This window comes from Bradyrhizobium jicamae (assembly GCF_018130215.1).
GTDB classification, from domain to species: Bacteria; Pseudomonadota; Alphaproteobacteria; order Rhizobiales; family Xanthobacteraceae; genus Bradyrhizobium; species Bradyrhizobium jicamae_A.
Window position 1 is genome coordinate 1 of the sequence record NZ_JAFCKQ010000007.1, and the last position, 56,660, is coordinate 56,660.

The 56,660-nt window shown below is 65.7% G+C and carries 52 protein-coding genes (1 of these 52 running past the window's edge); 22 read left to right on the top strand and 30 right to left on the bottom strand.

The window, feature by feature from the left end:
* Positions 1-459: 459 nt before the first annotated feature.
* The gene (locus JQ586_RS10985) at positions 460-954 is read right to left on the bottom strand and encodes a GDSL-type esterase/lipase family protein (protein ID WP_312016951.1); all 495 of its coding nucleotides are present in this window, start codon (positions 952-954) and stop codon (positions 460-462) included.
* Between the two features lie 359 nt (positions 955-1,313).
* On the opposite strand from JQ586_RS10985, the gene JQ586_RS10990 reads away from it, so the two are divergent.
* Positions 1,314-2,036 carry a dihydrofolate reductase family protein gene (locus JQ586_RS10990; protein WP_249147480.1) on the top strand — a complete coding sequence of 241 codons (723 nt, stop codon included), beginning with the start codon at positions 1,314-1,316 and terminating at the stop codon, positions 2,034-2,036.
* Between the two features lie 133 nt (positions 2,037-2,169).
* The gene (locus JQ586_RS10995; protein WP_212394566.1) at positions 2,170-2,496 is read left to right on the top strand and encodes a hypothetical protein; all 327 of its coding nucleotides are present in this window, start codon (positions 2,170-2,172) and stop codon (positions 2,494-2,496) included.
* 14 nt (positions 2,497-2,510) lie between these two features.
* Here JQ586_RS10995 and JQ586_RS11000 read toward each other — a convergent pair whose 3' ends face one another.
* A complete protein-coding gene (locus JQ586_RS11000) occupies positions 2,511-3,212 on the bottom strand; it encodes a TetR/AcrR family transcriptional regulator (protein WP_212394567.1) in 702 nt (233 codons plus the stop codon).
* A gap of 209 nt (positions 3,213-3,421) precedes the next feature.
* Here JQ586_RS11000 and JQ586_RS11005 point away from each other — a divergent pair, with 209 nt between their 5' ends.
* Positions 3,422-4,714, top strand: coding sequence for an HlyD family secretion protein (locus tag JQ586_RS11005; protein ID WP_212394568.1), 1,293 nt, complete (start codon positions 3,422-3,424; stop codon positions 4,712-4,714).
* Positions 4,711-6,303 (top strand): DHA2 family efflux MFS transporter permease subunit, encoded by a 1,593-nt coding sequence (locus tag JQ586_RS11010; protein ID WP_212394569.1) that lies wholly within the window; start codon positions 4,711-4,713, stop codon positions 6,301-6,303. The genes JQ586_RS11005 and JQ586_RS11010 overlap by 4 nt, the downstream gene beginning before the upstream one ends.
* A gap of 67 nt (positions 6,304-6,370) precedes the next feature.
* Here the strand turns inward: JQ586_RS11010 and JQ586_RS11015 are convergent, their stop codons facing one another.
* The 8 genes from JQ586_RS11015 to coxB form a co-directional block, all read right to left on the bottom strand.
* The gene (locus tag JQ586_RS11015) at positions 6,371-7,132 is read right to left on the bottom strand and encodes an SURF1 family protein (protein WP_212394570.1); all 762 of its coding nucleotides are present in this window, start codon (positions 7,130-7,132) and stop codon (positions 6,371-6,373) included.
* On the bottom strand, positions 7,129-7,515 hold the full coding sequence (locus JQ586_RS11020) for a DUF983 domain-containing protein (protein ID WP_212394571.1): 387 nt from the start codon (positions 7,513-7,515) through the stop codon (positions 7,129-7,131). The genes JQ586_RS11015 and JQ586_RS11020 overlap by 4 nt, the downstream gene beginning before the upstream one ends.
* Before the next feature lie 122 nt (positions 7,516-7,637).
* Positions 7,638-8,534, bottom strand: a complete 897-nt coding sequence (locus JQ586_RS11025) for a cytochrome c oxidase subunit 3 (RefSeq protein WP_212394572.1) — start codon at positions 8,532-8,534, stop codon at positions 7,638-7,640.
* A 97-nt stretch (positions 8,535-8,631) separates the two neighbouring features.
* Positions 8,632-9,270, bottom strand: coding sequence for a cytochrome c oxidase assembly protein (locus tag JQ586_RS11030; protein ID WP_212394573.1), 639 nt, complete (start codon positions 9,268-9,270; stop codon positions 8,632-8,634).
* Between the two features lie 5 nt (positions 9,271-9,275).
* Positions 9,276-9,440: a CoxF protein gene (locus tag JQ586_RS11035; protein ID WP_212394574.1), complete on the bottom strand. Its 165-nt coding sequence runs from the start codon at positions 9,438-9,440 to the stop codon at positions 9,276-9,278.
* Between the two features lie 39 nt (positions 9,441-9,479).
* Complete coding sequence (locus tag JQ586_RS11040; protein ID WP_212394575.1) at positions 9,480-10,418, bottom strand: heme o synthase; 939 nt, start codon at positions 10,416-10,418, stop codon at positions 9,480-9,482.
* Positions 10,419-10,480: 62 nt separating this feature from the next.
* Positions 10,481-12,097 (bottom strand): cytochrome c oxidase subunit I, encoded by a 1,617-nt coding sequence (ctaD, locus tag JQ586_RS11045; RefSeq protein ID WP_212394576.1) that lies wholly within the window; start codon positions 12,095-12,097, stop codon positions 10,481-10,483.
* A 97-nt stretch (positions 12,098-12,194) separates the two neighbouring features.
* A complete protein-coding gene (gene coxB / locus JQ586_RS11050; protein WP_212394577.1) occupies positions 12,195-13,052 on the bottom strand; it encodes a cytochrome c oxidase subunit II in 858 nt (285 codons plus the stop codon).
* A gap of 472 nt (positions 13,053-13,524) precedes the next feature.
* Here coxB and JQ586_RS11055 point away from each other — a divergent pair, with 472 nt between their 5' ends.
* The 4 genes from JQ586_RS11055 to JQ586_RS11070 all read left to right on the top strand — a co-directional run bounded on the left by JQ586_RS11055 (position 13,525) and on the right by JQ586_RS11070 (position 17,161).
* Positions 13,525-14,070, top strand: a complete 546-nt coding sequence (locus JQ586_RS11055) for an invasion associated locus B family protein (RefSeq protein ID WP_212394578.1) — start codon at positions 13,525-13,527, stop codon at positions 14,068-14,070.
* A 224-nt stretch (positions 14,071-14,294) separates the two neighbouring features.
* Positions 14,295-15,722 (top strand): metalloprotease TldD, encoded by a 1,428-nt coding sequence (gene tldD / locus JQ586_RS11060; protein WP_212394579.1) that lies wholly within the window; start codon positions 14,295-14,297, stop codon positions 15,720-15,722.
* The gene (gene lepB / locus JQ586_RS11065) at positions 15,719-16,495 is read left to right on the top strand and encodes a signal peptidase I (RefSeq protein WP_212394580.1); all 777 of its coding nucleotides are present in this window, start codon (positions 15,719-15,721) and stop codon (positions 16,493-16,495) included. The genes tldD and lepB overlap by 4 nt, the downstream gene beginning before the upstream one ends.
* 99 nt (positions 16,496-16,594) lie before the next feature.
* Positions 16,595-17,161, top strand: a complete 567-nt coding sequence (locus JQ586_RS11070; protein ID WP_212394581.1) for a nucleotidyltransferase family protein — start codon at positions 16,595-16,597, stop codon at positions 17,159-17,161.
* 103 nt (positions 17,162-17,264) lie between these two features.
* Here JQ586_RS11070 and JQ586_RS11075 read toward each other — a convergent pair whose 3' ends face one another.
* From JQ586_RS11075 to JQ586_RS11085, 3 genes are all read right to left on the bottom strand, one after another.
* Positions 17,265-17,819 carry a PAN domain-containing protein gene (locus JQ586_RS11075; protein ID WP_212394582.1) on the bottom strand — a complete coding sequence of 185 codons (555 nt, stop codon included), beginning with the start codon at positions 17,817-17,819 and terminating at the stop codon, positions 17,265-17,267.
* A 181-nt stretch (positions 17,820-18,000) separates the two neighbouring features.
* Positions 18,001-19,371, bottom strand: a complete 1,371-nt coding sequence (locus JQ586_RS11080; RefSeq protein WP_212394583.1) for a glutamate--cysteine ligase — start codon at positions 19,369-19,371, stop codon at positions 18,001-18,003.
* Positions 19,372-19,464: 93 nt separating this feature from the next.
* Positions 19,465-19,986 carry a MarR family winged helix-turn-helix transcriptional regulator gene (locus JQ586_RS11085; RefSeq protein ID WP_212394584.1) on the bottom strand — a complete coding sequence of 174 codons (522 nt, stop codon included), beginning with the start codon at positions 19,984-19,986 and terminating at the stop codon, positions 19,465-19,467.
* 131 nt (positions 19,987-20,117) lie between these two features.
* Between JQ586_RS11085 and gstA the strand changes: the two genes are divergently transcribed.
* Positions 20,118-20,735 (top strand): glutathione transferase GstA, encoded by a 618-nt coding sequence (gene gstA, locus JQ586_RS11090; protein WP_212394585.1) that lies wholly within the window; start codon positions 20,118-20,120, stop codon positions 20,733-20,735.
* 128 nt (positions 20,736-20,863) lie between these two features.
* On the opposite strand, the gene JQ586_RS11095 is transcribed toward gstA, so the two are convergent.
* The 4 genes from JQ586_RS11095 to JQ586_RS11110 form a co-directional block, all read right to left on the bottom strand.
* Positions 20,864-23,089: an FAD-dependent oxidoreductase gene (locus tag JQ586_RS11095; RefSeq protein WP_212394586.1), complete on the bottom strand. Its 2,226-nt coding sequence runs from the start codon at positions 23,087-23,089 to the stop codon at positions 20,864-20,866.
* A 20-nt stretch (positions 23,090-23,109) separates the two neighbouring features.
* The gene (locus JQ586_RS11100) at positions 23,110-24,318 is read right to left on the bottom strand and encodes an acetyl-CoA C-acetyltransferase (protein ID WP_212394587.1); all 1,209 of its coding nucleotides are present in this window, start codon (positions 24,316-24,318) and stop codon (positions 23,110-23,112) included.
* A gap of 75 nt (positions 24,319-24,393) precedes the next feature.
* Complete coding sequence (locus JQ586_RS11105) at positions 24,394-26,184, bottom strand: acyl-CoA dehydrogenase C-terminal domain-containing protein (RefSeq protein WP_212394588.1); 1,791 nt, start codon at positions 26,182-26,184, stop codon at positions 24,394-24,396.
* A gap of 109 nt (positions 26,185-26,293) precedes the next feature.
* Entirely contained in the window at positions 26,294-26,713 is a 420-nt protein-coding gene (locus tag JQ586_RS11110) for a nuclear transport factor 2 family protein (RefSeq protein ID WP_212394589.1), read from the bottom strand.
* A gap of 177 nt (positions 26,714-26,890) precedes the next feature.
* Between JQ586_RS11110 and JQ586_RS11115 the strand changes: the two genes are divergently transcribed.
* Positions 26,891-27,475, top strand: a complete 585-nt coding sequence (locus tag JQ586_RS11115) for a PadR family transcriptional regulator (RefSeq protein WP_212394590.1) — start codon at positions 26,891-26,893, stop codon at positions 27,473-27,475.
* A 9-nt stretch (positions 27,476-27,484) separates the two neighbouring features.
* Here JQ586_RS11115 and JQ586_RS11120 read toward each other — a convergent pair whose 3' ends face one another.
* Positions 27,485-27,784 carry a DUF1330 domain-containing protein gene (locus JQ586_RS11120; RefSeq protein WP_212394591.1) on the bottom strand — a complete coding sequence of 100 codons (300 nt, stop codon included), beginning with the start codon at positions 27,782-27,784 and terminating at the stop codon, positions 27,485-27,487.
* Positions 27,785-27,850: 66 nt separating this feature from the next.
* On the opposite strand from JQ586_RS11120, the gene JQ586_RS11125 reads away from it, so the two are divergent.
* The 5 genes from JQ586_RS11125 (at position 27,851) to JQ586_RS11145 (ending at position 35,120) form a co-directional block, all read left to right on the top strand.
* Complete coding sequence (locus tag JQ586_RS11125) at positions 27,851-28,330, top strand: MarR family winged helix-turn-helix transcriptional regulator (RefSeq protein ID WP_212394592.1); 480 nt, start codon at positions 27,851-27,853, stop codon at positions 28,328-28,330.
* A gap of 250 nt (positions 28,331-28,580) precedes the next feature.
* The gene (locus tag JQ586_RS11130; protein ID WP_212394593.1) at positions 28,581-32,126 is read left to right on the top strand and encodes an SEL1-like repeat protein; all 3,546 of its coding nucleotides are present in this window, start codon (positions 28,581-28,583) and stop codon (positions 32,124-32,126) included.
* A gap of 307 nt (positions 32,127-32,433) precedes the next feature.
* Positions 32,434-33,090 carry a hypothetical protein gene (locus JQ586_RS11135; protein ID WP_312016952.1) on the top strand — a complete coding sequence of 219 codons (657 nt, stop codon included), beginning with the start codon at positions 32,434-32,436 and terminating at the stop codon, positions 33,088-33,090.
* 255 nt (positions 33,091-33,345) lie between these two features.
* Positions 33,346-34,278, top strand: a complete 933-nt coding sequence (locus JQ586_RS11140; protein ID WP_212394595.1) for a sulfite exporter TauE/SafE family protein — start codon at positions 33,346-33,348, stop codon at positions 34,276-34,278.
* Positions 34,279-34,361: 83 nt separating this feature from the next.
* Positions 34,362-35,120, top strand: coding sequence for a TIGR02186 family protein (locus tag JQ586_RS11145; RefSeq protein WP_312016954.1), 759 nt, complete (start codon positions 34,362-34,364; stop codon positions 35,118-35,120).
* 81 nt (positions 35,121-35,201) lie between these two features.
* Here the strand turns inward: JQ586_RS11145 and JQ586_RS11150 are convergent, their stop codons facing one another.
* Positions 35,202-36,533: an aspartate aminotransferase family protein gene (locus JQ586_RS11150; RefSeq protein WP_212394597.1), complete on the bottom strand. Its 1,332-nt coding sequence runs from the start codon at positions 36,531-36,533 to the stop codon at positions 35,202-35,204.
* Positions 36,534-36,678: 145 nt separating this feature from the next.
* On the opposite strand from JQ586_RS11150, the gene JQ586_RS11155 reads away from it, so the two are divergent.
* Positions 36,679-37,161, top strand: coding sequence for an Lrp/AsnC family transcriptional regulator (locus JQ586_RS11155; RefSeq protein ID WP_212394598.1), 483 nt, complete (start codon positions 36,679-36,681; stop codon positions 37,159-37,161).
* 19 nt (positions 37,162-37,180) lie between these two features.
* On the opposite strand, the gene JQ586_RS11160 is transcribed toward JQ586_RS11155, so the two are convergent.
* Together JQ586_RS11160 and JQ586_RS11165 are read right to left on the bottom strand one after the other, a co-directional pair.
* Positions 37,181-38,518, bottom strand: a complete 1,338-nt coding sequence (locus JQ586_RS11160) for an NRAMP family divalent metal transporter (protein WP_212394599.1) — start codon at positions 38,516-38,518, stop codon at positions 37,181-37,183.
* Between the two features lie 106 nt (positions 38,519-38,624).
* The gene (locus JQ586_RS11165) at positions 38,625-39,551 is read right to left on the bottom strand and encodes a DMT family transporter (protein ID WP_212394600.1); all 927 of its coding nucleotides are present in this window, start codon (positions 39,549-39,551) and stop codon (positions 38,625-38,627) included.
* A 97-nt stretch (positions 39,552-39,648) separates the two neighbouring features.
* Between JQ586_RS11165 and JQ586_RS11170 the strand changes: the two genes are divergently transcribed.
* Complete coding sequence (locus JQ586_RS11170) at positions 39,649-40,512, top strand: LysR substrate-binding domain-containing protein (protein ID WP_212394601.1); 864 nt, start codon at positions 39,649-39,651, stop codon at positions 40,510-40,512.
* A gap of 97 nt (positions 40,513-40,609) precedes the next feature.
* Here the strand turns inward: JQ586_RS11170 and pdeM are convergent, their stop codons facing one another.
* From pdeM to JQ586_RS11190, 4 genes are all read right to left on the bottom strand, one after another.
* Positions 40,610-41,281, bottom strand: coding sequence for a ligase-associated DNA damage response endonuclease PdeM (gene pdeM, locus JQ586_RS11175; protein ID WP_212394602.1), 672 nt, complete (start codon positions 41,279-41,281; stop codon positions 40,610-40,612).
* 54 nt (positions 41,282-41,335) lie between these two features.
* Complete coding sequence (locus JQ586_RS11180) at positions 41,336-43,936, bottom strand: ligase-associated DNA damage response DEXH box helicase (RefSeq protein WP_212394790.1); 2,601 nt, start codon at positions 43,934-43,936, stop codon at positions 41,336-41,338.
* Positions 43,937-44,179: 243 nt separating this feature from the next.
* Positions 44,180-45,406 (bottom strand): ABC transporter substrate-binding protein, encoded by a 1,227-nt coding sequence (locus JQ586_RS11185; protein ID WP_212394603.1) that lies wholly within the window; start codon positions 45,404-45,406, stop codon positions 44,180-44,182.
* A gap of 111 nt (positions 45,407-45,517) precedes the next feature.
* Positions 45,518-46,444, bottom strand: a complete 927-nt coding sequence (locus JQ586_RS11190) for a class I SAM-dependent methyltransferase (RefSeq protein ID WP_212394604.1) — start codon at positions 46,442-46,444, stop codon at positions 45,518-45,520.
* A gap of 55 nt (positions 46,445-46,499) precedes the next feature.
* On the opposite strand from JQ586_RS11190, the gene JQ586_RS11195 reads away from it, so the two are divergent.
* The 4 genes from JQ586_RS11195 (at position 46,500) to JQ586_RS11210 (ending at position 51,017) form a co-directional block, all read left to right on the top strand.
* Complete coding sequence (locus tag JQ586_RS11195; RefSeq protein ID WP_212394791.1) at positions 46,500-47,558, top strand: ligase-associated DNA damage response exonuclease; 1,059 nt, start codon at positions 46,500-46,502, stop codon at positions 47,556-47,558.
* Positions 47,555-49,207, top strand: a complete 1,653-nt coding sequence (locus JQ586_RS11200; protein ID WP_212394605.1) for a cisplatin damage response ATP-dependent DNA ligase — start codon at positions 47,555-47,557, stop codon at positions 49,205-49,207. Before JQ586_RS11195 ends, JQ586_RS11200 begins: the two co-directional genes overlap by 4 nt.
* Positions 49,208-49,306: 99 nt before the next feature.
* Complete coding sequence (locus JQ586_RS11205; protein WP_212394606.1) at positions 49,307-49,612, top strand: DUF6460 domain-containing protein; 306 nt, start codon at positions 49,307-49,309, stop codon at positions 49,610-49,612.
* An 85-nt stretch (positions 49,613-49,697) separates the two neighbouring features.
* Entirely contained in the window at positions 49,698-51,017 is a 1,320-nt protein-coding gene (locus JQ586_RS11210) for an MATE family efflux transporter (RefSeq protein WP_212394607.1), read from the top strand.
* A 101-nt stretch (positions 51,018-51,118) separates the two neighbouring features.
* Here JQ586_RS11210 and JQ586_RS11215 read toward each other — a convergent pair whose 3' ends face one another.
* On the bottom strand, positions 51,119-52,216 hold the full coding sequence (locus JQ586_RS11215) for a quinone-dependent dihydroorotate dehydrogenase (protein ID WP_212394608.1): 1,098 nt from the start codon (positions 52,214-52,216) through the stop codon (positions 51,119-51,121).
* Positions 52,213-52,557 carry a DUF952 domain-containing protein gene (locus tag JQ586_RS11220; protein ID WP_212394609.1) on the bottom strand — a complete coding sequence of 115 codons (345 nt, stop codon included), beginning with the start codon at positions 52,555-52,557 and terminating at the stop codon, positions 52,213-52,215. Before JQ586_RS11220 ends, JQ586_RS11215 begins: the two co-directional genes overlap by 4 nt.
* Before the next feature lie 201 nt (positions 52,558-52,758).
* Here JQ586_RS11220 and JQ586_RS11225 point away from each other — a divergent pair, with 201 nt between their 5' ends.
* Complete coding sequence (locus tag JQ586_RS11225) at positions 52,759-53,412, top strand: helix-turn-helix transcriptional regulator (protein ID WP_212394610.1); 654 nt, start codon at positions 52,759-52,761, stop codon at positions 53,410-53,412.
* A gap of 72 nt (positions 53,413-53,484) precedes the next feature.
* On the opposite strand, the gene JQ586_RS11230 is transcribed toward JQ586_RS11225, so the two are convergent.
* The 3 genes from JQ586_RS11230 to JQ586_RS11240 form a co-directional block, all read right to left on the bottom strand.
* On the bottom strand, positions 53,485-54,270 hold the full coding sequence (locus tag JQ586_RS11230) for a class II aldolase/adducin family protein (RefSeq protein WP_212394611.1): 786 nt from the start codon (positions 54,268-54,270) through the stop codon (positions 53,485-53,487).
* Positions 54,271-54,598: 328 nt separating this feature from the next.
* Positions 54,599-56,239, bottom strand: coding sequence for a lysine--tRNA ligase (locus JQ586_RS11235; protein WP_212394612.1), 1,641 nt, complete (start codon positions 56,237-56,239; stop codon positions 54,599-54,601).
* A gap of 169 nt (positions 56,240-56,408) precedes the next feature.
* A protein-coding gene (locus JQ586_RS11240) for a transporter substrate-binding domain-containing protein (RefSeq protein WP_212394792.1) crosses the window boundary here: on the bottom strand, positions 56,409-56,660 show its end. The gene runs 642 nt beyond the window's last position; the window shows 252 of its 894 coding nt (coding positions 643-894); its start codon lies beyond the right edge, outside the window; it ends in the stop codon at positions 56,409-56,411.

Genomic DNA, 56,660 nt, shown 5'->3' on the forward strand with positions numbered 1-56,660 from the left:
AAAGCCGGGTGCCGATCGCACCCATGGGCCCCGTGCAATGTAGAAAGCACGGGGGTAGGACCACAGGTGTAACCGGAGCAATCCGGCTTTCCCTGCGCGATGGGTTACGGCTTATACGTGCTCTCCCCGGCGAGACTGGGCTTTTTTGTCACCGCCGTCAGCAAGAGACCTTGGTCTCTTGCTGACAGGACACCTGCCACCAGGGCGTCAGGCCTGCACGACTTCGCCGTCCGCTCCATGCGCTCTCGTCAGCCACGCATGCAACGTCCACCGCATCCCACCACAACGTTCGTGACGATCGCGAGCGCCCCTCAGGCGGGTGAGACGGGAAACTCTATACACCGATTTGCCATTACGATAAACCGAAATATTTTTGCACGAGGGGCTTGCGCCGTCGGGCAAATCAATGATTGGCGCGCGAGGGACGGAAGGCGGCTGCGTACGCCTGACCGTGTCGCGTCACCTCACCATCCCGATCAGATGATTGGCCACCCACCGATGGCCTTCGGCCGTCAGGTGAATGCCATCCGACTGAACCATCCCCGCGGCTCTCGCCGAATTGATGATCCCGTCGGCGGCCACGGTGCGGATGTGACGCCTGTGCAGTTCGCCGAGGATCCGTGCCATATTGGCCCGCCGCTCCTCGGGGGTGACGATGGGTCCATTGCCGCGCAGGCCGCGCCTGAAATCGTTGCCGCCGAAGTTCAGGATCACGATCGTCGTGCCTTCCGGCACCGAACTGTCGAGACGCGCCAGCTCGCCGCCCGTCGTATCCCCGCTGATTCCGGCATTCGTGACGTGAACATTCCGGCCCCTGGCCTGAAGCATGCTCTCCAAAACCGCGGGCCAGGCTTCCGACGATGACACGCCCTTCCCCTGCGTGTTGCTGGCGCCGAGCGCCACGATCTGCGCCAGCGCTGAATTCGGCAAAGCCAGGCCGAGCAGGATCGACACCAAGGCGAAAACGACAGCGTTGCCTGCCCGCATGACCGCCCCCTCTGTTCGAAGTCCGGCTGAAATGTAGCCAAGCCCGGTACGACGCACAATCGATCACCGGCGGCCTGGATGGGCCTTGGCGTTCAGAGCGTTCTCGAGCGAAGTGGACACCGGTTCGCGTGAAGAAACGGGTCAAATCAAGAATCCAGAGCTTCGGTCCTGATTCGGTCAGAACCGAAGCTCCAGTCGCGACGGGGCATGCAACACGCGTTGGACGCCACGTCGCTGTCGGAGTTGAGGGACCGGATGCGGCAACCTAGATCAAGCATTCCCGGGCGGCGCCTGCCGTTGCCGTTACCCCTTCAACCGAAGAGTTCATGCCTATGCGTCCCCACATCATCTGCCACATGGGCACGTCGATCGACGGCCGCCTGCATCCCAGCCGCTTCACCGCCGCCGCCGCAGGCGTCTCGCGCGAGGTCCTGCGCTCGCATTATGAGCGTATCCACGACAGGTTCGACGCCGACGGATGGATCATCGGCCGCAAGACCATGAGCGAAATGGCCAAGGGATCGGAGCGGCCGATCGCCTATGCACCGAAGGTGCCGCGCGAGGCGCATCTCGGCAAGCAGAACGGCCGCAAGCTCGCAATCGGCATCGATCCGTCCGGCCGCGTGCACTACGGCAAGGACAATGTCGGCGGCGATCACGCCGTTGCGGTGCTGGGCCAGCAGGTCTCCGACGCCTATCTTGCAGAGCTGCGCGAGGACGGCGTGTCCTGGGTCTTTGCCGGTGCGAAGGGCGATGATCTGCCCGGCGCCATGGCGCAGATCGGCGCGCTGTTCGGCGTCAAGACCCTGCTGCTCGAGGGCGGCGGCAAGATCAACGGCGCATTCCTCAAGCACGGGCTGATCGATGAGTTCAGCACCCTGATCTATCCGGCGGTCGACGGCGTCGCCGGAGCGCAGAGCATCGTCGACTATGATGGTCCGGAAGGCGATCGACCCGGCGCAGGGCAGGCGTTGCGGCTGACACATTGCGAAACGCTGGAAGGCGGCATGGTGTGGCTGCGCCACTCGGTCGAGCGCGCTCCCGGTTGAGCCTTTCTTCTGGAAGCGCGTTGGACGAACGGATCAACATCGCCTGAAATCCGCCGAGACGGCGAAGCACTCGACAAGAACTGCCTCCCGGACCACTCTTTCCAAACGGGCACAACGATGCGGGGGGGGCAACATGGAAGAGTGGCTGCGCATTTGCGCCAACATCGCCTCGATCCTGACGTCGATCATTGCGGCCGGCGCCTCGATCGCGTTCTGGGCGAACCGGCGCTCACGCCGGATGCGGCTCGAAAACTATCTGAAGGCCAAGAAGCGGAAATCGCCCGACGAGCTGTTCTCAGCGACGCGCCTGATGGCCGATCTCGGAATGACGCAGGCAGAGATATTCGCGGCGAGCTTTGCCAGCCGGCATGTCGCGCGGGACGTTCGCAAGGACGCCTCCACCGGGTTTGCAGCGGAGGTGTTGTTCCAGTACCAGGACGGTCCGGCGGCGTCGAGTTGACTATTGGCCGGGCCTCAACCCCAACTGTTGCGGCAAGCCGCGAGAAAGAACGCGACTCCGCGCGCCACATGCGCATCCATTTCCGGTTCGAGCCTCTTGAGATCCACCTCGAACAGCGCCCTGAGCAGCATGGGGACCGCAATGAGATCGAGGAACAGTCGTGCCGTGGTTGGCAGATGCTCCGGCGCAAAGGCCGGCAGCGAGCCGAGTTCGTCGTGCGCGGTCAGCTCGCGCAGGAGGTGAACCCCGATCTCGGTGGACAGCTCACGCGCCCTCCGACTGACGGTCGCGGCCACATCGGGAAAGCGGTGCGCTTCGGCAATCGCGAGCCGCATCAGTCCGATCCTCTCGGCGTCGAACCCCCAATGCATCAGCGTGGTCGCCGCGCTGGTGAGGCGCTCCTCGACGGTTGCGCCGGTCGGCGCCTCGAACTTGAACTCGGCGATGCGCGAGAGGATGTCGCGCAGCACGACTTCGGTGAACAGCGCCCGCTTGTCCTGGAATCGCGCATAGATGGTGCGCTTGCCGGAGCGTGCGATCTCGGCGATCTCGTCGATGCTGGCGCCCTCGAACCCGCGCGCCAGGAAAATCCGTCGTGCCGCGTCGAGGATCCGGGCATCGACCTCGCCGGCCAGCTCCTTTGGCGGGCGGCCCGCCCGCACCTCGGTGCGCCGGCCCTTCGAGGCAGGTAATGTCTTGAGGATGCTGGCGTTCATGGCCGAAATCCCGGGTTCCACGCCGTTGGAGTGGCGGCTTGTGGGGTGAAGCTACCCCAATCACATCTGGTTGTAAATAGAACGGTACAGTACCGTTCCTATTGACGCAATGAGCTCGCGAGACTAGGTGTCACGCAGAACGGAACGGTACCGTTCCTTTTTTTGCGAGGCTCTCGCAGGGCCTCGCCCCGCTAGCAGGAGCAGCGATCATGTTCGACGACAATGTTCTGGAACGGGACGACGCAAGGCTGCCGGGCGTTGACAGCCCTTCGTTCGTTGGCCCCTCGCATGACAACCACACCACGGCAGACAAGGACGGTTTCACCGCGCGGGCACCGGCCCCGCAGCAAGCCCCCGTCGGCAGGGAGCCGGCCGCTCCCGAGCAGCCGGACACACAGCAGCAGGCCAGCGACAAGCGACGCCGCAGCTTCCTGCGCCGCCGACCGGTCGTCTCGGCGATCGGCGCCGTGCTGCTCGCCGCCGCGCTCGGCGGCGGCTACCTCTACATGGACTACGCCGAGCATTTCGAATCCACCGACGACGCCTTCATCGCCGCACGGCAGTCCACGCTCGCGCCCAAGGTCGCCGGCTACATCACTGCCGTTCCCGTCACCGACAACCAGCATGTCGCTGATGGCGATGTGATCGCGCGTATCGACGATCGCGACTATCGGGTTGCCCTGGCGCAGGCCGAGGCCCAGGTCGCTGCCGCCCAGGCCAGCATCCAGAACGTCGATGCCCAGCTCGACGTGCAGCAGGCGCAGATCGCCGCCAACCAGGCTCAGGTGGACCAGGCGCAGGCGGCACTGGTGTTCGCCCAGCAGCAGGCGACGCGCTACCAGCATCTGGAGCAGACCGGCTACGGCACCGTTCAGAACTCCGAGCAGTACACTTCGCAACTGCATCAGCAGCAGTCGGCGCTGCTGAGCGCACAGGCGACGCTGAATCTGGCACAGCGGCAGGTCGAGGCGCTCAAGGCACAGCGCAAGAGCGCGGTCGCGAACCTCGCCCAGGCCGAGGCGCAGCGCGACCAGGCAAGGCTCAACCTCTCCTATACGGAGGTGACCGCGGCCCAGCCCGGCCGTGTGGTCAACCTCTCGGCCGCAGTCGGCCAGTTCGCGCAGGCCGGCACCAACCTGACATCGTTCGTGCCCGACCAGATCTGGGTGACGGCGAACTTCAAGGAGATCCAGCTCGACAAGATGCGGCCCGGCGAGAAGGTGACACTGAGGATCGACGCCTATCCGGGACGCACGATCAACGGCCATGTCGAGAGCGTGCAGCCCGGTTCGGGCACCGCCTTCTCGCTGCTGCCGGCGCAGAACGCCACCGGCAACTACGTCAAGATCGTGCAGCGCGTGCCGGTCAAGATCGTGATGGACAACCCGCCGACCGACGTCGCGCTCGGCCCGGGCATGTCGGTGGTGCCGACCGTGCGGATCGATCCCACGCCGTCGCTGTTTGAGCGGCTCGAAAGCCTCAATCTGGGGAGGCTGCTGTGAGTGCCATTGCGATCGACGCCAAAGGTTTTTCTGTCCCACGCGTAGCCCCGAACCCCTGGCTGATCGCCATCGTCGTCGCGCTCGCGAGCTTCATGGAGGTGCTCGACACCACCATCGCCAATGTGGCGCTGCCCTATATCGCGGGCGGCATGGGCGTCAGCGAGGACGAAGCCTCCTGGGTGGTCACCACCTACCTCGTCTCCAACGCCATCATCCTCACCGCCTCGAGCTTCCTCGCGAAGATGCTGGGGCGGAAGACCTTCTTCCTGATCTGCCTCGGCATTTTCACGGTGAGCTCGATCCTGTGCGGGTTTGCGCCCAGCCTGAACGCGCTGCTGCTGTTCCGCATCCTGCAAGGTCTCGGCGGTGGCGGCATGGTGCCGGTCGCGCAATCGATCCTCGCCGATGCGTTTCCGCCCGCCAAGCGCGGCCAGGCGTTCGCGGTGTTCGGTATCGCCGTGGTGGTCGCGCCCGTGGTCGGTCCGACGCTCGGCGGCTGGCTGTCCGACAATCTGTCCTGGCACTGGTGCTTCCTGATCAACGCCCCGGTCGGCGCGTTCGCGATTCTCCTGATCGCGGCGGTGCTGCACGAGCCTGCGAAGACCAGCACATCGCAACAGCAGAAGACGGGCTTCGACTTCATCGGCTTCATGCTGGTCGCGACCTTCCTCGGCGCGCTCGAGGTGATGCTCGACCGCGGCCTCGAGGACGACTGGTTCGCCTCGCCCTTCATCGTCACCTTTGCGGTGATCTGCGGCAGCGCATTCGTGCTGATGATCCCGTGGGAGATGACCCGGCGCAATCCGATGATCGACCTGCGCATGGTGGCAAGCCGGCAGTTCGGCGCCTGCTTCCTGGTGATGCTGGCAACCGGCGCGATCCTGCTCGCGACCACCCAGTTCCTGCCGCAGCTGGTGCAGCAGGATTTCGGCTACACCGCGACCTGGGCCGGTCTCGTGCTGTCGCCCGGCGGCGTCGTCACCATGGTGATGATGTTCGTGGTCGGCCGCGTCGCCGCCAAGGTGCAGCCGAAATACCTGATCGTCGTCGGCGCGCTGGTGATCGCGCTCTCGATGTACGCCATGACCAACGTCTACGGCGATCTCGGCTTCTGGTTCATGGCGCGCTCGCGCATGCTGCTCGGTGTCGGCCTGCCGCTGATCTTCGTGCCGATCATGGCGGCGTCCTATGACGGCATTCCGGCTGACAGGACCGACCAGGCCTCCGCGCTGATCAACGCGGCGCGCAACACCGGCGGCTCGATCGGCGTTTCCCTCGTCTCCAACGTGCTGACGCATCGCGAGCAGTTCCACCAGAGCCGGCTGGTCGAGCAGGTGACGCCGTCGAGCCCGCAATATCAGGATACGTTGCAGCAGATGACGAGCTTCTTCGCCGGCCATGGCAGCACACTGGCGCAGGCGCATGACCAGGCGATCCAGTGGATCGGCCAGCAGGTGCAGAACCAGGCGTCGTTCCTCGGCTACATGGACGCGTTCTGGGCGCTGATGCTGATCTCGCTGTCGGCCATCCCGCTGGCGCTGACGCTGCGCAAGGTCAAGCTCGGCGGCCCTGCCCACATGGGCCATTGAGGATCGTTGCAGAGAATGAGCGCGTCGCGGCGACGGCGGCGCGCTCATTCGTGGTGAATCGCTCGCCTCACGCCGCCTTGCGGCTCTGGCCGCGCCACCAGACGCCGAATGCGATCACGACGGCGGCAGCCAGCGAGAACCATGTGATGGCATACTGCATGTGGTCGTCCTTCAGATGCACCTGCAGCGGACCGGGCTTCGGCGTGCCGCTGTCCGGCACCGGGGATTCGAGATCGATGTAGAACGGCGCGACCTCACCCCAGCCCAGCGCGGCCGCCATCGCGCCATGATCGCGCGCGAACCACAGCCGCTTCGGCAAATCCTCCCTGGGCGTCAGCGTGCCCGGGCGCTCGGGAAAGCGGATATAGCCTGACAGCGTGACCGGCGCGCCGGTGACGAGGCGGCCGGCGACGCGATCCTCGAAGCCGCGGTCCTGCATCGTGTTCTGCACGAAGCCGGTGTTGATCACGACCGTCTCGCCGCTCGCAAGCCGGGCCGGCAGGAACGCCCAGGTGCCGGGGCCGCTGATATCGGCGCGCACGCCGGAGCCGGAGCCGTAGACCATTGCGTCCGGCTCCCTGGCATAGGTCGCGGTGAAGGTGACGCGGCGGAATTCGTCCTTCGCCGAAGTCAGTTTCGGCCAGGCCGATGGCTGTGGCAGGGCCTCGGGCGCAGCTGCGAGCCTTGCGTCGAGGGTTGCGATCAGCGCGTGCTTCTCGACCCGGCGCTGCAATTGCCAGAGGCCGAGGCCGACAAAGACGGCAATCAGGATCAGCGTGAAAACGCCGAAGCCAGCGGCACTCGGCTGGCGCGTCGTGGTGTCGTTCATTTCGGTTCGCGGCGGGTCAGCTGGCCTTCGGCGGCCTTGTGGTGGAACTGGAGCGCGATCAGGAGCGACTTCATCGAGCGGAGCGGCACCAGTGTGGTGACGATGATCAGCGGCAGCCAGAGCGCGGCATGGACCCAGAACGGCGGCTGGTATTTCACCTCGACGATCAGCGCGGCCGCGACCACGATCGCGCCCGCCAGCATGATGATGAAGACCGCCGGCCCGTCGCCGGAATCGATGAAGGCATAATCGAGCCCGCAGGCTTCGCAGCGCGGCGCCAGCGTGAGGAAGCCGGCATAGAGCTTGCCCCTGCCGCAGCGCGGGCATTTGCAGGCGAGGCCGCGCAGCGCGCTCTCGGTTACGGTGGTCGGGGTATCGGTCATCAGATCTCTTCGTTGGAGCACGATCTCTCGGAAAGCCGGGTTCCACCTTTCCGGATCATGTACTTCAAATGCAAAAGGGGCGGCCCCTCCGGCCGCCCCTTCCTAGCACGTTGTGCCTGTAGTTAGCCCGCGCCGTGAGCCATGGCCTCTGCGCCGTGGCCCCAGACATAGATGCAGATGAACAGGAACAGCCAGACCACGTCGACGAAATGCCAGTACCAGGCGGCGAACTCGAAGCCGAGGTGCTGCTTCGGCGTGAAATGGCCGGCATAGGCGCGGAACAGGCAGACCAGCAGGAAGATGGTGCCGACCAGCACGTGGAAGCCGTGGAACCCGGTCGCCATGAAGAAGGTCGCGCCATAGACGTTGCCGGCGAAGGAGAACGTCGCATGCGAATATTCGTAGGCCTGCACGCAGGTGAAGCAGGCACCGAGGATCACGGTGAGGATCAGGCCCTGCTTGAGCCCCTGGCGGTCGTTCTCGAGCAGCGCGTGGTGCGCCCAGGTGACCGTCGTGCCCGAGGTCAGGAGCAGCAGCGTGTTCAGCAGCGGCAGATGCCAGGGATCGAAGGTCTCGATGCCATGCGGCGGCCAGGTGCCGGGCACGCTGCAGGCGCCCATCGCCGTGCCGGCGCCGCAGCCGAACACCGCGTCGCGGGTGGCGTGCACGGCATCGGCCGGGAACAGCGCCGAGTTGAAGAAGGCCCAGAACCAGGCGACGAAGAACATCACTTCGGAGGCGATGAACAGGATCATGCCGTAGCGGTGGCTGATCTGCACCACGCGGGTGTGGTCGCCCTTGTACTGGGCTTCCTTGATCACGTCGCCCCACCAGCTCGCCATGGTGTAGAGCACGCCGATGGTGCCGATGCCGAACACGATCGGAGCGGCCGAATAAAGATGGTGCATCCAGCCGATCGCGCCGACCGCCATGATGAAGGCCGAGATCGAGCCGACCACCGGCCACGGGCTCGGGTCGACGAGATGATAGTCGTGATGCTTGACTTGCGCCTCAGCCATTGCCGTCTCTCCATTCGCGTGCCGTCAGGCACGTCTTAAATCCCACAATCGCATCTCCCGAGCATGACGGCCGGCGATCCGGATCATGCTCCCGTAACTAGCCGCCCTTGCGCTGCTCCGCCTCGCCCGCCGCCACCGGCTTCGGCGCCGGATCGCGCACCGGGAAGAAGGTATAGGACAGTGTGATGTTCTTCAGCGTGTCGTTCTCGCTGTCCTTTGCCAGCGACGGATCGACATAGAACACGACCGCCATCTCGCGCTTCTCGCCGGGCGCCATGGTCTGCTCGGTGAAGCAGAAGCAGTTGAGCTTCTGGAAATACGCGCCGACCGTCAGCGGCGCCACATTGTAGGCGGCCTGTCCGGTGGTGGTCCGCGCCGACTGGTTGGTCACGGTGTAGTAGACGGTGACGACCTGGCCGATCTTGACGTCGATCTCGTTCTTTTCCGGCTCGAACTTCCAGGGCAGGCCAGGTGCCACGTTGGAATCGAAGCTGACCGTGATGGTGCGCTCGAGCGGTGCCGACGTCGGCGCCGCGGTCGCCACCTGGGTGGTGCCGTTGAATCCTGTGGCGCGGCAGAACCAGTTGTAGAACGGCACGGCCGCGTAGGACGCGCCGACCATCAGCACCACGACGAAACCGCAGATCGATGCGACCACCGCATCACGCGTCAGCACGCGGCGCGGGACCCTGGCGGGCGCGCCGGCGTTGTCTTGCGTGGTGGGTTGGTTCGCCATCTCACTCACAGCGGCCGCACCAGGACGGCAGGCCCTTTGACCAGGGTGACCGCGAAGAACAGGATGACGAGCACGCCGAGCGCGAGCGCAATGGCGATCGAGCGCTGGCGGCGGCTCTTGAGCTGCGCCTCGGTGAGGACGATTCCGTCTGGTTCCTGCTTCTCGTCCATTGATATCCCATGCGCCCCCATCTCGCCCCCTGGTGCCCCCTACCCGGTGATGACAGGCACGATGGCGCGGACCACGACCTCGGCGAGGAGGACGGCGAACAGCGCGAACAGATAAAGGATGGAAAAGGCGAACAGCCGGCGCGTGGCGCGATTGGCCGGAGTGCCCTCGCGGCGGCGATAGACCTCGACGGCGAGCCACAGCATGCCGGCCCCGAGGACCAGTGAAGTGACGCCGTAGATCGCGTCGAAATAGCCGAGCGGCCATGGCGCAAGCGCGATCGCGACCAGCACGATGGTGTAGAGCAGGATCTGCAGCCGCGTCGCATCCGGACCGGCGACGACGGGCAGCATCGGGATGCCGGCGCGGGCGTAATCGTCGCTGCGGAACAGCGCCAGCGCCCAGAAATGCGGCGGCGTCCAGAAGAAGATGATCAGGAACAGCAGGATCGGCTCCATCGACAGCGAGCCGGTCGCCGCCGCCCATGCCACCACCGGCGGCAGCGCGCCCGCGGCGCCGCCGATCACGATGTTCTGCGCGGTCCAGCGCTTCAGCCACATCGTGTAGACCACGGCATAGAAGAAGATCGTGAAGGCGAGCAGCGCGCCCGCCACCCAGTTGACCAGGATGCCGAGCGTCATCACCGAGAAGAAAGCGAGCGTGATCCCGAACGCGGCGGCCTCCGCCTGCGTGATCCGGCCGCGCGGGATCGGACGGTTGGCGGTGCGGGTCATCAGGGCGTCGACATCGCCCTCATAGGCCATGTTGAGCGCGCCGGAGGCGCCGGCACCGACGGCGATGCAGAGAATCGACGTGAACGCCAGCACCGGATGGACATGCCCGGGCGCGATCATCAGCCCGACCAGCGCGGTGAAGATCACCAGCGACATCACGCGCGGCTTCAGCAGCGCGATGTAGTCGCCCACTTCGGCCTCGGAGATCCGGGGCAACTCGATGGCGTTGTGATCGACAACCGACAAGATCAGGTCTCGCTTCTCTCAAAAGGGCGCGGCGCACTTTGGGTGCGCCGCGCTGTCTCAACTCACTGCACGCGCGGCAGCACTTCGAACTGGTGGAACGGCGGCGGCGAGGTCAGCGTCCATTCCAGCGTGGTCGCACCGGCGCCCCACGGATTGTTGGCGGCCTGCTCCTTGCGGACGAAGGCGTCGATCACGCCGTAGATGAAGATCAGCATGCCAAAGCCTGAAATGTAGGAGCCATAGGAGGAGATCAGGTTCCAGCCGGCGAACGCATCCGGATAGTCGACATAGCGGCGCGGCATGCCCGACAGACCGAGGAAGTGCTGCGGGAAGAACACCAGATTCACGCCGACAAAGGTGAACCAGAAGTGCCACTTTGCGATCGTCTCGGAGTACATGTAACCGGTCATCTTCGGGAACCAGTAGTACCAGCCGGCGAAGATGCCGAACACGGCGCCGAGCGACAGCACGTAGTGGAAGTGCGCCACGACGTAATAGGTGTCCTGCAGCACGCGGTCGACGCCGGCATTGGCCAGCACGACGCCGGTGACGCCGCCGACGGTGAACAGGAAGATGAAGCCGATCGCCCAGAGCATCGGCGCCTTGAACTCGATCGAGCCGCCCCACATCGTGGCGATCCAGGAGAAGATCTTCACTCCGGTCGGCACCGCGATCACCATCGTGGCGGCGACGAAATAGGCCTGCGTCGCGCTGGACATGCCGACCGTGTACATGTGGTGCGCCCACACCACGAAGCCGATGCCGCCGATCGCGACCATGGCGTAGGCCATGCCGAGATAGCCGAACACCGGCTTGCGCGAGAAGGTCGAGACGATCTGGCTGACCATGCCGAAGGCCGGCAGGATCAGGATGTACACTTCGGGGTGGCCGAAGAACCAGAACAGATGCTGGAACAGCACGGGGTCGCCGCCGCCGTCAGCGGCGAAGAAGGTCGTGCCGAAATTGCGGTCGGTCAGCAGCATGGTGATCGCACCGGCGAGCACCGGCAGCGACAGCAGCAGCAGGAACACCGTCACCAGGATCGACCAGACGAACAGCGGCATCTTGTGCAGGGTCATGCCCGGCGCGCGCATGTTGAAGATCGTGGTGATGAAGTTGATTGCACCGAGGATCGACGACGCACCGGCCAGATGCAGCGATAGGATCGCGAAATCGACCGCCGGCCCCGGATGGCCCGAGGTCGACAGCGGCGCATACATGGTCCAGCCCGTACCGACACCGTTGGCGCCCGGCTCACCCTCGACGAAGGTCGAGATGATGAGCAGCGAGAAGGACGCCGGCAGCAGCCAGAACGAGATGTTGTTCATGCGCGGGAACGCCATGTCCGGCGCACCGATCATCAGCGGCACCATCCAGTTGCCGAACCCGCCGATCATCGCCGGCATCACCATGAAGAAGATCATGATCAGGCCGTGCGAGGTCACGAACACGTTGTAGATATGGGTCTCGTGGAAGATCTGGACGCCGGGATACATCAGCTCGGCGCGGATCGCGATCGACATCGCGGCGCCGATGATGCCCGCAATCACCGCAAAGACCAGGTACATCGTACCGATGTCCTTGTGGTTCGTGGAGTAGAGGTAGCGCCGCCATCCGGTCGGGTGGTGGGCGTGATCATCATGGGCGTGATCGTCGTGTGTCGCTGCGCCTGTAGCCATGTTCCAAATCCTGCCTTGCAGTCCCTCTCGGGCCTTGCGGTCCCGTCGCCCTTATTCTTCCAACCGCGCCGTAAGCCTTGGCTCTAAAGTTCCCGGCCTACTGCGCCGCCTCGCCAGCCGAGGCGTAGGTACTCGCCGGGTTGGCCGCATATTTCTTCTTCGCGCCGTCGACCCAGGTCGCGAATTCCTGGTCGCTGACGACGTGCACCACGATCGGCATGTAGGCGTGATCCTTGCCGCACAGTTCCGAGCATTGGCCGTAGAACGTGCCGGTCTTGGTCGCCTTGAACCAGGATTCGTTGAGACGGCCCGGGATCGAGTCGATCTTGACGCCGAAGGCCGGCACCGCGAAGGAGTGGATCACGTCCGCGCCGGTGGTCTGGATCCGCACCACCTTGTTGACCGGAACGACCATCTCGTTGTCGACCGAGAGCAGCCGCGGCGCGGTGCACTTGGTACGCGTCTCGTCACAGGCGAGCAGCGAGTCGAACTCGAACTTGCCGTTGTCGGGATAGGCATAGGACCAGTACCACTGCTTGCCGGTGACCTTCACGGTCAGATCCGGCTTCGGCACGTCGAGCTCGAGGAACAGCAGGCGGAACGAGGGCACCGCGATGCCGACCAGGATCAGGACCGGGATCAGCGTCCAGGCCACTTCGATCAGGGTGTTGTGGGTGGTCCGGGAGGGGACCGGGTTGGCCCGGGCGTTGAACTTCACCACCACGATAATGAGCAGCGCGAGCACGAACAGCGTGATGATGGTGATCAGCACCAGCAGGAAATTATGGAACCAGATGATGTTCTCCATCACCGGGGTCGCGCCCTCCTGGAGCTTGTGCTCCCACGGCGCCGGCTGTCCCAGCTCGGCGGAGGCCGATCCCGCGGCGACGAACGCCATCCCCGCCACCGCCAAACCCAGCAAATGCCTGCCCACCTGGCCAATCGACATCTTCATGCCGCCGCGCTCCCTTGAATTATTCCCCAAAGCACAACCGGCGCGTAGCCGGACATGCAGCACGATCCGCCCTGACAAACGGCCTTCCGGACGTACCCGTCGTCAAGTCAAGGTGGGTACGGGAGCCAGATCGCTAGAACGCGTCGAAATCCAGCCTCTCAAACCATAATTCGCTGGCGCTCGCAATGCAGTAGTAGGGACGAAAGCCATGCGCCCGCGACTAATCTCCGACATGCGAATTTTCCCGCAGAATCAAGCAAAAGTCGCCGGACAAATTGTCCACCAGCTTGACAGGGGGATTGCCCGATGTACCCACAAGCGGGGTCGCCTTCAGGAACCTGATTCGCTGCTGACAGCCCCGATCCGGCGCCGGAATTGCTTGAGGATCGCCTTCAAGGCGCCGTCATTACGGTATCAGTCGGCGAATGGCGTGTTCCGGGACGACCGGACCCGACCGAACATCAGAGGATCGATGGGCGCTTTGAACATTCAGGCAAGATGTGTGGCACCGGCCGGCTGGCTGAATAGCCTGATCGCCGCCGCCCTCACCATCGGTCTGTCCCTGGGTCTGGCCCAGGCGGCCCATGCGCAGGGTGCAGTGCGCTCGGTGCACGGCGACTGGCAGATCCGCTGCGATACTCCGCCGGGCGCACAATCCGAGCAATGCGCCCTGATCCAGAGCGTGGTAGCCGAAGACCGCTCCAACGCCGGCCTGACCGTGATCGTGCTCAAGACCGCCGACCAGAAGAGCCGCCTGATGCGGGTGGTCGCCCCGCTTGGCGTCCTCCTCCCCTCCGGCCTCGGGCTCAAGCTCGACAACCAGGACGTCGGCCGCGCCGGCTTCGTTCGCTGCCTGCCCAATGGCTGCGTCGCCGAGGTCGTCATGGACGACAAGCTGCTGGGCCAGCTCAAGACCGCAAAGACCGCCACCTTCATCATCTTCGAGACGCCGGAGGAAGGCATCGGCTTTCCGCTCAGCCTGAACGGACTGGCGGAAGGGTATGACAAGCTGCCGTGATCGGCCTCACTGTCGCGGCCTCTCCCGATTTGCAGTCATAGGCACTATCTTCCGGGTTCACCGTCCGAGGCCACCAGGCCGGGACCGGCAGGAACAGGTGTCCGGGTTGTAAGATGAGTTCGCCGCTCATCTCTGCTTAGATCGCCGATGGCCTCGCCGGAGATCCCGTTCCGGTTCCGCTTGATGGCCGGATGGCAATGAATTCTTGCTGCGCTGGAGTGACCATGACCGATCTCGCCACAACTTCCCTGCTCGACCGCGCCAATCTCGACCGCGATGCCGCCCGCCGCGAAATGGCACGCGGGCTTGCCGGAGCCGATGACGGCGAGTTGTTCCTGGAGTTCGGGCAGACCGAGGCGCTGGTGTTCGACAATGGCCGGCTCAAGCAGGCGACCTATGACACCTCGCAGGGGTTCGGGCTGCGCGCGGTCAAGGACGACGCGGTCGGCTATGCGCATTCCTCCGATGTTTCGATCCCGGCGCTGATCCGCGCGGCGGACGCGGTTGCGGCGGTGCGCGGCGGCTATTCGGGGACGTTTTCCACGGCGCCGGCCCATACGAATGTCAAACTCTACGGCGACGGGAACCCGCTCGACGCGCCGGGCTTCGAGGCGAAGGTCAAACTGCTCGGCGAGATCGACGCCTATATCAGGGACAAGGATCCGCGGGTGCGACAGGTGTCGGCCAGCCTGAGCGCGACCTGGCAGGTGGTGGAGATCCTGCGGCCTGACGGCGAGAGCTATCGCGATATCCGCCCGCTGGTGCGCGTCAATATCTCCGTGGTCGCCGGCCAGGGTGATCGCCAGGAGAGCGGCAGCAAGGGCTATGGCGGCCGCGAGGGCTACGCGCGCTTCATCGAGACCAAGGCCTGGCGCGACGCCGCCGACGGCGCGCTGCGCGAGGCGCTGGTCAACCTCGAATCGGTGCCTGCGCCTGCCGGCGAGATGGACGTGGTGCTCGGCGCCGGCTGGCCCGGCGTGATGCTGCATGAGGCCGTCGGCCACGGACTCGAGGGCGATTTCAACCGCAAGCAGACCTCGGCGTTCGCAGGGCTGATGGGCAAGCAGGTCGCCGCCAAGGGCGTGACCGTGGTCGATGACGGCACGATGGCCTCGCGCCGCGGTTCTCTTTCCATTGACGACGAGGGCACTCCGACCAATCGCACCGTACTGATCGAGGACGGAATCCTGGTCGGCTACATGCAGGACCGCCAGAACGCGCGGCTGATGGGCATGAAGCCGACCGGCAACGGCCGGCGGCAGAGCTATGCCCATGTGCCGATGCCGCGCATGACCAACACCTACATGCTGGCCGGCGACCGCGACCCGGCCGAGATCCTCGCCTCGGTCAAGAACGGCATCTACGCGGCCAATTTCGGCGGCGGCCAGGTCGACATCACCTCGGGCAAGTATGTGTTCCAGTGCACCGAGGCCTACAAGATCGAGAACGGCAAGGTCGGTGCGCCGCTGAAGGGCGCCATGCTGATCGGCAACGGGCCGACCGATCTCCACAGGATCACCATGATCGGCAACGATCTTGCGCTGGATACGGGGATCGGCACCTGCGGCAAGAACGGCCAGGGCGTGCCGGTTGGCGTTGGCCAGCCGACGCTGCGGATGGAACGGATTACGGTCGGAGGAACAGGCTCGTGAGCAGCGGAAACGAAGTGGTGTCGGCGAAGTCGAAGCCGACGACCTGGCGCGGACAGGCCGCCCAACTGGCCGCGATCGTGGCCGTCGTGTTCCTCGCCAAGGGCGCGATCGCCGAGCCGTTCTACGTGCCGTCAGGCTCGATGGAGCCGACGCTCCTGATCGGCGACGCGCTGGTCGCCTCGAAATTCCCCTATGGCTACGGCGCGGCCTCGCTGCCGATCCAGATCACGCTGCCGGAAACCGGTCGGCTGTTCGGCGAGACGCCGAAGCGGGGCGACGTGGTCGTGTTCCGCTGGCCGGGCGATCGCTCGCAGGCCTGGGTCAAGCGCGTGGTGGGGCTGCCCGGCGACCGCATCCAGATGCGGCAGGGCCAGCTGTTCATCAACGATCATCCGGCTCAGCTGAAGCCCGACGGCACCGGCTTCGCCGAGGACGACCGCGGCGGCGGCGAGGACGCCTATCGCTACATCGAGACGCTGCCGAACGGTGTCAGCCACGCGATCTACAAGATGCGCGACAACGGCCGGCTCGACAACACGGCCGAGGTGACCGTGCCGCCGGGCGATCTGTTCGTGCTCGGCGACAACAGGGACAACTCCGCCGACAGCCGCGTACCCGTGCGCGACGGCGGCGTCGGCTTGCTGCCGATCGACAATCTGATCGGCCGCGCCGATGCCGTGGTCGGCTCCTGGGACATGGGCATGCGCAGCCAGCCGGTCTGGACCTGGCTCTCCGGCTTTCGCCTCGCGCGCTTCTTCACCTCGGTGCATTGATCCCGTAGCCCGGATGGAGCGAAGCGAGATCCGGGATAGGTCGATCTGCCGCAACGGAGACCCCGGCTTCATCCGGGCTACATTCCTCGTGAGATGGCGATGACGCGCGACGAATTCCTCGCCGCGGCGCTCGCCAATCCGGTCAATCGGATCATCGCCGACGAATTGCGGCGCCTCGCTCTGCCCGATGCGTGGATCGTCTCCGGCTGCCTGGTGCAGAGCGTGTGGAACGTGCTGACGCAGCGGCCGGTCGAACACGGCATCAGCGATTACGACGTGTTCTATTTCGATCCCGATACGTCGTGGGAGGCCGAGGACGCCGTGATCCGCACCTTGCAGGCAGAACTCGGCCATCTCGGCGTCACGGTCGAGGTGCGCAACCAGGCCCGCGTCCATCTCTGGTACTCCGCCAAGCATGGCGTGCCCTACCCGGCCTTGTCGCGCTCCACCGACGGCATCGACCGCTTCCTCACCACGACCACGCAGATCGGGCTGCGCCGCACCATTGATGGCCACGATATCTATGCACCTCGCGGGTTCGGCGATGCCGCCCGCATGATCGTGCGGCCGAACCCGACCGCCAACTTCTCCGCGGCGAATTATGCGGCGAAGGCGGAGCGCTGGAAGACGCTGTGGCCGGAGATCACGGTGCTGGTGGCAGAGTGAATTGGCGTTGGTAGCCCGGATGGAGCGAAGCGCAATCCGGGGCAAGTTTCATCCGCGGATGCAGCGGTCCCGGATAGCGCTTCGCTCCATCCGGGCTACAAGATCAACGCACCACGCCCGACGTGTACCCCGCCTTCCGCCGCGGCGGCTTGATTTCCTTTTTCAGGAAACAATGTGCATCGCGGCCGGCATAGCCGGGGCGGGCATAGGTCCAGGCGCGGCACTTGTTGTCGGCGGTGCAGGCGGCCTGGCAGGCCTCGTCGCCATCGCTGCTCTTCAATTCGAAATTCTTGTAGTCGCCGCCGAAGCGGTCGATCGAGGATTCGATGGCGCCGTTACGCGGCTCGACCACGCCGGCGCCGCGCACGCCGGAGACGCAGCAATTGTCCTGCACTCGCGGCGGCACGCTGCTCTTCAGCCAGCACACCGCGCCATTGTTGGTGTCGGTCGGGTAGCTGAAGCTCCAGGCGCGGCAACGGCGGTCGCGCTCGCAGGACAGCGCGCAGTCGGCCGGATCACCAGACGTCACCGGCGAGCTCTGGTAGTCGCCACCCGGACGATCGAAATTGGTCTGCGCCAGCGCGGGCCGCGCGCAGGCTGTGGCCGCGAACGCCGCGAACATCACCACATACGCCCGGAACAGGCGGCCCATCCCCATGAGATTGCTTTCAAATTCTCGCGCCCCGCGCCTTCCGCGGGCGGTCATTTGAGCGCCGTGAACCTGTACGCTGGATGAACGGCAGGGAACCGTGACGCGGGATGCGACGCCAGGCCGCCCACCGCAACGGGCTTCGTGTCTGACCAGAAATGCGAGTGCGTTTTCGCGTCAGGAAAACGCCTTAGAAGGCGTATTCCTGATAGGCCGGTTCCACGGTGCCGTTCCACGGCCCGTTGAACTTCTCCAGCATCTCCTCGGCCGGCGAACGGCCGCTTTCGATGATGCGCTCCAGCGGCTCGAGATAGCGGCTCTCGTCGCGACCGAGATGGTCGATCCGGCCGCGCCGGCGCAATCCGGCATGCGACAGGACCAGGCACTCCTTGGCGATCTCGAACAGATAGCGGTCCTTGATCCGCGCCTTGAAGCCGAAACGCGGGACGTCGTCGCGCAGCGCCTGCCGCTCGGCCGCGGTCCAGTGACGGACGACGTCCCAGGCCGCATCGAGGCTGGCATTGTCGTAGAGCAGGCCGACCCAGAACGCCGGCAGCGCCGGCAGCCGGCCCCACGGCACGCCATCGGCGCCGCGCATCTCGAGGTAACGCTTCAACCGCACTTCGGGGAAGATCGTCGACAGATGGTTGGCCCAGTCCGACAGCGTCGGGCGCTGGCCGGGCAGGCGGTTGTTGCGGCCGTCGAAGAAGGCGCGGAACGAGGAGCCGGAGACGTCGATATACTCGTCGCCGCGCTTGACGAAATACATGGGAACGTCGAGCGCATAGTCGACATAGCGCTCGAACCCCATGCCGTCCTCGAACGCGAACGGCAGCATGCCGGCGCGCGCATTGTCGGTGTCGCGCCAGATCTCGGAGCGGAACGAGAGGAAGCCGTTGGGCTTGCCTTCCGTGAACGGCGAATTGGCGAACAGCGCGGTGGCGACCGGCTGCAGCGCCAGCGAGACGCGCAGCTTCTTCACCATGTCGGCTTCGGAGGAGAAGTCGAGATTGGTCTGCACCGTGCAGGTCCGGAACATCATGTCGAGGCCGTATTTGCCGACCTTCGGCATGTAGTTGCGCATGATGTTGTAGCGCCCCTTCGGCATCACCGGAATCTGCGCCCGCGACCAGGACGGCGTCATGCCGAGGCCGAGGAAGCCGATGCCGAGCGGCGCCGCGATCTCGCGCACCTGTGCCAGATGCGCCATCAGCTCGGACTGCGTCTGGTGCACGGTCTCGACCGGTGCGCCCGACAGCTCGAACTGCCCACCCGGCTCGAGCGATATCGCGCCGCCGCCGGTGACGTCGTAGAGCCCGATGATGTTGCCGCGCTCCATGATCGGCTCCCAGCCGAGCAGGAGCTTCATGCCTTCGAGCAGCGCGCCGATGCCCTTCGCGCCCTCGTAGGGCACCGGATGGTGGCCCTCGAGCGTGAACGGCGTCTTCTCGTGCTCGGTCCCGATGCGGAATTCGGCTTCAGGCTTCACGCCGGCTTCGAGCCACGCCACGAGTTCGTCGCGCGACTGCAGCGGCGTCATATCGATCTGGTCACGCGCCATACAAAATCCAACTCAAGGGCGCTTCGATCGAATGCGCGCGGTGGCAGGGACAGCCGCGAGCCCTGTGGGCCGCGGTTGATGGGATCAAGGATATCATCGGGCAGCTACGCCGTCTCGTGAGGGAGCCGGCTTCGTTTCGGTCTTGTCGCTCTTGGTCTCGCTCCTGGCGTCGCCGCAGGAGCAGCCGAGCCTGTCGAGCAGGCCGCAGAGCTTCGCCGCGTCGGCATCCGACAGTTTGGAGCCGACATGCTTGTCGATCGCGGCGGAATAGGCGCTCCACATCCGCTTCTGCAGCTCGCGTCCGGCATCGGTGATCTCGACGAACTGGCCGCGCTTGTCGATCTTGCATTCGCGCCTTGCCGCCAGCCCCTCGTCGACCAGCCGGTCGATCAGCCGCGACGTCGAATATTGCGGGATCAGCATCTGCCGCTCGAGCTCGACCGGACGCAGTTCGCCGGACGGCGCGCGCGACAGCTCGAGCAGCGCGTCGTACCAGGCGAGCGGCGGAAAGCCGGCCTTCTTCAGATCATGCTCGACACAATCAAGCACCCGGCTCGGCACCCGCATCAGACGGATCCAGGCGGCAGTGGCCTCGGTCGATAGCTTGCGTTTCATGGTCTAGCCCATAAGGTCCCGGAACATAGTGTACCGCACTGAATGCATCTGCATCAATCTTGACTATTTCATGCAGGTGCATGTAGGCAATCCCTCTTCGGACACCAAGGAACAAGGGAAGGAAAAACTCCATGAAACTTTATTACACCCCCGGTGCCTGCTCCCTCTCCCCCCACATCGCGCTGCTCGAAGCCGGGCTGCCCTACGACCTGGTCAAGGTCGACCTGCGCGCCAAGAAGCTCGAAAACGGTGACGATTTCCTGAAAGTGAACCCGAAGGGCCAGGTGCCCGTGCTGGGGCTTGATTCCGGCGAACTGGTCACCGAAGGACCGATCATCATCCAGATGATCGCAGACAAGGTCGCGGACAAGAAGCTCGCCCCGGCGCGCGATTCCAACGAGCGCTACAAGCTGCTCGAATGGCTGAACTACATCACGACCGAGTTGCACAAGAACCTCGGCCCGATGTTCTCGCCCGTTCTCGCCGACGACGCCAAGGCGTTCTTCAAGGACCGTGCGACGGGCAAGTTCAAATATGTCGAGAGCCAGCTCGCCGGCCGCGACTACCTGATGGGCAACCACTTCACGGTGGCCGACGGCTACCTGTTCACCATGATCATGTGGGCGACCGACCGGCTCGGCTTCGACCTCTCCGGCCTGCCCAACCTGATGGCCTACAAGGCCCGCGTCGCCGCGCGCCCGAAGGTGCAGGAAGCGCTGAAGAAGGAAGGCCTGCTGAAGGCGGCGTAAGGTTCTTACGCAGTTACCGATAGCGAAGGGCCGGATCGACGATCCGGCCCTTTTGTTGATCCGAATTTTGTAGCCCGGATGGAGCGAAGCGCAATCCGGGCTACGAAGCTGGCTCACCCGCCGCAAACCTACTCCGCGGCCTGCGCTGCCGGCTTCTTCGGCGGGAAGCGGCCGTAGAAGGTTTCGCCCTTGGCGGCCATCTCCTCGAGCAGTTTCGGCGGCGTGAAGCGCGAACCGTATTTGGCTTCGAACTTGTGGCAGAGCTCGACGAACTTCCTGGTGCCCATGAAATCGATGTAGGACAGCGTTCCGCCGGTGAACGGCGCGAAGCCGAAGCCGAGGATCGAGCCGACATCGGCCTCGCGCACGTCGGTGATGACGCGATCCTCGACGGTGCGCGCGGCCTCCACCGCCTGCACCACCAGGAAACGCTGCTTCAATTCCTCGACTTGAAGCGTATCGGGGTCGAGTTGCTTCGGCTGCAGGGCGGCGAGCCCCGGCCACAGGCTCTTCTGGCCCTTGCCCTTTTCGGGATAGTCGTAGAAGCCCTTGCCGTTCTTGCGGCCGAACCGACCCTGCTTCTCGACCATCTCGACCATCAGCTTCTTCTGCGCCTGGTCGACCGCGTTGGGGCCGAGATCGGCTTCGGTTGCCCTGGTGATCTTCAGCCCGAGGTCGAGCGCGACCTCGTCCTGCAGCGACAGCGGGCCGACCGGCATGCCGGCCATCTTGGCGGTGTTCTCGATCATCGCCGGCGGCACGCCTTCGAGCAGCATCTCGTTGCCTTCGGAGATGTAGCGCATCACGCAGCGATTGGCGAAGAAGCCCCTCGAATCATTGACCACGATCGGGGTCTTGCCGATCGCCCGCACGTAGTCGAGCGCGGTCGCAAGCGCTGCATCTCCGGTGCCCTTGCCCATGATGATCTCGACCAGCATCATCTTCTCGACCGGCGAGAAGAAGTGGATGCCGATGAACCGGCCCTGATCCTTGAACTCCTCGGCCAGCGAGTTGATGGGCAAGGTCGAGGTGTTGGAGGCGAAGATCGCGCCGGCCTTCAGCAGCGGCTGCGCCTTGGCGTAGGTGTCGGCCTTGACCTTGCGGTCCTCGAACACGGCCTCGATCACGAGGTCGCAGTCGGAGATCGCCTTGTAGTCTGATGTCGCGGTGATGCGCGACAGGATGGCCTCGCCCGCCTCCGCCTTCATGCGGCCCTTGGCGACCTGGCCGTCGATCACGCCCTTGGCGTGGGCCCTGCCCTTGTCGGCGCTCTCCTGGTCGCGGTCGACGAGCACCACCTCGATGCCGGCCTGCGCCGACACGTAGCCGACGCTGGCGCCCATGAAGCCTGCGCCGATCACGGCGAGCTTCTTCACCTTGGTCGGGGGCACGCCGGCCGGCCGGCGCGCGCCCTTGTTCAGTTCCTGCATCGACAGGAACAGAGAGCGGATCATCGCCGCCGCCTCGTTCGAGCGCAAAATCTTGGCGAAGTAGCGCGACTCGACCCGGAGTGCCGCGTCGATCGGCAGCTGCAGGCCCTCGTAGACACAGCTCATGACGGCGCGCGCAGCCGGATAGTTGTCGTAGGTCTCGCGGCGATAGATCGCGTTGCCGGCCGGGAACATCTGCATGCCGGCCTTGGAGAACACCGGACCGCCGGGCAGCTTGAAGCCCTTCTCGTCCCACGGCGCGATCGCCTTGCCGGCGCCCTTGATCCAGTCCTTGGCGGCCTTGATTAGGTCGGCAGCCGGAACGACGGCGTGAACCAGGTTGAGCGCCTTGGCGCGCGCAAGATTCAGCGCCTCGCCCTTCAGCAGCATCGTCATGGCGTCCTGCGGCGGCACGATGCGCGGCACGCGCTGGGTGCCGCCGGCGCCGGGGAACAGGCCGACCTTGATCTCGGGCAGGCCGAGCCGGGTCTTCGGATTGTCGGCGGCGACGCGGTAGTGGCAGGACAGCGTGATCTCGAAGCCGCCGCCGAGTGCCAGCCCGTTGATCGCGGCGGCCCACGGCTTGCCCGAGGTTTCGATCGAGCGGAACACCAGCGAGAAGCGGCGGCTCTGGTCGAACAGCACCTGGTTGGCGGCTTCCTCGCCCTTCTCTTTCAAGAGCTGCGCATAGGTGCGGCTCATGCCCTCGAGCATCGAGAGGTCGGCGCCGGCGCAGAACGCGTCCTTGGCCGAGGTGATGACGACGCCCTTGATCGCGGCATCGCCGGTGGTCTGCTTGACGATGTCCTCGATCTCCTGGATCGAGGTCTCGTCGAGCACGTTCATCGAACGGCCGGGAATGTCCCAGGTGACCAGCGCAATGCCGTCGGCGTCGGTTTCGAACTTGAAATTCTTGTAAGCCATGTTGTTCGCTCCCCTTGGCCCTACACGCGCTCGATGATGGTGGCGGTGCCCATGCCGCCGCCGATGCACAGCGTGACCAGCGCGGTCTCCTTGTTGGTGCGCTCGAGCTCGTCGAGCACGGTGCCGAGGATCATCGCACCGGTGGCCCCGAGCGGATGGCCGAGCGCGATCGCGCCGCCATTGACGTTGATCTTGGCATTGTCGATGTCAAAAGCCTGGATGTAGCGCAGCACCACCGAGGCGAACGCTTCGTTGAGCTCGAACAGGTCGATGTCAGACTTCTTCATGCCGGAACGCTCGAACAGCTTTTCGGTGACGTCGACCGGGCCGGTCAGCATCATCGCAGGCTCCGAACCGATGTTGGCGAAGGCCCGGATTTTTGCCCGCGGCTTCAGGCCGTGCCTCGCACCGGCCTCCTTGCTGCCGAGCAGCACCGCACCGGCGCCGTCGACGATGCCGGACGAATTGCCGGCATGGTGCACATAATTGACCTTCTCGACCTCCGGATGCGACTGGATCGCGACCGCGTCGAAGCCGGCCATCGCCGCCATCGCAGCGAATGACGGCTGCAACTGCGCCAGCGACTGCATCGTCGTGGTGGGGCGCATGTGCTCGTCCTTGGCGAGAATGGTGAGGCCATTGATGTCCTTGACCGGCACCACCGAGTTCCTGAAGCGGCCTTCATCCCAGGCCTTGCCGGCGCGCTGCTGGCTCTGCACGGCATAGGCATCGACATCATCGCGCGAAAAGCCGTATTTGGTGGCGATCAGATCGGCCGAGATGCCCTGCGGCATGAAATAGGCCGGCACCGCCATCGAGGGGTCCATCGGCCAGGCACCGCCGGAGGCGCCGATGCCGACGCGGCTCATCGATTCGGCGCCGCCCCCGATCACGAGTTCATGCTGGCCGGCCATGATCTGGGCCGCAGCGAAATTCACGGCGTCGAGGCCGGAGGCGCAGAAGCGGCTGATCTGCACACCCGGCACCTTTTCGCCGAGGCCGGCGTTGAGCGCGGCGAAGCGCGCGATGTCGGAACCGGCCTCGCCGACCGGGTCGACCACGCCGAGCACGACGTCGTCGACACTGTCCTCGGGCAGGTTGTTGCGTTCCTTCAGCGCCTTGAGCGGCACGGTGGCGAGCGCCAAAGCGGTGACTTCGTGCAGCGCGCCATCGGACTTGCCGCGGCCGCGCGGGGTGCGAACGTGATCGTAGATATATGCCTCAGGCATGACGCGCTCCTTATATGATGATCATAATATATAGCCCAGCCGAGCGCCACCGCGAGCGGGTGCGGCGGCAATCTTTCAGAACGCGTCGGCGGCCAGTTCCATCGTGGTCGCGCTGCCGCTCTGGATCCGGGCCAGATGCACTGATGTCTCCGGCAGCAGCTTCTCCATGTAGAAGCGGCCGGTCACGAGCTTGGTGTTGAGGTATGTGGTGGCGCCGCCGGCGGCGATCTTGTCCTGCGTCACCTTGGCCATCTTGGCCCACATATAGCCCATCGCGACGAGGCCGAACAATTTCATGAAGTCGGTCGCGGCCGCGCCGGCATTGTCGGGCTTGGTCAGCGCGTTCTGCATCAGCCAGCCCGTCGCCTGCTGCAGATGGCCGAGCGCGGCCGAGAGCGGCGTGACGAACGGCTTCATCGCCTCGTCGCCCCCATGCTCCTTGGCGAAGGCACCGACCTCGCCGAAGAACGCCATCGCGGCGCGACCGCCGTCGCGCGGCAGCTTGCGGCCGACCAGGTCGAGCGCCTGGATGCCGTTGGCGCCCTCGTAGATCATCGCGATGCGCGCATCGCGCACGAACTGCTCCATGCCCTGCTCGGCGATGTAGCCATGGCCGCCATACATCTGCTGCGCGGAGACGGTGTTGGCAAAGCCGGTGTCGGTGAGCACGCCCTTCAGCACCGGCGTCATCAGGCCCATGTGATCGTCGGCGGCCTGACGATCCTTCGGATCGTCGGAGCGATGCGCGACGTCGCTCTTCAGCGCGGTCCAGATCACCATGGCGCGCGCCGCCTCGTTGAAGGCGCGGATGGTGAGCAGGGTGCGGCGCACGTCGGGATGCACGATGATCGGATCAGCCGGCTTGTCGGGCGCCTTCACCCCGGTCAGCGAACGGCCCTGCAGGCGCTCGCGCGCATAGGCGACCGCGTTCTGGTAGGCGACCTCGGACTGCGCGAGGCCCTGCACGGCGACGCCGAGGCGGGCCTCGTTCATCATCACGAACATGCCCTGCATGCCCTTGTTCTCTTCGCCGATCAGCCAGCCGGTGGCGTTGTCGTAGTTCATCACGCAGGTGGAATTGCCGTGGATGCCCATCTTGTGCTCGATCGAGCCGCAGGACACGCCGTTGCGCGCGCCGAGCGAGCCGTCGGCATTTACCAGCACCTTCGGCACCACGAACAGCGAGACGCCCTTGATGCCGGCCGGCGCACCCTCGATGCGCGCCAGCACCAGATGGATGATGTTCGGGGTCAGGTCGTGCTCGCCGGCGGAGATGAAGATCTTCGTACCCGAAATCCTGAAGCTGCCGTCCGCCTGGCGCACCGCCTTGGTGCGGAGCAAGCCGAGGTCGGTGCCGCAATGCGGCTCGGTCAGATTCATGGTGCCGGCCCACTCGCCCGCCACCATCTTGGGAACGTAGGTCTTCTTCTGCTCGGGAGTGCCGTGCACGAGGAGTGCGGCGGTCGCGCCCATGGTGAGTCCGCCATACATCGAGAACGCCATGTTGGCGGAGATCTGGAATTCGTTCACCGCCTGGCTCAGCACGACAGGCAGGCCCTGCCCGCCATATTCCGTCGGCGCCGAGAGGCCGAGCCAGCCGCCTTCCGCGACCTGCCTGAAGGCCTCCTTGAAGCCCTTCGGCGTGGTGACGCTGGCGTCGTCGTTGCGCTTGCAGCCTTCGAGATCGCCGGTGCGGTTGATCGGCTGCAGCACTTCTTCGCTGAGCTTGGCGGCCTCGCCCAGGATCGCTTCGCGCACATCGGCCGATGCGTCGGTGAAGCCCGGAAGGTTGTCGTAGCGATCGATCTGGAAGACGTCATTGAGCAGGAAGCTGACGTCTTCGATGGGCGCTTTGTAGGTCGGCATGCTGATCTCCCGGCTGGCTCGCGATCGCATTTGCGACTGAGACGGCGCAGCTTTGTCCTTGGGTTTGTTGGAGCGGACCTTATCCGGTTCCGGAGGTCCGCGGCAGTGACTATCGAGACTGTGATTGCGACGTTGCGCCGCCCTGCTGCTTCATCAGCTCAGCGCCCATCAGTTGATGCAGCAGGTTGACGCCCTTGAGCGGGCGCACCATCACCTTGAAATGCGTGATGCGGCCGTCGGCATCGAACGAGATGATGTCGACGCCGTTGATCTTGATGCCGTCGATCTCGTTCTCGAATTCGAGCACGGCTCCGGTTTCGTTGCTCCACTGGCCGGTATATTTGAAGGTCGGACCACCGAGCACCTGGGCTGCGCTGGTGAGATATTTGAAGGTGATCTCGCGGCCGCGCTGCGGCGTGTGCACCACCGGACTTTCGAACACCGCGTCCGGGTGCAGCAAATCCCACAGCGCGTTGGTGTCGTGGGACTTCATGTAGGCGTACCACTTGTCGAGGCCCGGTCTGGTCATCGGACGTCTCCTGCGGTGGGGTTGGAAAGCCTCAGCACCGACCCGCGCCCGCAACCGAGCGGCGCGCTGATCTCCATATGCATATTGACGCATATGCACACTAACGCATAAAGTCAAGCGGACTTCGGAAGCGGGTCTCCGGTATGGGACACAGGGACCCTGAGAGGGAGGTGGGCGTTGGCGCTCGGAGACGCAATCCTCGCATGCCTCACGGAACGTCCGATGACGGGCTACGAGCTCGCCAAGACGTTCGACGCCTCGATCGGCTTCTTCTGGAAGGCCGACCACCAGCAGATCTATCGCGAGCTGTCGCGGCTGCGCGACAAGGGCCATGTCCAGGGCCGCGAGGTGGTGCAATCAGGCAAGCCCAACAAGCTGGTCTATACCCTGACCCCGGAGGGCCGCGCGGCACTGAAGCACTGGGCCGCGCGGCCAAGCGTGCCGCCGTCGATCAAGGACGACCTGCTGGTCCGGCTGTACGCGCTCGATTGCGTCGATATCGAGCCGCTCCGGACCGACCTGATGGCACGGCTGGAACATCACCGCGACCGCTACGAGCGCTACGAGCGCCTGCTCAACAAGCGCTTTCCCGATGGCACGGCACCACCAGCCGACCTGGGCAAGATGCTCAGCCTGCGCCTCGGGATGCGCCACGAGCGCGTCGTGATCGAATGGTGCGAGGAGGCACTCGACGCGCTGTCGGCGATCTCCCAGCGCGGTAATGTGCGGCCGCTCGACGACATGCGCGAGAGCGGCGGCTAGGGCGAGAGCTCAATCGATCGACGGCGCGTCGACGACAAACATGCGCGCTTCCTGCGCCGCGTCGCGCTCAGCCTTGATCGGCGCGTACTCCGGTGACTGATAAAACGCCAGCGCGTCGGCAAGGGTCGCGAATTCGAAGATGCCGGCCATCGGCAATGGCGCCACGTCTCCTTCCAGCATCTGGGCAACCGGACCGAAATGAAGGATGCGGCCTCCTGCTGCCTGTAGCGCCGCCTGGAAGCGCGGCGCCAGCGCGGCTTGCCTGGCCGGATCCTTGATACGCAGATTGACGTGGACATAGGCCGGCATGGCATCGCTCCCCAGCAATACTGTATATACAGTATTTTATGAGTCGGGGCTTGTCGAGACCTGCAAATGACAGAGGCTTCTGATCTCTATCGCCGCGTCGAAACCGAGTGCCCGGCCTTCCAGGCCCGGGTTACCGCGCGAGCGCTCACGCGCTACTACAATGCCTGCTTTCGGCCCTTGGGGATCACCGCGGAGCAGTTCAGCCTGCTGGTGGGGATTGGCGGCAGCCACGAGCCAACCCTCGCTGAGCTGGCGGCGCGCGCCGGGGTCGACGCCACCACTCTCAGCCGCAGCGTAAAGAGCCTCGAGCAGAGGAATCTCGTGCGCAACCATGGGGGGCGGGGCCGAGCCGGCAAACGCCTGGTGCTGACCGGCGCCGGCCGCCGGCTGGTGGACGAATCCATGGCCATCTGGGAGCGCGCCCGGATCCGGTTGGCTGAGGCGCTTGGCGAGGAGGCATCGCGTGTTGCCGGAAGTGTCATGTCCCGGCTTGCAAGCGCCGCGCAGGCTGCGGCTTCGGCTGTCTCTGATTCCTCAGACACTTAGGTCGGGACACCCGCTATCCGGTCGGAGATACCCTGTCCCGGCCTGACTGTCCCGCTCCGGCGCATCCGGTTCCGCAATTCCTAACTTTAAGGCTCGCCGGCCCAATTCCTTAACCCGTTATTTACCGTGACGGGAAAAAGTCAGGACCTGAGGCAGACGACCCGCGCAAAATTCGATTGTCTCTTAACAGGGATGCGCGGGGAGGCTGCAGGCGCAGGATGTAGCGCCGGAGTCGGGACCGGACGGAATCATGAATTCGCGCGTATCGTGGAGTGTAGACGGCATCGATCCCTCCGTCCGCGAAAGGGCCGAGGCGGCTGCGCGCCGCGCCGGCATGTCGCTGAACGACTGGCTCAATTCGACCGTCGGCGAAGCAAGCCCGCCGGACTTTCGTACCGGCTACGAGCAGCAGCGGCCGCCGACGCCGAGCCGGGAGAGCATTGAGGTCGCCGACATCCATGAGCGGCTCGACGCGATCACTCGCCAGATCGAGCAGATTTCCAAGCCGGCGCCGCGCCAGGATGCTCAGCGTCAGGACGCCCCGCGCGTCGACGTCGCGCGCGGTCAGCCGACTGTCGCCCGCCAGCTCAACGACGCCATCTCGCGGCTTGATGCACGGCTCTCGCAGATCTCGCGGCCGCAGCCGGCGCGCGAGCCGCTGATGCAGGACCGCCAGCTGCAGGAGCGCCCGCAGCAGGATCGCCAACAGAACGACAGCCAGGATCAGAGCCAGCTGGAGCGGCAGCGTCAGGCCGACGCAGTCGAACGCGCCGCTGCGCAGGTCTATCGTCCCTCGCCGCCGCTGAGCCCGACCTCCTTCGATTCCGCGATCGCCGAGATCGCCGCGCGCCAGAACGAGCTCGATGCCCCCGCGCCGCGACAGATGCCGCCGCAAAGCGAACCGCCCATTGCCTCCTCAGCCCCGCCGATGGCCCCCTCGGCGCCGCCGGCGGCCCCGGCTGCGCCCGCCGGCCCCGACTTCTCGTCGCTCGAACGGCATTTGCTCAAGATCACCAGCCAGATCGAGGCGCTGCAACGTCCCGACCATATCGAGCAGTCGATCACCGCGTTCCGCGGCGAGCTCGCGGAGATCCGCCAGGCCATCACCGAAGCGATGCCGCGCCGCGCGATCGAATCGATCGAGAACGAGATTCGCGCGCTGCACCGGCGCATCGACGAGATCCGCCAGGAAGACAGCGGCAACAGCAACGGCCAGGCGATCGCCGGCATCGAACGCGCGCTGTCGGAGATCCGGGAGGTGCTGCGCACGCTGACCCCGGCCGAGCAGCTCACCGGCTACGACGAGGCGATCCGCAATCTCGGCGCCAAGCTCGACATGATCCTGCGCGCCAATGACGATCCGTCCACCGTGCATCAGCTCGAGGGCGCGATCGCGGCACTGCGTGCCATCGTCTCCAACGTCGCGTCCAACGACGCGCTGCTGCGGCTGTCGGAGGACGTTCATGCCCTGGCGGAGCGGGTCGATCAGCTGTCGCAGTTGTCGCGCACCGACACCGCGAGCGATGCCTTCTCCGTGCTCGAACAGCGCATCGCCGCGCTGACTTCGACGCTGGGTGAACGGCCGACCGGCTACGACACTACGGACGTGATCGAAAGCGCGGTGCGCACGCTCTCGGAGCGGATCGATCGCCTGCAGGTCGGCAACGACAGCGCATCGGCGTTCGCCCATCTCGAGCAGCGCATCTCCTATCTGCTCGAGCGACTCGAGGCGTCGTCGTCCGAGCATCGCTCCGGCAATCTCGGCCGGGTCGAGGAAGGGCTGCATGACATCATGCGGCACCTCGAGGCGCAGCACGCCCATATCGCCTCGCTTGCCGACGCCACGCGCAATATCGGCGCCTCCTCGCCGCAGCCGATGATGGACAGCGGCATCGTCGACATGGTGAAGCGGGAGCTGTCCGACATCCGCTTCAGCCAGTCGGAGACCGATCGCCGCACCCAGGATTCGCTGGAGACCGTTCACAACACGCTCGGCCACGTCGTCGACCGCCTGGCGATGATCGAGAACGATTTGCGCGCGGTCCGCACCGCCCCGCCCTCTGCGCCCCCGGCTCCCGAGCCGGTCGAGCCGCGGATGGAGATGCCGCGCGCGGCGATGCCGCAGCCGATCGCGCAACCCGAACCCGAATCGTACAGGCCGGAGCTGCCCAATCCCGCGCTGGCGCAGGAGCATTTTGCGGCCGCGCCGCGCGATTTCCACGCCGCGGCGCCGTTCGAAGCCGCCCCGCCGCCGCTACCGCCCACGCCCCCGCGCGCCATCAGCGAGATCCTGGAGCCGCATACGGCGCCGGCCCGCGCCGCGATCGCGCCGGAACTGCCGCCGGATCATCCGCTCGAGCCAGGCACCCGGCCCGGCGGGCGGCCGTCGTCGCCGTCGGAGCGGATCGCCGCGTCCGAGAGCGCGATCAGCGATCTTCCTTCGGCCAAGAAGGAGCCTGTCTCGACCTCGAGCTTCATCGCCGCCGCGCGCCGTGCCGCGCAGGCTGCGGCGGCCCAGCCGGTCAACGAGAAGGCGGCGCGAGCCGCCAGCAAGGCCGCTGCCAAGGCAAAGGAGAAGGCCGACAAGGCCGACAAGACCAAGTCCACGATCAAGGCCGGCGCAACCGAGGGCCAGCCGTCGAGCATCACCTCCAGGATCCGCTCGCTTCTGGTCAGTGCGAGCGTGGTCGTGATCCTGCTCGGCACCATCAAGATGGCGATGAACCTGCTCGACACCGGCACGCCGCCCCCGATGCCCGCGACGGAAAGCAGCGAGCCGGCCGTGGGTCCGGCCGCGCCGCCGGCTGACGAGAGCGCCCCTGCACCGGCGCAGGTTGCACCATCGGCGGCGCCCGCGCCGTCGATGACATCGCCGACCCCGCTCGGCAAGCAGTCCAACAACTCTTCGGCGCCGAACATGCTCGACGCTGCGCAGGTTGCAATCCCGCCGGCGCCGGTTGCGGCAGCAGCGCCGGTAGCGGCAGCTTCCGTCGGCGCGAGCGACATCACCGGCACGATCCCGACGGCGCCGACATATACTTCCGCCGGCAAGTCAGCCTCGATCCAGATTCCGCAGGGCGAGAAGCTGCCTGATGCGATCGGCGGGCCCGTGCTGCGTGCCGCCGCCCTGAAGGGCGATCCGAGCGCCGCCTATGAGGTCGGCCTGCGCTTTGCCGAGGGCAAGGGCGTGGCCGCCAATCTCGACGAAGCCGCCAAATGGTATGGCCGTGCGGCGCAGGCCGGCGTGGTGCCCGCGATCTTCCGGCTGGGCACCTTCTACGAGAAGGGTCTCAGCGTGAAGCGCGACGTCGATATCGCGCGGCGCTATTACGTCCAGGCTGCCGAGCACGGCAACGCCAAGGCAATGCACAACCTCGCGGTGCTCGACGCCGATGGCGGCGGCAAGGGCGCCGACTACAAGAGCGCGGCGCAGTGGTTCCGCAAGGCCGCCGACCGCGGCGTCGCCGACAGCCAGTTCAACCTCGGCATCCTCTACGCCCGCGGCATCGGCGTCGAACAGAACCTCGCCGAGTCCTTCAAATGGTTCAGCCTCGCCGCCGCGCAGGGCGATGCAGACGCCGGGCACAAGCGCGACGACATCGCCAAGCGGCTCGATCCGCAGTCGCTGGCAGCGGCGAAGCTCGCGATCCAGACCTTCACCCCCGAGCCGCAGCCGAGCGACGCGGTCAACGTCACCGCACCGGCCGGCGGCTGGGACAGCGCCACCGCGCAGCCCGCGGCCGTCAAGCCCGCCAGGCTGCCGGCAAAGCGCACCGCCGCGCTGGTCACGCACTGATGTGAACTGCCGGCGACGCCGCGCAGGCGTCGGCGGCATGTACCTCCATACTCCAGCCGTGTAGACAGACGCGCAATTCCCGCGAGAAGCGGCCCTGCGCTCAGGAGCACCACGCGTGTCTGTCGGTGATCGCCAGGATGATGGAACGGGCGTCCACCGGGCGTCACCGACCGGCCCACGGGTCGCGCCGCCGCGTCAGGCGCCGGGCGGCACGACACCTCGCCAATCGCCACCTCGACCGGCCTCGCCTCCGCGGGTGAAGACTGCGTCCCTGCGTAGCGCTTTCCGGCCTTCGTTCTGGTCCGTAGTGATCTTTGTCCTGCTGTCGTCGGGCGTCGGCATCCGTGCCTATCGTGACCTGTCGCGGCCCGGGGCCTTCGACTATTGGCGCGAGACCTATGTCTCGGCGAGCATGAGGTCGTCGGTCATCCCCGATGCCGGCATCGACGGATCGGGCCACGGCCGCCGGATGCTTGCGATCAGCGGGCGGATCGGCGCAGCAAGCGCAAGCTGGTTTCGCGAGCGGCTCGACGAGGCACACCTGTCGGCCGGCGATGCCGTTCTGCTGTCATCGCAGGGCGGCGCGCTGAACCAGGCCGCCATCATGGGTGAGGTCATCCGCGCGCACGGACTCGTCACCGCCGTCGGGACCGCCGACGCGTCGGGGCGGATTCGCCCCGCCTATTGCGCCAGCGCCTGCGTGCTCGTGTTCGCCGGCGGCAAGACCCGTTATGGCATCGAAGGCTCGGAACTGGGCGTGCATCGCTTCACCACCAACACGCCGGCCGGTGATCCCGTTGCCGAGGCCCAGCGCGTCTCGGGCGCAGTGCTCGGCTACATGACCAGGATGGGCGTGTCGTCGACGATCGTCGAGGCGATGTCGCAGACATCGGAGATTCGCTGGCTGAGCCCGAAGGAAGCGCTCGCGATGAACCTCGTCACCACGCCCGTCACCCGGCCCTGAACGCGCTTGCCTCATTAATCTGAATCGTCAACCACGTCGGCAGGATGCTGGCGAGGTGCGGCAAAAAAGCCGGCTGAGGCGGAATCTTTCGTCCCTCCTGCCCCCGAATTCGGTTATGCAGGGGCGCGGCTATCGACCCCGCGTTCGCCAGCAGTCTTGTGCGCCGACCGGATCGCTCCGCCCGACCAGGACGACACCACACCGTGGCGCGGCCTTGAGCCACTGCTCGCGGCGAACCGACAAGAAGCGACGCGCGTGCAGCTGTACCTCCCGATCGCCGACATTCCGGTCAATGTCTTCCTCATCCTGGCGATGGGCGCGGCGGTAGGCTTCGTCTCGGGCATGTTCGGGATCGGTGGCGGCTTCCTGATGACGCCGCTTCTGATCTTCATCGGCATTGCGCCAGCGGTAGCGGTCGCCTCGGTCGCGAGCCACATCGCGGCCTCGTCATTCTCGGGCGCGATCTCGTATTGGCGCAGGCGCGCGATCGATCCACTGCTGGCGGCGGTATTGCTCACAGGAGGCACGATCGGCACCGCGATGGGGGTATGGACATTCACCTATCTGCGCTCGCTCGGCCAGCTCGACCTGATGATCGCACTGTCCTACGTCATCCTGCTGTCCACGGTCGGCGGGCTGATGTTCTGGGAGGGCCTGCGCGCGATGCTCCGGGTCCGCCGCGGCGGCGCAGTCATGCTGCGCAAGCCCGGCAGCCATGGCTGGATCCACGGCCTGCCGCTGAAGATGCGCTTCAAGCGCTCCAAGATCTACCTCTCGGTGATTCCCGTCGTCGTGGTCGGCCTCGTGATCGGCTTCATCGGCGCGATCATGGGCATCGGTGGCGGCTTCATCCTGGTGCCGCTGATGATCTATCTGCTGCGGGTACCGACCGCGACCGTGATCGGCACCTCGATGGTCCTGACCCTCGTCACCATGGTGTTCGCCACCATGCTGCACGCCATGACCAATCACCTGGTCGACGCCGTGCTGGCCCTGATCCTGATGATCGGCGGCGTCACCGGCGCGCAGTTCGGCGCGCGCGCCGGACAGAAGATCCGCGGCGAGCACCTGCGCCTCTTGCTCGGCCTGCTCGTGCTCGCCGTCGGCATCCGCTTCGCGATCGAGCTGGTGATCCAGCCGCAGGACCTGTTCAGCATCCGCGAAAGCGGCGGCGGAGGCCCGCCGTGAGACCAGAGCGTTTTCGAGCGAAGTGGATGCCGGTTCGCGTGAAGAGAACGCGTCCGAACCGGAATCTCGCAACGCCGTTCGCGATCCTCGGTCTCCTGTCGGCCGTTCTGGCAGGCGCACCGGCCCGCGCGGAGCGGCTGATCGTGTCGGTCTCGAACCACCGCGTCACCGTGACGCCGAACTATTCCGGTGGCGAACTCGTGCTGTTCGGTTCCGTCGAGAAGGACGCCACCGCGCCGCCCGGCCGCGGCAGTTACGATCTTGTCGTCACCGTCTCCGGCCCGCGCGCCGACATGGTGACGCGGCGCAAGGAGCGCAGGTTCGGCATCTGGATCAACACCGATTCCCGCCAGTTCCTGCAAGTGCCGGGCTACCTCGCACTGTTCGCCAACCGTCCATTCGACGAGATCGCGTCTGCCGAAGTTCAGCGTCGCCAGCAGCTCGGGCTCAACAACGTGCTGTTGATGCAACGGGTCGGCCCCGACTTTGCCGACGTGGTGCCGAACGACGCCTTCCGCAGCGCTTTCGTGCGGCTGCGCTCCGAGCACGGCCTCTACCGCGAAGCGACCTCTGCCGTGACCTTCCTCACGCCGACGCTGTTCCGCACCGGCATCCCGCTGCCCGCCGAGGTGCCGATCGGCATCTACACGGTCGAGATCAAGTTGTTCTCGGACGGCGCGCTGGTGACCAAGACCGAGACCGCATTCGAGATCGTCAAGGTCGGCTTCGAGCAGTTCGTCGCCACCACCGCGCGGCAGGACGGCCTCATCTACGGCCTGGTCACCGCGTTCATGGCGCTGATGACCGGCTGGATGGCTTCGATCGTGTTCCGCAAGGATTGATCCGGAGCATGATCCGGAAAAGCGTGAAGCGGTTTTCCGGAAAGATAGCGCTCAAACAAGAAGCCAGAGCGCGATGACGATTCAACCTGATCTCATCGCGCTCCGGCCATCCTTCCGTTGCAACGCGCCCTCGAAAGCGTCGCTCAGGATCGAGAGGCCAAGATCGATCTCGTCGTCGCTGATCGTCAGCGGCGGTGCGATGCGGAATACGCTGCCCATGCCGGGCAACTGCACGATGTTGGTGCTCAGGCCGAGCTCCATGCAGCGCTGCGAGACGCGCGTTCCGAGCGCTTCGTCAGGCTCCTTGCTGTAGCGGTCGCGCACGATCTCGATGCCCTGCATCAGACCCCTGCCGCGCACGTCACCGATGCATTCGAACCGGTTCTGAAGTGCGAGCAGCCCATCCCTCAACCGCGCACCCGCCGTCACGGCGCGCTCGACCAACCGGTCGCGCAGGATGATCTCGATCACCTTCAGTCCGACCGCGGCCGGCATCGGGTCCGACACATGCGTCGTGTAGAACAGGAAGCCGCGTTCGTGGCACCTCTCCTCGATCTCGGCTGAAGTAATGACCGCAGCCAAAGGCAGGCCCGCGCCGAGCGTCTTCGACAGGGTCAGAATATCGGGCACGGCGCCGTCGCGCTCGAAGGCGAATATGGCGCCGGTTCGCCCGAGGCCCGTCTGTGCTTCGTCGACGATCAGCAGCATGCGGCGTTGGTGGCACAGCTGCTTCAGCTCGGCGAGGTAGCCCTCCGGCAGATCGATCAGCCCGCCGGAGCTCAAGATCGGCTCGGCGATCATGCAGGCGAGCGAGCCGGTCGATTGGCGGTCGACGAGATCGAAGGCGTAGGCCAGCTCGTCACGCCAGTCGGCCGCATTGCCGAAGCGGGGCCGATAGGGGTTCGGCGTCGGGATCGCGAGCGAGCCGACCGGCGCGGGACCATAGCCCCTGCGGCCGGCTGAATAGGTCGTCCCGGCCGCGCCTGACGTCATTCCGTGCCAGGACTGCGCGAATGCAACGGTCTCGAAGCCGCCGGTGGCGAGCTTGGCCATCTTGATCGCAGCCTCGTTCGACTCGCCGCCCGTGCTCAGCAGCATGACGCGATCAAGCCCCGTCGGCAGCAGCTCCGCGAGCTTTTCGGCCAGTGCGACCACCGGACGCGTCAGCATGCCGCTGAAGAGATGGTCGAGCCGCTCGGCATGCTCGCTGATGGTCCGGACGATCTCGGGGTGGCCGTGACCAAGCACGGCGCTCATCTGGCCGGATGTGAAATCCAGGATGGCCCGGCCGTCGGCGTCATAGACGAAGGATCCGGAGGCGCGCTCGATAATGACCGGAGCGAACGTCCCGCCATAGCGAATGAGGTGACGCCGCGCGCGATCCCAAAAGGACTTGTCGTCATTTCCAGCCATGGCCCGTTCCCTTGCTGCTCAATCGCGATGTCAGATGCCTGCAGCGCATCCTAGGCGTATGCCCTCGCAATGAGATTGCGATTTGGGATGTATTGGATCGCATATCGTGCGATTAATTGCGCAAAACACCGGAAACACGAAGGAAATGGGAACTACGATCGTGCTCGATGAGATCGACCGAAAAATCCTCGACTTGCTGCAGGTCGAGGGACGCATCACGAATCTCGAATTGGCCGAACGAATCGGCCTCTCATCCGCCCCCAGCATGAGACGCGTCCGGGCCCTCGAAGATGCCGGCGTCATCCGCTCCTACGTGGCGCTGGTGGACCCCGCTCGAGTAGGCCTCGGGTTCGACGCCATCGTCGAAGTCCGCCTCAAGCAACAAAACAGGGAATCCTTCGAGCGCTTCGAGAAGAAGGTGACCGGCCTTCCCGAGGTCGTCGAATGCTGCATGATCGCCGGCGATTGGGATTACTCGCTGCGGGTCGTATCCTCCGACCTCGCCCGCTATCAATCGTTCATCCTCGACCGCCTCATGCATCCGGACACCGATATCGCGAGCTACCGGACGACCATCATCCTGCGAAAGGTCAAATCGACGACGAAGATCGATACCACGCTGTTCTGACCGATGGCGGCCGCAACGATCAAAGAAGGTATCCTGCGCCCATCGCCATCACGCTAAGCGCCATCGCTGCTGTCGAGAGCCAGCCGAGCCAGTAAAGCCATCCGCCGATCACGAAGCGGCCCATCACGTCGCTGCGGCGCGCCATGGCCATCAGTAGCACCATCACCGGCACGGCGAGGACGCCGTTGATCACTGCGCTCCAGTACAGCGCCGAGATCGGATCGATCGGGGTGAAATTGAGCGCGATGCCGAATCCGCCCGACAGCGCCAGCACCGAATAGAACGCGATCGCCCGCTTCGGCTTGCGTGCGAGCCCGACCGGCCACCGCCGTCCCTCGCCGATCGCGTAGGCGGTCGCCCCGCCGAGCACCGGGATGGCCAGCAACCCGGTCCCGATGATGCCGAGTGCGAAGATCACTTCGGCGAACGGCCCGGCGATCGGCCGGAGCGCCTCGGCGGCCTGCGCCGAGGTCTGGATGTCGGTCTTGCCCGTCGCATGCAGAGACGCCGCGGCCGTGATGATGATCGAGAGCGCGATCACGTTGGAGAAGGCCATGCCGGTGACAGTGTCGGCGCGGATGCGGAAGAATTCGCGTCGGGCGCCGTAATGCCGATCGATCAGCGGATGCTTGCTGGCGTCGACGCGCAGCTCCTCAGCCTCCTGCGAGGCCTGCCAGAAGAACAGATAGGGCGAGATCGTGGTGCCGAAGATCGCGACGATGGTCGTGAAATAGTCGGTGCTCCAGGTGATGTGCGGCATCAGCGCGCCGGCCAGGGCCTCCGTCCATGACACCTTGGCGAAGCCGAGCGCGGCGACATAGGCGAACAACGAGATCGTCAGCCATTTCAGGACCGCGACATAGCGCTTGTAGTCCATGAATATCTGCGCGCCCACCGAGGTCACGCCGAACAGCACGACGTAGAGGATGGCCGGGCCGCCGATCAACAGCTTCGTCGCATCGGCCATCGCCGAGAGATCGGCCGCGATGTTGATCGTGTTCGCGATGAAGAGCAGACCGACGACAACCATCAGGAGCGAAGGCGGATAATGCCGGCAGACATTGCCCGCGATGCCGTGGCCGGTGACACGGCCGACCCTCGCCGAGATCTCCTGGATCGAGGTCATCAGCGGGAAGGTCAGCAGCATGGTCCAGCCGATGCCGTAGCCGAGTTGCGCGCCGGCCTGGCTGTAGGTGCCGATTCCCGATGGATCATCGTCGGAGGCGCCGGTGATCAGGCCGGGGCCGAGCGCCCCGAGAAAATAGCCGAGACTGAATGGCCTGCGTGGCGCCTTCGACGCCCGTGCGCCGCTGGTCTTACCGTTGTGCTTTCGCGGGATCGTCTTGTGCTGCGCCATGCCCGGTTCCGGCCGTGGCGACAACGAAGCGGAGGCGGCGATGGTTCCTTCGATGAAATGTCTCCGGGGCCGGCGTGCGCCACGATGCGCCCGATCGGGGTGATGATCATGTCGCACTCCTCTGGTGTGCTGCGGGGGCGCGGGTCACCAGGTAAATGCCGAGCGCCACCGGAACGATCCCGAGCAGGTCGCGGAATTCGACATGTTCGCCGAGCACGAGGAACGCGAACAGCATTCCGAGCGGCGGCATCAGGAAGTGATACGCGCTTGCAGCGGTGGCGCCACACACTTTCAACAGATGAAACCAGAGCAGATAGGCGATGATCGAGCCGCCGAGCACCAGGTAGGCGAACGCGCCGGCGAGCCGCGCGCTCGGCACGATGTCGCCGACACTGGACAGCGTGAAGGCGAACGGCATCACGGCAAGGCCGCCGGCGATGTTCTGGATGCCGTTGCCGAGCCACAGGCTGCCCTTCGGCGCCAGCAGCTTGAACAGGATGGTGCCGGCGACGATCGAGGCGAGCGAGGCCAGCGTGAACAGGATGCCATGCGGGCTGTCGGTACCGACCTTCATGCGGTGCCAGACGATGAAGGCGACGCCGGCGATGCCGAGCAGAAGACCGGCGACCTTGCGCCGGGTCAGCGGCTCGCCGAGGACGAGCGCCGCCAGCACCGCGGTGAACACCGGATTGGCCGAGACGATCAGGCCGCCGAGACCGGCGGAGACCGTCTTCAGGCCGGTGTAGCCGAGGCCGAGATAGAGCGCATTGTTGGCGACGCCGAGCAGCGCGAACACCGCCGCATCACGCCAGGTCAGGTCCCATTCGTCCCTGCGCAGCAGCGAGATGCCGAGCATCAGGATGCCGGCCAGCGAGAACCGCGCAGTGAGCAGGATCAGCGGCGGGCAATCGGTGACGCCGATCTTGCCGGCGACGAAGGCGAAGCTCCAGAGCAGGCAGAACAGCGTGATCAGGAGCGGAAGGGAGCTGAAGGCGGCGGTGCGGGGGGCGGTTATCGAGGATGCGGTGGACATGGGAATTTCTCCTTCGTCCATGATCTAGGGCCGCGCCTTGATATTTGGAAATTAAATGATAGACTGACATCCAGTGGATTTTCGAATGGAGGCTGCGATGCTCGACCTGGAGCTGCTGCGCAGTTTCGTCTCTGTTGTCGATGCCCGGGGCTTCACTCGCGCCGGCGAGCGCGTCCACCGCACCCAATCGACCGTCAGCCAGCAGATCCGGCGGCTCGAGGTCGATGTCGGCCAGCCGCTGCTGATCCGCAGCGGCAAGGACGTATCCCTGACCGAGGCCGGCGAGCGGCTATTGTCCTATGCGCGGCGACTGCTGGCACTGGCGGAAGAGGCGCGCGACGTGGTGTCACGGCCGGACAATGAAGGCGCGATCCGGCTCGGCGTGCCCGAGGATTTCGCCGCCTTCCGGCTCGCCAAGCTGCTGGCCACATTCTCGCGCTCGCAGCCCAGGGTGCGGCTCGACGTACGCACCGACCAGAGCACGCAGCTCAGGCGCGATCTCGAACGCGGCGAGCTCGACCTCGCACTGTTCAAGCGCGCGGCCGGCGAGACCGGCGGCATTGCGGTGTGGCCGGAACGCGTGCACTGGGTCACCAGCAAGAATCATCCACGCGACACCACGAGCGGCTCGGTGCCGCTGATCGGCTTTCCGCCGGGCTGCCTCTACCGCGCCGGCGCGATCCATGCGCTGGAGAGCGCCGGGCGCAGCTGGCACATGGCCTACACCTCGTCGAACCTCTCCGGCATCCAGGCCGCGATCGCCGCCGGCATGGGCCTCAGCATCCTCGCCGAGATCGCGATCCAGGCCGACCATCGCGTGCTGACGGCAAAGGACGGCTTTGCGCCGATCGACAAGACCGAGGTCGCGCTGGTCGCTGCGCCACACGCCAGCCCCGCGACGCTGCGGCTGGCCGAGCGGCTGGCGGAATTCTGCGAGACCGTGCAGTCGAGGGCGGCGTAGGCCGGGATCGTCACTGCGAAAGCAGCGGACCCAAAACCACCGATGGTCGCGCTTCGCTTGCCCGGGACGACACGGAGTTTGCGGCTCGGTGCGACCGTCAATAACACCTTGACGCGGCGAACGCGTGCACGCGGTTGTCGCCCAGCACATGGGCCATGAAGCCCGGCGACCCAAAGATCCGTGCGAATGCCACGTCGCGGATGCTCAAGCCACCGGTGTAGGCGCCGAAGGCGGGCATCACCGCGCGTTCGCCGTCGCTGGCGAAGCAGCGCCGCTCGATCGAACGGCCGCGGGTCGGCACGCGCGCCTTGGGATGCAAGTGGCCGGCGATCTCGCCGCTGGCACCGGTCGGCTCGTGGCGGAACACGATCGGGCCGATCGCAACCTCGCTGGCGACCACGCCGCCGAGATCTGGAGGCAGCGCCGGATCGTGGTTACCCGAGATCCAGATCCAGTTGCGCCGCACCTGCAATGCGGCCAGCGCCTCGCGGTCCGGCTCCGACAGGCGCCGATGCGCATCGCGATCGTGAAAGCTGTCGCCGAGCGCGATCACCTGCCGCGGATCGTGCCGCGCGATCACGGCAGCGAGCCGGCTCAATGTGGCGACCGTGTCATAGGGTGGCAGCAGCACCCCGCGCGCGGCAAAGCTCGAGCCTTTTTCCAGATGCAGGTCGGAGACGATGAGCAACCGCTGCTCCTCCCAGAACAGCGCGCCGGAGAAATCGGCGAGAAACGGGACGTCGGCGACCGTCACCCTCGAAACGCGCATCTCGTCCAGATCTCCCGAAGCCTGCGCGCCTGCCGTCACGTCCTGATCCCGATATTATGTCATGGCCTCCCGCACGAGTTCCTCGGCCGCCTCGGCCAGAAGCTCGTCGGATGCTTCGCCATAAACTGACTCGCGGCCAATTTCCAGCAATGCCGGGACCGCGAGTGGGGAAACCCGGTCGAGCGGCTTGTGGGTGATTCGGCCGTGGATGCGCGACAGCATGTCGCCGAGGCGGCGCAGGTCGAGCAGGCCGGTTGCCGCATCGGCGCGCGCGGTCCGCAGCAGCACGTGATCGGCCTGGTGCTTGCGCAGCACATCGTAGATCAAGTCAGTCGAGAACAGCACCTGGCGGCGGGATTTCTCCTCGTCGGTGAAACGGCGCGCGATCAAGCCGGAGATGATGGCGCAATTGCGGAAGGTGCGCTTCATCAGCGCGGATTCCGCAAGCCACGCCTCGAGATCGTCGCCGAGCATGTCAGGGTCGAACAGCGCGTTGAGATCGAGCCTGCCCTGGCGGATCAAGAAGGAGAGATCGCCGACGCCCCACACCGCGAGCGCATATTCATTGGCGACGAAACCGAGCGGCCGGGCGCGGGCGCGCTCCAGCCGGCGCGTCAAGAGCATGCCGAGCGTCTGGTGCGCGAGCCGGCCTTCGAAGGGATAGCAGACCAGATAGTGGCTGCCGCCGCGTGGAAAGGTCTCGACCAGCAACTCGCGGACGGCCGGCACGCGCGAGAATCTTCGCTGCAAGGACAGCCAGTCGTGCACCTGGTCCGGCAACGCGTTCCACGCGCGGCTGTTATCGAGCAATTTGCGGACGCGCTCGGCGAGATAGGTCGAGAGCGGGAACTTGCCGCCCATATAGGACGGCACTTTCGCATCCTTGTCGTTGGCGCGCGAGACATAGACCTGATCCTCGACCAGCGCCTCGTATCGCACCACCTCGCCGCCGAACACGAAGGTGTCGCCGACCACGAGACCCTCGATGAAGACCTCCTCGATCTCGCCCAGCATGCGGCCGCCGCGAGCGATCGCGCCCGTCGAACCGGTACCGCCGGCGCGCGAGCGCACCAGCCGCACCTTCAGCATGGTCTCTTCGACGATGGTACCGACATTGAGGCGATAGCTCTGCCGCACCTTGGGGTTGGCGACGCGCCAGCGCCCCTGCTTGTCCTGCTTGATGCGGGCGAAGCGCTCATAGGTCTTCAGCGCGTAGCCGCCGGTGGCGACGAACTCGACGACGTCGTCGAAATCCGTGCGCGACAGCGACGCATAAGGCGCCGCGGTGAGGATCTCGGCATAGAGCTCGTCCGACAGGAACGGCTTGCCGCAGGCGCAACCCAGCACGTGCTGGGCCAGCACGTCGAGCGCGCCTGACCGAAGCGGCGGCGTGTCCTGCGCATTTTCGGCGATGGCATCGATCGCGACGGCGCATTCCAGCACTTCGAAGCGGTTGGCCGGCACCAGCACGGCGCGCGAGGCCTCGTCGAAGCGATGGTTGGCACGGCCGATCCGCTGCATCAGCCGCGACGAGCCTTTCGGCGCGCCGATATTGATGACGAGGTCGACATCGCCCCAGTCGACGCCGAGGTCGAGCGACGAGGTGCAGACCACGCCGCGCAGCCGGCCGGCGGCCATCGCATCCTCGACCTTGCGGCGTTGCGCGACGTCGAGCGAGCCGTGATGCAGCGCGATCGCCAGGCCGTCGTCGTTCATGCGCCAGAGATCCTGGAACAGCATCTCGGCCTGGCTGCGGGTGTTGACGAACACCAGCGTCGTCTTGTTGCGCTTGATCAGCTCATAGACCTCCGGCAGCGCGTGACGCGCGCTGTGGCCTGACCACGGCAGGCGCTCGCGCGTGTCGAGCATCTCGACGACAGGCGGTGCAGCGCCACCGGCTGTGACGACGTCGGCGGACGCGGATTTGCCGCCCGGCTGCGGCACCAGGAAGCGTGCGAGCTGCTCGGGCTCGGCCACCGTCGCCGACAGGCCGATCGCGCGCAGCTGCGGCGCGATGGCCCACAGCCGGGCGAGCCCAAGCGACAGCAGATCACCGCGCTTGGAGGTGACCAGCGCATGCAGCTCATCGAGCACGATGCGTTTCAGCGACGAGAACAGGTAAGGCGCATCGTCGGAGGCGAGCAGCAGCGCGAGCTGCTCCGGCGTGGTGAGCAGAATATCCGGCGGATAGCGCCGCTGCCGCTGCCGCCGCGACACCGGCGTGTCGCCGGTGCGGGTCTCGATCTTGATCGGCAGCCCCATCTCGGCCACCGGCGTCTCCAGGTTGCGCGCGATGTCGACTGCGAGCGCCTTCAGCGGCGAGATGTAGAGTGTGTGCAGCCCGCCGCTGCGACGGACCGAGCGGCCGGTGGAGATGAGGGCCTTTCTTTGCTCACCGGTTGCCCTCGTTGCCGGGGCATCCTCCTTGCCCGCCCCGGCCAGTTCGACCAGCGTCGGCAGAAACCCGGCCAGCGTCTTGCCGGCGCCGGTCGGGGCGATCAGCAGCGCCGAACGCTCCTCGCGTGCCTTGGCGAGCAGCGCGAGCTGGTGCTCGCGCGGCGCCCAGCCGCGCGAGGCGAACCAGTCGCGAAACCGGCGCGGCAGCAGATCGGCCGCATCAGGCGGCGCGACGGAGAAGAGATCGAGCGTCGACACGCCCAAGAGGTAGGGGGTTCAAGAGGTTTCGTCGAGGGTGGACGAGAAATGGCAGCAGGTGGCACTGCCCTTCACCTGGCCCCGCGTGCGGGGAGAGGTCGGAGCGCATCGATAGATGCGATCCGGGTGAGGGGGTACAGGTCAACAACCTGCATCGCCTGTTGGATAGAGCCCTTCACCCCGCCCTCTCCCCGCGAAGAACAGGGAGAGGGAGAAGGAACAGCGAGCGAGAGAGCCCGTCCCCTACTCCACCACGGGCCTGTCCGAAATCTGCCAGTCCTTGCCATCGAAGATCGAAATGTAGAGCGTCTTCATCGGCGTGTAGTCGTCGGGCGTGTAGCTGTAATTGACGCCGTCAAGGAAGAAGGGCGAGTGGAAGCCCGCAAGCGTGGTAGCCTGCTTCAGCACGTTGGCACGGGTCAGCTCGTCTCCGCAGCGGCGCAGGATTTCCGCCATCGACGCCACCTGGCCATAGCCCGCGAAGGCGATGGTGTTGTCGGGATCGACATTGGGCAGATACTTCTTGCGCAGCTCCTCGAACGCCATCGAGTCGGGATCCTTCTCCCAGCGGCCCGGGCCCGCCTCCTTGGCGTAGCGGATCGCCACGATGTCCTTGGCGTTTTCGAATCCCGCGGCGCTGAGGATCGAGCGGCCGGTCGAGCCCGCCGACAGCAGTTGCAGCGGCTTCCAGCCGAGTTCGGCCACTTTGCGGATCGACTGCGACGTCGCCTTGCCGGTGGTGATGTTGTAGAAGACGTCGGCGCCCGACTTCGAGAGGTTGATGAGCTGGGAATCGACCGTTGGATCGGTGAGATCGTAGGTCTGCTCCATGATCACCTGCGCGCTGCCGCCGGCATCCGCCAGTACCTTCTTGAACGGGCCAAGGAAGTCACGGCCGAAATCGTCGTTCTGGTAGAGGATGCCGATTTTTGCATTCGGCTTCACGTTGACGACGTGCTTGGCGAGGATGCGCGCTTCGGTCGGATACAGCGGCAGGCCCGCCATGGTCCATTTGTAATTTTTCGGATCATTCCACTTCGAGGCGCCGGTATTGAGCAGCAATTGAGGGACGCCCTTAGAATTGAGATATTTGTGCACGGCGGTCTGCGGCGCGGTGCCCAGCGAGCCGTAGAGCGCCAGCACCTCCTCCTGCTCGACCAGGCGGCGTGTCGCCTCGACGCATTTCGGTGCGCTGTAGGCATCGTCCAGGGTGAAGAACGTCACCTTGCGGCCGTTGATGCCGCCCCTCTCGTTCAGCATCTGGAAATAGGCTTCGCCGACGCGCCCCAACACGCCATAGAGCGAGCCGGGGCCGGAATGCGGCACGGTCTGCCCGAGCTTGATCTCGGTGTCGCTGGCACCCGCATCGTATTTCTTCTCCGCGGCCCAGACGAACGGCGCCGGAAGGACGGAGGCTGCAACAGCCGAGATGACGGTGGCGCCGAACTCGCGCCGTGTTTGCTTTTTCATTGTTTCTCTCCCTGGAGAAAAAGCTGTCGCATTCCGCCCTGCGCACGGCAAGCGCGAAGTCGCAGGCGGGCTGCGCAATACCGCGTGACGGCAAAAGCGTAGCGTGTAGACTCAAGTTCTGGTCGCGACTGCGACAAGCCCAGGGGCCGGGCTGTTGTCTTCATTGCGGGCGGACAGATTGTCGAGATGGGTCAGGGCGAGACCTGCCGCCCCGACCGCGGCACGCACGCAAGCCGCGGCGTGCGCGTAGCGCAGGCCCTCGCCGATGATGACGCCGTCGCCATCATGGGTCTCAGTGGTGAACGCCAGCACGCCGCCCGGCACCAGCACGCGTTTCGCCTCGGCGAGCACGGGCGCGAGATCGGCAACATAGACCATTGCATCCGCCGCCAGGATCAGCTCGGCGCTTGCGTCAGGCTTGCTCGAGATGCCCTGCAGCATGTCGTCGACCTCGAGCTCGGCATAGAGCCCGGTGGCGCGGGCCTTCTCAATCATGCGTGGCGACAGGTCGATGCCGATGAAGCGATCGACGTTCTTCGCAAACGCGCCCGCCGCAAGCCCGGTGCCGCAGCCGAGATCGATGGCGCGCTTGAAGAAGGCGGGCTTTTTCGCTGATGCGCGAACCGCCAGCACGGCCTTGAACAGCAGCTCCGGACCGCGATAGTCGAGGTCGCCGACGAGAGCGGCCTCGAAGCGCGGCGCATATTGATCGAACAGCGTCTGCACATAGGCCGAGGGCATCGCTCTGACGGCTTCGGCGCCGAGCTGCATCAGACGAAGGCTGGCGCCGTGGCGATCCTCGGGATCGGCATCGTACGCGGCGCGGAAGGCTGCAATCGCGGCTTCGCGCTGACCGAGCTGCCGACGGATCTCGCCAAGCGTGAACCAGGCCGAGGTGAATTTCGGCGCGAGCTCGATCGCCTGTTCGAGCAGGTCGGCGGCAGCCGGAAGATCGCCCTTCAATTGCAGGTCGCGCGCAAATTCGAAACGGCGGTCGGCAACGAGATCGCCGGAGGACAGGAACAGGCGCGCGGGCATCTGGGAGGGACCAATCTGGACTCGAATGAAGCTCAAGCCGGCCTATATACAGAAGATGCGCCCGCAAGACATCCTGATGCCCGGCCCGGCCGGCCTTGCCTGCAAAGCGGGCGGCTTCCATATCGATCCTGTCCGGCCGGTGGAGCGCGCGCTGATCACCCATGGCCATTCCGACCACGCCCGCCCGGGCCACGGCGCTGTTCTCGCCACCCGGGAAACGCTCGACATGATGCGGCTGCGCTACGGCGAGAATTTCGCCGGCTCGACGCAGGTCGTCGCCTACGGTGAGGAGATCAGGCTCGGCGACGTCACGGCGACATTTCATCCCGCGGGCCATGTGCTGGGATCGGCACAGATCGCAGTGACCTGCAAGGACACCCGCATCGTCGCCTCCGGCGACTACAAGGATGCGCGCGATCCGACCTGCGCGCCGTTCGAGCTCGTGCCCTGCGACGTCTTCATAACAGAGGCGACGTTCGGCCTGCCGGTGTTCCGCCACGGCGACGCCGCCGACGAGGTCAAGAAGCTGCTGACATCGGTGCGCCTGTTTCCGGAGCGTGCGCATCTCGTCGGCGCCTACTCGCTCGGCAAGGCGCAGCGCGTGATCGCGCTGCTGCGCGAGGCCGGCTATGACGCGCCGATCTATCTGCACGGCGCAATGGAGGCGATCACCTACTATTATCGCGAGCGCGGCATTCCGCTCGGCGAGTTGAAGCCCGTACGCGGCATGAAGAAGGCCGATCTCGCCGGCACCATCACGCTGGCGCCGCCGAGCGCGACCTCAGATGTCTGGACGCGGCGCTTTCCCGATCCCGTCACCGCCTTTGCCTCGGGCTGGATGCGGGTGCGCGCCCGCGCGCGGCAGGGCGGCGTCGAGCTGCCGCTGGTGATATCAGACCATGCCGACTGGGACGGGCTGACGGCGACGATTGCCGCAACCGGCGCCGGCGAGATCTGGGTCACCCACGGCCAGGAAGACGCGCTGGTGCATTGGTGCAAGACCAAGGGCCTCGCCGCACGGCCGCTCGATCTGGTTGGCTATGGCGACGAGGACGAGGGCGAGGCCGCAGCGTCCGCCGACGAGGCCCAGCGCGCCGGCGAGGCCGACGCATGAACCGGTTCGCCGAGTTGCTGGACCGTCTCGCCTACGAGCCCGGCCGCAACAACAAGATCAGGCTGCTCGTGGCCTATTTCCGCTCGACCCAGGATCCCGATCGTGGCTATGCGCTGGCCGCGCTGACCGGCGCGCTATCGTTCAAGCATGCGAAACCAGGATTGATCCGCGACCTGATCACGGAACGCGCCGATCCCGTGCTGTTCGGATTGTCCTACGACTATGTCGGCGACCTCTCCGAAACAGTCGCGCTGATGTGGCCGAAGGCGGAACTGCCCGGCCACAACAATCCACCTCCCCCGACCCTCACCGAGGTCGTCACCACGCTGCGCACGCTCGGCAAGTCCGCGCTGCCGGCGCAGCTCGCGCGCTGGCTGGACGAGCTCGACGAGACCGGACGCTGGGCGCTGCTGAAGCTCGTCACCGGCGCGATGCGGATCGGGATTTCGGCGCGGCTGGCGAAGACCGCTGCCGCCGCACTCGGGAACAAGGATCCGCACGAGATCGAGCTGATGTGGCCGGGCCTGTCGCCGCCCTATCTCGACCTGTTCGCCTGGCTGGAAGGCCGCGGCGACAAGCCGGTGAACCGGGATCCCGTGCCATTCCGCCCGGTGATGCTGGCGCATGCGATCGAGGATGCCGATTTCGCCGGTCTCGACGCGGCGGATTTCAGCGCGGAATGGAAATGGGACGGCATCCGCGTGCAGGCGGTGTCCGGCCGCGATTCGCGCGGCCATGTGCAGGCGCGGCTCTATTCCCGCACCGGCGAGGACATCACCGGCAGCTTTCCGGATCTTGTGCCGTCGCTGCATCTACCAGGTGCGATCGACGGCGAACTTCTGGTGCTGCGCGACGGCCGCGTGCAGAGCTTCAACGTGTTGCAGCAGCGATTGAACCGCAAGGTGGTCTCGCCGAAACTGACCAAGGAGTTTCCGATCCATCTGCGCGCCTATGATCTCCTGGACGACGACGAGAACGATTTGCGCGAGCTGCCGTTCGTCGAGCGCCGCGCGCGTCTCGAGCGCTTCGTCGCAAGGCTGGACGATCCGCGCATCGACCTGTCGCCGATGATTTCGTTCACAAGCTGGGAGCAGCTGGCGGCGGCGCGCGCCGATCCGAAGAGCGCGGGCGCCGGCGACGATGCCGACGCGGTCGAAGGCGTGATGCTGAAGCGACGCGACGCGCCTTACTTGCCGGGGCGGCCGAAGGGTCCGTGGTGGAAGTGGAAGCGCGATCCGCACATCATCGACGCCGTGCTGATGTATGCGCAGCGCGGCCACGGCAAGCGCTCGTCCTATTATTCCGACTACACTTTCGGGGTCTGGACCCGTGGTGAAGCCGGCGACGAGCTGGTGCCGGTCGGCAAGGCCTATTTCGGGTTCACCGACGAGGAGCTGCTGCAGATCGACCGCTTCGTCCGCCGTAACACCACCGAGAAGTTCGGCCCCGTGCGTCATGTCGTGCACGAACCGGATCAGGGCCTGGTGATGGAGGTCGCGTTCGAGGGGTTGCAGCGCTCGCCGCGGCACAAATCCGGCGTCGCGATGCGATTTCCCCGCGTCAGCCGGCTGCGCTGGGACAAGCCGCCGCGCGAGGCCGACCGGCTGGAGACGCTTGAACGGTTGTTAATGACCATGACGACGAATTAATTCCGCTCGGACATGGCAGCCATTGATCGGGACGGGCGGGTTCCCCATCTGCCCCGCCGTGACCTATAATGAGGCGGACGATTCCGCCAGGAGAGATCGATGCAACACGACGTCAGAGACTTGCCGGCCGGCAGCGCCGACGCACTGCACCGCTTTCTCGGCGGCTCGCCGCTCGCGGTGGCGTTCCGGCTGATCCTGCTGTCGATCCTGGTCGGCGTCGTGCTCGCCGCAATCGGCTTCGATCCCTGGAATATCATCCACAGCATCCGCATGCTGTTCCAGCGGCTGTGGGATTTCGGCTTCGACGCGATCAACTGGGCCTGGCGCTACTTCCTGCTCGGGGCCGTGATCGTGATCCCGGTCTGGTTCCTGTCGCGGCTGTTCGGCGCGCCGCGCGGCCGCTAGGGCCGCGCATTGCCCTGAGGACAATTCCAGCATGGCCGCGCGACGGACGAGGCGATAGAAGCGTGTATACTTCGCACCTATAGCCATGCACGCGCCCGTCCACCCCAGGATCACGTCACGCCAGGTGTTCGCCATCGCCGGCCCGGCGATGGTCGCGAACCTGACCACACCGCTGATCGGCATCGTCTCGACCACCGCGATCGGCCACCTCAATGATGCCGCGCTGCTCGGCGGCGTCGCGATGGCCTCGATAATCTTCGACTGCCTGTTCTGGCTGTTCGCCTTCCTGCGCATGAGCACGCTGGCCTTCACGGCGCAGGCGCTCGGCGCCGGAGAAACGTGGGAGTTCAGCGCGATCCTGGTCCGCGGTTTCATCGTCGCCGGCCTGATCGGCATCGCCCTGATCGTGTTGCAGGTGCCGCTGGCGTCGGTCACGTTCAGCCTGATGGGCGGCAGCGAGGGCGTCACGCGCGCCGCAAGAACCTACTTCATGATCCGGATCTGGTCGGCGCCGCTGGCGCTCGCCAATTACGTGATCCTCGGCTGGCTGGTCGGACAGGCGCGCGCCAATCTGGCGCTCGCGCTGCAGATCGTTATCAACATCATCAACATGATCGCGACGGTAGTGCTGGTGCAGGCCTGTCATGCCGGCATCGCGGGCGCGGCGATCGCTGCCGTGCTGGCCGAGGCGGCCGGTTTCATTGCCGGTATCGTCGTGGCCTGGCGTATCGCAAAAACCGGCTTCACGGTGCCGGGCGCCACGCTGTTCGATCGCGACAAGCTGATCCGCATGCTCGCCGTCAACCGCGACATCATGATCCGCACCGCGGCCCTGATCACCGTGTTTCTGTTCTTCACCGCGAAGGGCGCGCGTGCCGGCGACGTGACGCTGGCGGCCAATTCGGTGCTGAACAATTTCCTGCTGGTCTCGGCCTTCTTCCTCGACGGCCTCGCCAATGCCGCCCAGCAGCTCTGCGGCAAGACGTTCGGCGCGCGCGATGCGCGCGGCTTTGCCGACTCCACCCGGCTCGTGTTGACATGGGGGATCGGCTTTGCGCTCGTGGTCTCGGTGCTGTTCGCGCTGTTCGGGCCTGCCCTGATCAACCTGATGACGACCAGCGAGGACGTCCGCCGTGCGGCGCGCGACTTCCTCGTGTTCGTGATCCTGGCGCCGCTGCCCGGCGTGTTCGCATTCGGCTTCGACGGCATCTATGTCGGCGCAACCTGGGCGCCTGCGATGCGCAATCTCATGCTGCTGTCGCTCCTGATCTTCCTCGCCACCTGGTGGGCACTGAGCGCGTTCGGCAATGCCGGCCTGTGGGCCGCGCTGATCGGCTTCTACGTCGCGCGCGGCGGCCTGCAGGGCGCGTGCTATCCGGCGTTGCTGAGGAAGACGTTCAGGTGAAGTTCATCCCGTAGCCCGGATGCAGCGCAGCGAAACCCGGGGTCAGCATCCGCGGTGAGGCTATCCCGGATTTCGCTGCGCTTCATCCGGGCTACAAGATACTACCTCACCGGCCAGTCTTCGGCCGTGATCGTTGCGGCATCGGCGCCTACGATCTCGGAAAGCGAATCGCGACCCGTCCGCAGCAGGGTCGACGAGAGGTCGCGCTTGATGTCCTCGACCAGGCCGAGGCCCTTGTAGACCAGCGACGAATAGAGCTGGATCAGGCTGGCGCCGGCGCGGATCTTGGTCAGCGCGGCGCCGCCGGAGTCGATGCCGCCGACCCCGACCAGCGGGAATGCGCCTTCGACCCGCACGAAGGTCTCCGCTACCATCCGGGTCGAGAGGCGGAACAGCGGACGGCCCGACAGGCCGCCCTGTTCCTTCGCGCGGCTCTCCTCGCGCAGCGTGGCCGGCCGCGCCAGCGTGGTGTTTGCGACGATCATGCCGTCGACGCGGCGCGAGCGCGCGACATGCACGACGTCGTCGAGCTCGGCGAGGCTGAGGTCCGGCGCGATCTTCAACAGCACCGGCGAATCGCCGGCGTTCTTGCGGACGCGCTCTCTGACGTCGATGACCCGCGCCAGGAGGTCGTCGAGCGCAGCCGATTGCTGCAGGTTGCGCAGGCCCGGCGTGTTCGGCGAGGAGACGTTGATGGTGAAGTAGCTCGCCACCGGCGCAAAGGTCTCGATCAGCTGGACATAGTCGGCGATGCGGTCTGGCGAATCCTTGTTGGCTCCGACATTGACGCCGATGATGCCGCCAAGGCTCGCGCGCGAGGCGAGCCGCCGCAGCACGGCCTCGGCGCCGTCATTGTTGAAGCCCATGCGGTTGATGACGGCCTCGTCGCGCTCCAGCCGGAACAGCCGCGGCCGCGGATTGCCGCTCTGGGGGCGCGGCGTCACCGAGCCGATCTCGACAAAGCCGAAGCCGAGCCGCAGCAACGCGTCCGGCGCCTCCGCGCTCTTGTCGAAGCCGGCCGCCATGCCGATCGGGTTCGGGAAGTTGAGCCCGAAGGCACGCACCGCGAGCTTGGAATCATCCGGCCGCGGCCGCATCGGCGGCAGCAGCTTGAGGCCCTGGATCGCCATGCGATGGGCATCTTCGGGATCGAACCAGCGCAGCAGCGGCAGCGAGAAGGCATCGAAGGCGCGGATCACGGCTTGAACTCCGGAACGTCGTGCCCTCCATCGGAGCGGGCACGCAGCTCGAGGATTTCGACAACCGCGCCGAGGTCGAGCTCGCCATAGAGATGCGGAAACAACTCGTCGTTGCGCGAGGGCTCCCAGCGCAGCGCCTCGCCGAGCGCGTCGGCATCGACCGCGACCAGGAACAGGCCGGTCTGGCCGAAGTAGTGCTTGCGCACGGTCTCGGCCACTTGCGCGGCGGTCGAAAAATGGATGAAACCGTCGCGTTCGTCGTCCGCACTGCCCCGGTACACGCCTTGCCGCTCGGCCTCGCGCCAGGCCGAAGCGGGGGTGATTTTGTAGATCGAAGGCACGTGCCGGCGGTCCCTTTCGTCGTTGAGTCTCTTGGGGTTTTGTCCGGACTTGGCGGGGCGGACCCCAGACGCCACCGGGCGAGAGCGACCGTATCGGCGGCCGCGGCGCAACTCAAGCGGCGCACGGCCAGATCAGGAGCAGAATTGCGGAACTCGTCGATTTGAGGTAATAATTCCTAGAAATGTGCAAGGATGGTTCCGATGGTCAAGCAGCCAAAAGCCGTCCGACCGCTCACCCACGGCCAGGTCTGGGCAGCGCTCGACCGGCTCGCCGAACGCGCCGGCCTGTCGCCTTCCGGCCTCGCCAAGCGCGCAGGGCTCGATCCCACCACCTTCAACAAATCGAAGCGGATCACCGGCGACGGCCGCGAACGCTGGCCGTCGACCGAATCGGTCTCCAAGGCGCTGGCCGCAACAAATGCCTCGATCGAAACCTTCGTGGCGCTGATCGGCGATGGTGGGCGCACCGGCCAGGCGGTGCCGATGATCGGCTTCGAACAGGCCGGCACCGCCGGCCTGTTCGACGACAGCGGCTTTCCCTCCGGCAAGGGCTGGGACGAGGTGGCGCTGCCAACGATCCATGACGAGCATGCCTATGCGCTCGAGATCGAGGGCGATCAGATGAAACCGGCCTATCGCGAGGGCGACATCATCGTGATCTCACCGGGCACACCGATCCGCCGCGGCGACCGCGTCGTGCTGCGAACGGCAGGCGGCGAGATGCTGGTGAAGGAACTGAAACGCCGCAGCGCGAGGACGTTGGAGCTCGGCTCCCTCAATCCTGAACTCGCAGACCGCATCCTCGATGCAGAGGAGGTCGCATGGATCGCGCGCATCGTCTGGGTGAGCCAGTAGCGAGGCGAGTTGTCGCCACAATATTGGTGTCGTCCCGGCGCGGGCCGGGACGACAGTGGAATTCGCGGCGAATTACGTCGCGTAATCCGGCTCCCTGCGATCCAGCATCCGCTTCAGTGCATCGAAATGCCGCTGCGACGGGGTCGGTCCCTTGTAGAGGTGTTCGTCGCGGAAATCGCGCTTGGTCTTCTCGACGACCTGCGGCGGCAGCTGCTTCAGCGGCTGGTGGGTCCACATCGCGTAGATCTGCACCTGCGCGGCCCGCTCGATGTAATAGAGCCTGTCGAAGGCGTCCGCGACGGTTTCGCCGACGGTCGAGATGCCGTGATTGGCCATGAACAGGATCGTCTTGTTGCCGATCACCCTGGCAAGCCGCGCGCCCTCGGCCGGATCGAGCGCTGGACCAGTGTAGAGATCATCATAGGCGATCGCCTCGGACAGCCCGACCTCGGTCTGGCCGATTTCCTTGATGCGGGGGTCTTCGAGCCGGGTCAGCGCGCTCGCGAACGGCATATGGGTGTGGAACACCGCCTTTGCCTGCGGCAGCGCCTTGTGGATCGGCGCGTGGATGCAATAGCAGGAGCGCTCGACCTCACCCTCGCCGCGCTTCACCTCGGCATCGTCGATGCCCACCTCCATGAAGGACGACGCCGTCACCTCCGACCAGTGCATGCCGAACGGGATCTGGTAGTAGCGGTCGGTGCGGCCGGGCACCACGAAGGTGAGATGGTTGAAGATGCCTTCGGAGAAACCGTGGATATAGGCGAGCCGGTGGGCGGCTGCGAGGTCGACCCGCGCCTGCCATTCCTCGGCGCTCGAACTGTCCTGCAGCGATGTCGGCGAAACCCTGAACTGCATGCGTGTGCTCCCGTTCATCCCGGCCCCTCGGCGGAGGCACTGTTGATTTTGTGGGCGCAAGTCTAGCGCAATCCGACGGCAGCCTCCGGTGAAATTGCCGATGGGCTGCCATCCCGATTTTGCGGGCTCGGCGGCGCCCGTAGCCCGGGTGGAGCGCAGCACAATCCGGGACAGCTGTCGCCACTTGCGAGAGTCCCGGACTACGCTTCGCTGCATCCGGGCTACACACGCCCGCGGGGTGCGGCAAAGCGTAGCGTGCCCGCCGTTTCAATCACTGCTCGTGTGTTGGGCACAGCGCTTCCGCGCCTTTGCCCAACCTTTGCAATGCCTACGACGACCGCGCCAGCGCGCCGTCGATCATGTCGACCGCGTTCTGCACGCCGTAGACCGCGACGAAGGAGCCGAAGCGAGGCCCCTTCTCCTGGCCGAGCAGAACCTGGTAGAGCATGTTGAACCAGTCGAGCGAGACGCCGGGACGGCCATCCTTGCCCTTCTTGTTGGTGTCGAGGAACGGCTCGCGGCGGCCGATCTCGTAGACCACGTTCTGGATCTCTTCCGCGGTCGCACCCTCCTGCATGTTGGCAAGCGCATCGCGCAGATCCTGCAGCGCGGCGCGCTCGCCCTCGGTCGGCTCGCGGAACTGCTTCGTCGGCGCCACGAAGTCGCGATAGTAGTTGATGGCGTAGCCGACCATCGCGTCCAGCTTCGGATGGGTCTGCGGCGTCACGCCGGGACGGTAGCGACCGATGAAGCCCCACAGCGTCCCGGCATTCTCCGCATTCGACGACGACACCAGCGTCAGCAACAGCTGGAAGGTGACCGGCATATCAGCCTGCGGCGGCTTGCCGGAGTGGATATGCCAGACCGGGTTCTGCAGCTGCTGCCGCGGTTCCTGACGCGGGAAGCCGTCGAGGAACTGCTGGTACTCGTCGACATGACGCGGGATGACGTCGAAATACAGCCTCTTGGCCGCCTTCGGCTCGCGATACATGAACAGCGACAGCGATTCCGGCGAGGCATAGCGCAGCCACTCGTCGATGGTCAGGCCATTGCCCTTCGATTTCGAGATCTTCTGGCCCTTCTCGTCGAGGAAGAGCTCGAAATTGAAGCCTTCGGGCGGCGTGCCGCCGAGCGCCGCGCAGATCTTGCCGGACAGCTTCACCGAGTCGATCAGGTCCTTGCCGGCCATTTCGTAGTCGACGCCGAGCGCATACCAGCGCATCGCCCAGTCCGGCTTCCATTGCAGCTTGCAGTGGCCGCCGGTGACGGGAACGGTGACGCTCTCCCTGGTCTCCGGATCGTCATAGGAGATCGTACCGGCCTTGGCGTCATGCGCGGTGACCGGCACGTAGAGCACGAGGCCGGTACGCGGGCAGATCGGCAGGAACGGCGAATAGCTCGCCGCGCGCTCCTCGCGCAGGCTGGGCAGCATGATCGCCATCACCTTCTCGATCCGCTCCAGCATGCGCAGCAGCGCCGCGTCGAACCGGCCCGAGGTGTAGTATTCGGTCGAGCTCGCGAATTCGTAGTCGAAGCCGAACTGGTCGAGGAAGGCCCGCAGCCGCGCATTGTTGTGCGCACCGAAGCTCGAATGGGTGCCGAACGGATCGGGCACCTTGGTCAGCGGCTTGCCGAGGTTCTTCTCCAGCAGCTCCTTGTTCGGCACGTTGTCGGGCACCTTGCGCAGCCCGTCCATGTCGTCGGAGAAAGCAAGCAGACGCGTCTTGATCTTGTCCTCGGTGAGCACGCGAAAGGCATGGCGCACCATCGAGGTGCGCGCGACCTCGCCGAAGGTGCCGATATGGGGCAGTCCCGACGGGCCGTAGCCGGTCTCGAACAGCACCTCGTCCTTCGGATTTTTCTTCAGCCGCGCCACAATCGCTTTCGCCTGCTCGAACGGCCAGGCGTTGGATTGTTCGGCGAGCGCACGCAGGTCGCCAGGGCTGAACGGAGGATCGATCACGGACATTCCTCAGGCTTTCTCCAAAAAGGCCGCGAAACTAGCGCTTTCGCGGCGAAATGCAAAATGACGGCGAAGCCCCCGTCATTCCGGGATGGTGCACAAACACCAGACCGGAATCTCGAGATTCCGGGTTCGATGCTGCGCATCGCCCCGGAATGACTGCGTCGGACGACTCCTAGAACGGGCTGATCGAGAAGTAGCGCAGCCACAGATCGGTGAAGCGGCCTTTTTCCCAGATCCGGAACAGCGCCCAGTTCAGTGATTGCCGCAGCAGGTCGTTGCCTTTGCGCACAGCGATCCCGACGCCCTCGCCGAAATAGCGGCTCTCGACGAAAGGTCCGCCGGAGAAGGCGCAGCACTCGGCAGAGTCGGTGCCGTTGATCCAGAACGCGAGCGAGATCGCATCGCCGAAGATGAAATCGACCTC

Bases quoted from the DNA above. Each gene is read 5' to 3' on its own strand.
- JQ586_RS11075 (WP_212394582.1), bottom strand. From the start codon at position 17,819: ATGGGGATGGGCCGCCTGTTCCGGGCGTATGTGGTGATGTTCGCGGCG.
- JQ586_RS11000 (WP_212394567.1), bottom strand. From the start codon at position 3,212: ATGAACGCCAGCATCCTCAAGACATTACCTGCCTCGAAGGGCCGGCGC.
- JQ586_RS11015 (WP_212394570.1), bottom strand. From the start codon at position 7,132: ATGAACGACACCACGACGCGCCAGCCGAGTGCCGCTGGCTTCGGCGTT.
- JQ586_RS11190 (WP_212394604.1), bottom strand. From the start codon at position 46,444: ATGCCCGCGCGCCTGTTCCTGTCCTCCGGCGATCTCGTTGCCGACCGC.
- JQ586_RS11205 (WP_212394606.1), top strand. From the start codon at position 49,307: ATGCAACACGACGTCAGAGACTTGCCGGCCGGCAGCGCCGACGCACTG.
- JQ586_RS11120 (WP_212394591.1), bottom strand. From the start codon at position 27,784: ATGCCGGCCTATGTCCACGTCAATCTGCGTATCAAGGATCCGGCCAGG.
- gstA (WP_212394585.1), top strand. From the start codon at position 20,118: ATGAAACTTTATTACACCCCCGGTGCCTGCTCCCTCTCCCCCCACATC.
- JQ586_RS11225 (WP_212394610.1), top strand. From the start codon at position 52,759: ATGGTCAAGCAGCCAAAAGCCGTCCGACCGCTCACCCACGGCCAGGTC.
- JQ586_RS11170 (WP_212394601.1), top strand. From the start codon at position 39,649: ATGCTCGACCTGGAGCTGCTGCGCAGTTTCGTCTCTGTTGTCGATGCC.
- JQ586_RS11005 (WP_212394568.1), top strand. From the start codon at position 3,422: ATGTTCGACGACAATGTTCTGGAACGGGACGACGCAAGGCTGCCGGGC.
- JQ586_RS11025 (WP_212394572.1), bottom strand. From the start codon at position 8,534: ATGGCTGAGGCGCAAGTCAAGCATCACGACTATCATCTCGTCGACCCG.
- JQ586_RS11230 (WP_212394611.1), bottom strand. From the start codon at position 54,270: ATGCAGTTCAGGGTTTCGCCGACATCGCTGCAGGACAGTTCGAGCGCC.
- tldD (WP_212394579.1), top strand. From the start codon at position 14,295: ATGACCGATCTCGCCACAACTTCCCTGCTCGACCGCGCCAATCTCGAC.
- JQ586_RS11150 (WP_212394597.1), bottom strand. From the start codon at position 36,533: ATGGCTGGAAATGACGACAAGTCCTTTTGGGATCGCGCGCGGCGTCAC.
- JQ586_RS11125 (WP_212394592.1), top strand. From the start codon at position 27,851: ATGACAGAGGCTTCTGATCTCTATCGCCGCGTCGAAACCGAGTGCCCG.
- JQ586_RS11195 (WP_212394791.1), top strand. From the start codon at position 46,500: ATGCGCCCGCAAGACATCCTGATGCCCGGCCCGGCCGGCCTTGCCTGC.
- JQ586_RS11030 (WP_212394573.1), bottom strand. From the start codon at position 9,270: ATGGCGAACCAACCCACCACGCAAGACAACGCCGGCGCGCCCGCCAGG.
- JQ586_RS11160 (WP_212394599.1), bottom strand. From the start codon at position 38,518: ATGGCGCAGCACAAGACGATCCCGCGAAAGCACAACGGTAAGACCAGC.
- JQ586_RS11185 (WP_212394603.1), bottom strand. From the start codon at position 45,406: ATGAAAAAGCAAACACGGCGCGAGTTCGGCGCCACCGTCATCTCGGCT.
- JQ586_RS11100 (WP_212394587.1), bottom strand. From the start codon at position 24,318: ATGCCTGAGGCATATATCTACGATCACGTTCGCACCCCGCGCGGCCGC.
- JQ586_RS11020 (WP_212394571.1), bottom strand. From the start codon at position 7,515: ATGACCGATACCCCGACCACCGTAACCGAGAGCGCGCTGCGCGGCCTC.
- JQ586_RS11035 (WP_212394574.1), bottom strand. From the start codon at position 9,440: ATGGACGAGAAGCAGGAACCAGACGGAATCGTCCTCACCGAGGCGCAG.
- JQ586_RS11085 (WP_212394584.1), bottom strand. From the start codon at position 19,986: ATGAAACGCAAGCTATCGACCGAGGCCACTGCCGCCTGGATCCGTCTG.
- JQ586_RS11095 (WP_212394586.1), bottom strand. From the start codon at position 23,089: ATGGCTTACAAGAATTTCAAGTTCGAAACCGACGCCGACGGCATTGCG.
- JQ586_RS10990 (WP_249147480.1), top strand. From the start codon at position 1,314: ATGCCTATGCGTCCCCACATCATCTGCCACATGGGCACGTCGATCGAC.
- JQ586_RS10995 (WP_212394566.1), top strand. From the start codon at position 2,170: ATGGAAGAGTGGCTGCGCATTTGCGCCAACATCGCCTCGATCCTGACG.
- JQ586_RS11200 (WP_212394605.1), top strand. From the start codon at position 47,555: ATGAACCGGTTCGCCGAGTTGCTGGACCGTCTCGCCTACGAGCCCGGC.
- pdeM (WP_212394602.1), bottom strand. From the start codon at position 41,281: ATGCGCGTTTCGAGGGTGACGGTCGCCGACGTCCCGTTTCTCGCCGAT.
- JQ586_RS11055 (WP_212394578.1), top strand. From the start codon at position 13,525: ATGGGCGCTTTGAACATTCAGGCAAGATGTGTGGCACCGGCCGGCTGG.
- JQ586_RS11235 (WP_212394612.1), bottom strand. From the start codon at position 56,239: ATGTCCGTGATCGATCCTCCGTTCAGCCCTGGCGACCTGCGTGCGCTC.
- JQ586_RS11210 (WP_212394607.1), top strand. From the start codon at position 49,698: ATGCACGCGCCCGTCCACCCCAGGATCACGTCACGCCAGGTGTTCGCC.
- JQ586_RS11080 (WP_212394583.1), bottom strand. From the start codon at position 19,371: ATGGCGCGTGACCAGATCGATATGACGCCGCTGCAGTCGCGCGACGAA.
- JQ586_RS11130 (WP_212394593.1), top strand. From the start codon at position 28,581: ATGAATTCGCGCGTATCGTGGAGTGTAGACGGCATCGATCCCTCCGTC.
- JQ586_RS11110 (WP_212394589.1), bottom strand. From the start codon at position 26,713: ATGACCAGACCGGGCCTCGACAAGTGGTACGCCTACATGAAGTCCCAC.
- JQ586_RS11070 (WP_212394581.1), top strand. From the start codon at position 16,595: ATGACGCGCGACGAATTCCTCGCCGCGGCGCTCGCCAATCCGGTCAAT.
- ctaD (WP_212394576.1), bottom strand. From the start codon at position 12,097: ATGGCTACAGGCGCAGCGACACACGACGATCACGCCCATGATGATCAC.
- JQ586_RS11105 (WP_212394588.1), bottom strand. From the start codon at position 26,184: ATGCCGACCTACAAAGCGCCCATCGAAGACGTCAGCTTCCTGCTCAAT.
- JQ586_RS11165 (WP_212394600.1), bottom strand. From the start codon at position 39,551: ATGTCCACCGCATCCTCGATAACCGCCCCCCGCACCGCCGCCTTCAGC.
- coxB (WP_212394577.1), bottom strand. From the start codon at position 13,052: ATGAAGATGTCGATTGGCCAGGTGGGCAGGCATTTGCTGGGTTTGGCG.
- JQ586_RS11155 (WP_212394598.1), top strand. From the start codon at position 36,679: ATGGGAACTACGATCGTGCTCGATGAGATCGACCGAAAAATCCTCGAC.